This is a genomic window from Streptomyces sp. 549, from assembly GCF_030124175.1.
In the GTDB taxonomy this organism is placed as follows: Bacteria; Actinomycetota; Actinomycetes; order Streptomycetales; family Streptomycetaceae; genus Streptomyces.
Genome location: NZ_JASKMT010000002.1, coordinates 166602 through 224272 on the forward strand (window position 1 = coordinate 166602; position 57671 = coordinate 224272).

Consider the following 57671-nt stretch of genomic DNA (forward strand, 5'->3'; position numbering starts at 1 on the left):
TGCTCCAGGAGGTGTGGGGCTACGACTACTTCGGCGGCACCCGCACGGTGGACGTGCACGTGCGACGGCTGCGCGCCAAGCTCGGCCCCGAGCACGAGTCGCTGATCGGCACCGTGCGCAACGTCGGCTACCGCTTCGTCAGCCCGGAGAAGCCCGAGAAGACCGCCGAGGAGAAGAGCGCCTCGGCCCAGGCGAAGGCCGTCACCGACGCCGCGGCGGACGTGGCGCGGGCCGCGGCCGAGGGCTCCCCGGACGCCGCTGCCGCCGCTGCTGCCGCCGCCTCCCGGCGCCTGCACGGCTGACCCCTCGCGCCGGACCGCACGTGCGACCGTCAGGGTGTGACTGTCGGATCAACGGGTGCGGTCCGGCGGGTCACCCCGCGTAGACTGCCTCCGTGGCCAAGGTGACGCGGGACGATGTGGCAAGGCTGGCGGGTACGTCGACCGCGGTGGTCAGCTATGTGATCAACAACGGACCGCGCCCCGTCGCCCCGGCGACCCGGGAACGGGTGCTCGCGGCGATCAAGGAGCTGGGCTACCGCCCGGACCGGGTCGCCCAGGCGATGGCCTCCCGGCGCACCGACCTCATAGGCATGATCATCCCCGACGCCCGGCAGCCCTTCTTCGGCGAGATGGCCCACGCCGTCGAGCAGGCCGCGGCCGAGCGCGGGAAGATGGTCCTGGTCGGCAACTCCGACTACCTCGACGAGCGCGAGGTCCACTACCTGCGGGCCTTCCTCGGCATGCGGGTCGCCGGTCTGATCCTGGTCAGCCAGGGCCCCAGCGAGCACGCCGCCGCCGAGATCGAGGCCTGGGACGCCCGGGTGGTGCTGCTGCACCGGCGGCCCGACGCGATCGACGACGTCGCGGTGGTCACCGACGACGTGGGCGGCGCCCAGCTCGCCACCCGCCACCTGCTGGAACACGGCCACCCCTATGTGGCCTGCCTGGGCGGGGTGGAGTCCACGCCGGTGATCGGCGACCCGGTCACCGACCACGTGCGGGGCTGGCGGCGGGCCATGAAGGAGGCCGGGCGGCCCACCGAGGGCCGGCTCTTCCAGGCCCCCTACAACCGCTACGACGCCTACCAGGTGGCGCTGGGGCTGCTGGCCGGCCCCGACCGCCCGCCCGCGATCATCTGCGCCACCGACGACCAGGCCATCGGCGTGCTGCGTGCCGCCCGCGAGCTGCGCGTCGACGTGCCCGGCGAACTCGCGGTGGCCGGGTTCGACGACGTCAAGGAGGCGGCGCTGACCGATCCGCCGCTGACCACGGTCTCCTCCGACCGCCCGGCGATGGCCCGCGCCGCCGTGGACCTGGTGCTCGACGACGGTCTGCGCCTCGCCGGGAGCCGCCGCGAGCGGCTCAAGCAGTTCCCGTCGGCGCTGGTCGTGCGCCGCTCCTGCGGCTGCGGCTGACGCCCCGCGCGGCGGCGCGCCCACCGCACGCCGCCCGCCACCTTCGCGGCCCGGTTTTTTGCGGTGTTGCTCTCAGCGGGCACTCAGGAAGTTCTCATCCGCGGTGGCGACAGTGCCGTCATGAACGAGAACACCTCCTCCCCGATCCCGCCCGTTCCCGGCCCCGGCCCCGTGCCGCCGAGTCCGCAGCACGCACCCGGCGCGCACCCGTACGACACGACCGCGCACACCGCACAGCTGCCGTACGGCTCCTACGCCGCCTTCCCGCAGGGCCCGCAGGCCGCCTTCCCGCAGGCCGCCTTCCCGCAGGACCCGCAGCCGCCGCAGGCCGGTGACGCGCACGCCGCGGCCGGTCACCCGGGCGGTGCGCACCGGCGGCGGGCCCGGCGGCCGGTGGCGGTGCTGGCCGCGGTGGCGCTGGCGGCCGGTGCGATCGGCGGCGGCACCGGGGCACTGCTGGGCACCGCCTGGGGCGGCGGCAGCGCGCCCACCGCGCTGTCGGCGGGCACCAACGGCACCAACGTCAGCACCGGTGGCACGGTCGCCTCGGTCGCCAAGAACGTCAGCCCCAGCGTCGTCGAGATCAGCACCGGCAGCTCGACCGGTTCCGGGGTGGTCATCTCCGCCGACGGCGAGATCCTGACCAACAACCACGTCGTCTCCGGGGCGGACCGCGTCCAGGTGCGCTTCAGTGACGGCAGCACCGCCGACGCCACCGTGGTCGGCACCGACGCCGACCTCGACATGGCGCTCATCAAGGCCGAAGGCGTCAGCGGTCTGACGCCCGCGAAGCTCGGCGACTCCGACAAGGTGCAGGTCGGCGACCAGGTCGTGGCGATCGGCTCGCCCGAGGGACTGACCGGGTCGGTCACCAGCGGCATCATCTCCGCGAAGGACCGCGACGTCACCGTCCGCAAGGAGAGCACGCCGCAGCAGGGGCAGGAGCAGCACTGGCCGTTCCGGTTCGGCGACGGCGAGTACAACGGCGAGGTGGGCTCGCAGACGACCACCTACAAGGCCCTGCAGACCGACGCCTCGCTCAACCCGGGCAACTCCGGCGGCGCGCTGCTCAACATGAACGGCGAGGTCGTCGGCATCAACTCGGCCATGCACAGCGCCGCGTCGAACCAGTCGGAGGCGGGCAGCATCGGGCTGGGCTTCGCGGTCCCGATCAACGACGTGAAGCAGATCCTGGATGACCTGCGCGCCGGAGACTGACCCGGGTGGCACACTCGCCCCCATGAGTGTGCTGATCGTCGACGACGAACCGGCGGTGCGCGCGGCGCTGCGGCGCAGTCTCGCCTTCGAGGGCTACGAGACCGAGGAGGCCGTGGACGGCCTCGACGCGCTGGCCCGGGTCGAGGCCCGGCCGCCGGAACTGATCGTGCTCGACGTGCAGATGCCCCGGATGGACGGCCTCACCGCCGCCCGGCGGCTGCGGGCGCGGGGCGTGACGCTGCCCATCCTGATGCTGACCGCGCGCGACACCGTCGGGGACCGCGTCACCGGTCTGGACGCGGGCGCCGACGACTACCTGGTGAAGCCGTTCGAGCTGGACGAGCTGCTGGCCCGGGTCCGCGCCCTGCTGCGCCGCAGCTCCTACGCCCGGCCCGCCGAGGAGGACGAGGGGCAGGTGCTGGCCTTCGCGGACCTGCGGATGGACCCGGTCACCCGCGAGGTGACCCGCGGCAGCCGCCGGGTGGAACTCACCCGCACCGAGTACACGCTGCTGGAGCTGCTGCTCCAGCACCCCCGGCAGGTGCTGACCCGCGAGCAGATCCTCCAGGCGGTGTGGGGCTTCGACTTCGAGCCGTCGTCGAACTCACTGGACGTGTACGTGATGTACCTGCGGCGCAAGACGGAGACGGGCGGCGAGCCGCGTCTGGTGCAGACGGTGCGCGGCGTGGGGTACGTGCTGCGGGAGCACGGGTGAACCCCGGCGGTCCGCAGCCCCGCACGTCCGCTCAGCCGGGAGAGGCCGCCCGGCCGCGTCCGGCCGGCCCGGCGCGGCTGCCGCTGCGGGCGCGGTTGGCGCTGCTGACGGCGGTGGCGGTGGCCGTGGCGGTGGCGGCCTGCGCGTCGGCGGCCTGGTTCCTGGTGCGCGGCCAGTTGCTGGACTCGCTCGACGAGGCGCTGCGCACCAACCGGGTGCCGGCCTCCCTCGTCGTGCAGCAGATCAACGCCGGCCAGTGCACGGCGGTGCCCTCGGAGCAGCGTGAGGCGACGCCGAACCCGTTCGACTCCACCGTGCAGATCGTCGACCGCAACGGCACCAGCTGCATCGTGTTCGGGCAGCAGCCGCTGGCGGTCGGCACGCAGGACGTGGCGGTGGCCCGCGGCCTGGAGCAGGAGTCGATCCGCCGGGTGCGGGCGGCCGACGGCACGGAGTACCGGGCGCTGACCCGGCCGTTGGAGGGCACCGACGCCGCGGTCACGGTGGCGCGTCCGCTGGACGAGGTCAACGACGCGCTGGACACGCTGGCGCTCGTGCTGGGCCTGGTCGCGGCGGCGGGGGTGCTGGGCGCGGCGGGCGCCGGGGTGGCGCTGGCCCGCGCCGGTCTGCGGCCGGTGGACCGGCTCGCGCAGGCCGTGGAGCACGTGGCGCGGACCGAGGACCTGGCGGTGCGCATCCCGGTCTCCGGGGACGACGAGATCGCGCGGCTGTCCCGGTCGTTCAACATGATGACCGAGGCGCTGGCGGCCTCCCGCGAGGTGCAGCAGCAGCTGATCGCGGACGCGGGCCACGAGTTGCGGACGCCGTTGACGTCGATGCGCATGAACATCGACCTGCTGGTGCGCAGCGAGGAGAGCGGCCGGGCGCTGCCGCCCGGCGAGCGGGCCGAGCTGCTGGCCTCGGTGCGCTCGCAGATGGCCGAACTCGGCGCGCTCATCGGGGATCTGCAGGAGCTGTCCCGTCCCGACCAGGTGCCGGGGCAGGGGCAGTGGGACATCGTGCCGCTGCACGAGGTGACCGAGCGGGCCGTCGCCCGTGCGCGGCTGCGCGGCACCGGCATCACCGTCGAGGCGGACCTGTCGTCCTGGTACGTGCGCGCGGAACCGGCCGCGCTCGAACGCGCGGTGGTCAACCTGCTGGACAACGCGGTGAAGTTCAGCCCGTCGGGCGGCACGGTCGAGGTGGCGCTGGACGGCGGTGAGCTGCGGGTGCGGGATCGCGGGCCTGGCATCGCGGAGGAGGAACTGCCCCGCGTCTTCGATCGGTTCTGGCGGTCGCCGGCCGCCCGCAGCCTGCCCGGGTCCGGGCTGGGGCTGGCGATCGTGGCCCGGACGGTGGCACGGGCGGGCGGGGAGGTGGAGCTGCGTCCGGCGGACGGCGGCGGCACGCTGGCCGTGGTCCGGCTGCCCGGAGCCGCGGTGCCGCCCCCGGCCCAGCCGGCTCCGGAAGGGCCGGTGCTTGAAGGGCCGGTGCTGGAAGGGCCGGTGCTGGAAGGGCCGGCGCCCGGTCAGCCGGCGGCGGACTCCAGGCGGGGCGGCCCGGCAGGGGCGGACTCCGCAGGAACGGGGCCGACGGGTTCTGCGGGTGCGACGGACGGCGAGCCGCCTGCGCGCACGTAAGGAGAGCACCGCCGGGTTGGCGATGGCCGGCAGCAGGTGCTGCCACAGCTCGGTGACCCGCTCGGGCAGGTCGGGGCGCCGGGCCACCCGGACGGCCTTTCGCGGCGCGATCCGCACCCACTTCTGCCCGCACGCGGCCGGCTCCGTGCGGCAGGCGGGATCACTGGCGGATATGTTGGCGAGAACCTGACGCCACTTGGCAGAAACGTGTGAATTCCGCTCCTTTTGCTGGGTGCATTTCCGTGCCAAAGGTGCGCACTCATGCGAATGTGCGCCGGGTGGAATCGTCATGGACCTCGTGTGTGTCCACTCGTATCTCGGTTTCACCTGCTGGAGTCATTCCGCCCGGCGGTTCCGGTTCCGGGATGGCCGCGGCACGGTCGGGGCGTGCGCAGGGGGTGGAGATCAGGCCCGGTGACACCGTGTTCGTGACCGGTGACGCCGGCGGCACCGGCTCTCTGGCCGGGCAGTTCGCCGGTTGGGCGGCGCCCGGTCCGCTCACACGGCGTTGACTTCAACTCTGGTTGAAGTTCTAGCGTGACGCGCATCAGCCTCCGGTCCGCCCCGAGCCGGGCCCTGCGCATCAGGAGATGAGCGGATGACGAAGCACCACCCCACCCCGAAGGCCCGTTCGACGGGCGGCAGCCCTGCGGTCCTCGCCGTCTTGCTGCTCGCCTCCACCCTGACCGTCATGGCCGGCGCGATCATCGCGCCGGTGCTGGAGGTGATCCGGGGCGACCTGGGTCTCAGCGGCACCGCGGCCGGATTCATCATCACCACCCACGGCCTCACCATCGCGCTCGCCAGCCCGCTGGTGGGACGGCTCATCGACCGGGTCGGGGTCCGCACCCCGCTCGTGGCCGGCCTGGTGCTCTACGGGGTGGCGGGCGCCTCCGGCGCCTTCATCGACTCCTACGCCGGACTGCTGCTCAGCCGGATGGCCTTCGGGCTCGCCGCCGCCGCCGTGTTCGCCGGCACCACCGTGGCCATGCTGGCGCTCTACCGGGGCGCGCAGCGCGACCGGTTGATGGGCTGGCGCTCCACTGCGATGAGCATGGGCGGCATCGTCTGGCCGCTGCTCGGCGGCGTGGTCGGCGGCCTGTCCTGGCACGCGCCGTTCCTCATCTACGCGGTCGGCATCCCGTTGGGCCTCGCCGCCTGGTTGATCCTGCCCCGCACCGACGCCGCCGCCGCGTCTGAAGCACCGGCTGAGGCACCCGCCGAAGCCACTGCCGGCGACGCGGCGGACTCCGGCCGTGCCGAGCCTGCCGACCGCGCCGGCAGCGGCAGCATCCTCGGGCTGCTGCGCCGCAGCCCCGCGCTGCTCGGCCACTACGCCCTGCTGGTCATCTCCTCCGTGCTGCTGTACGCGCTCGCCATCTTCATGCCCATCCGGCTCGGCGAGGTCGGCGTCAATGAGCCCTTCCTGGTGGCGCTGGTCAGCATGGCCAGCACGATCGCCATGAGCCTCATCGGCCTCCTCTACGGCCGGGTGCGCTCCCACCTCGGTTACGCGGCCCTGCTGCGCACCTCGGCGGCGCTGTGGCTGGGCGCCTTCCTCATCCTGGGCTTCACCGACAGCGCGGTGGTGATGGCGGCGGCCATGGGGCTGTTCGGACTCGGCCTGGGCATCCTGATGCCCGCCGTCACCGTGCTCATCTCCGACAGCGCGCCCGCCGACCAGCAGGGCCGGGCGGTCGCCCTCTCCGGCACGGCCAGCTTCGCCGGCCAGTTCGCCTCACCACTGCTGCTGGGCCCGGTCGTCGACGCGACCTCCACCAAGACCGGGTATCTGGGAGCTGCGGGACTGGCCGCCGCCGTCCTGCTCGTGCTGCTGCTCGTCCGCGTCACCACGCCGGTCGAGGAGCACGAGGAGAACGGGCGCGGGGAGCACGAGGAGAACGGGCGCGGGGAGCATGAGGAGAACGGGCCGGGCGAGCAGGGCGGGCAGGACCCGGACGGCGCCCGGTCCCGTTCCGCAGCCGAGCGGTCCTGACGTCCCGTCCGGCACCGCCCCACCGGCCGCGACCGCGCCGTCCGCCGCTGTTCCTCCGGGTCTCAGTGGCCGGTCAGGTGGCGGGGGCCGGGGCCCTCCTCGGCGACGACGTCCTTGGGGTTGGCCAGGGCGCAGCGGTCCAGCGACAGGCAGCCGCAGCCTATGCAGCCGGTGAGGTTGTCCCGCAGCTCCTGGAGCTGGGTGATGCGGGTGTTGAGGTCGTTCTGCCAGCACTCCGAGACCCGCGCCCAGTCCTCACGGTTGGGGGTGCGGCTCTCCGGTAGGAGTTCCAGGACGGCGCGGATCTTCTCCAGCGAGATGCCGACCCGCTGCGACGCCCGGATGAACGCCACCCGGCGCAGCGTGTCGCGGCTGTAGCGGCGCTGGTTGCCGGTGGTGCGGCGGCTCTGGATCAGGCCGTTGCGTTCGTAGAAGCGGAGCGCCGAGGTGCTGACGCCGCTGCGTTCGGCGGTCTCGCCGACGGTGAGTTCACGAGTCTTCCAGGACACGGGAGTCATGTTCCCAGACCAACCGGACCTGAAGTTTTGTTTAAGTGACTCCGCGGCGCCCGGTGGGAAGTCCGTCCGTGGGGATTCACGGTGGGAAGTCCGCATTCGTGAACACGAAGGGTTCAGGCCATCCAGGGGCTGTGCCCGGCAGGGCTTCTCCCTCCAGGCACCCCCCGTGTACGGAAGGCTCGCCATCTCCGCTGTTCTCTGCGAGGACCTGGAGGCGCGGCGCCCACCGCTCCCTCGTCGACCTGGGCCCCGGCGAGATCGTGCCGCAGGACGACGGGCACGGCTTCCACGTCCTCGACCCCGAGGGCAACTCGGTCCACCTCGTGGACCACTGAACCGGCACTCCGAACCGGCCTCCCCGACCGGCGCCTTGCCGGCGTCCGAGCCCACGGCCGTACCTCCGGCGTGACCGCTTGACTTCAACCCAGGTTCAACTAGCAGCCTGGTCCCACCAGCCCGGGGAACCCCTCCCCACCCGTTGCGACAAGGAGTTCCGCCATGACTGACAGCCCGCTGCGTCTCGCCGTGATCATCGGAAGTGTCCGGGACGGCCGTTTCGGGCCGACCGTGGCCCACTGGTTCGCCCAGCAGGCCCGTGAGTACGGCCGGTTCGAGGTGGACGTGATCGACCTCGTGGACCTGCCGCTGCCGCTGGTGATGCCGAGCTGGGGAGGCGACACCGACCCGGCCGCGGCCCGCGTGGAGAAGGAACTGTCCCAACGCCTGGGCGCCGCCGACGCGTTCGCGGTCGTGACGCCGGAGTACAACCACAGTTTCCCCGCCGCGCTGAAGAACACCATCGACTGGTTCCGGGAGGAGTGGCAGGCCAAGCCGGTGGGTCTGGTCTCCTACGGCGGCCAGGGCGGCGGTATCCGCGCCGCCGAGCAACTGCGGCAGGTCTTCCCCGAGATGCACGCGGTGACGGTCCGGGACGCGCTCAGCTTCCACAGTGCGTGGGACGTCTTCGGCGAGGACGGGCAGCCGGTGGACGCCGAGGGTGCGGCGGGCGCCGCCAAGGGCATGCTCGGCCAGATCGACTGGTGGGGCACCGTGCTGCGGCAGGGCCGCGCGCTGCGCCCCTACGGCAGCTGATCCGCTCGTCGGCGGCACCACTCCACAGGCCCGTACCGGGTGGCTGACGCCTCCGCCGCCCGGTACGCGGAACGGCCCGGTAGCCCCGTTCACGGGGCTACCGGGCCGTTCTTCTGCGTTGCGGCCGTGCCGCCGCACGGCCGTGCCGCTGTCGCTGCGTGCGCCCGGGGTCAGCGCACGACGGTGATGCGGTCCGCCGCCGGGGCCTTGAAGGGCTCCTGCGCCGAGGAGTTGGCCTTCAGGTAGGACTCAAGGGTCTCCCGGTCGACCGCGCCCACGTAGGGGTTGGTGCCCTGGGCGAAGGTCGGGAAGCCGTCCCCGCCGCTCGCCAGGAACGAGTTCATGGCGACCCGGTAGGTGCGGTCGGCGACCAGCGGCTCACCGTTCAGGCGGACGGAGTCGGCGACGATCCGGTCCGCACCCGAACGGGTGAGGTCGAGGGTGTAGGTGAAGCCGTCGGAGACCTGGAGGATCTTCGGGGTGGCCTCGTTCGGCCCGCTGACCTGCTCGCGCAGGATCTGCAGCAGCTGCGCGCCGGTCAGGTCGGCGAAGTTGACCGTGTTGGAGAACGGCTGCACCGCGAAGCCCTCGGCGTAGGTGACCACGCCGTCGCCCTCGTTGCCGGAGGCCTTGTACACCAGGTCGGTGCGGATGCCGCCGGGGTTCATCAGCGCCAGCTCCACAGAGCCGTCCGTCGCCTTGCCGTAGGCCAGTTGGGCGTCGGCGATCAGGTCGCCGAGCGGCGACTCCGGCACGGTGCGGTCGGCTTTGATGTCCTCCGCGATCCAGCCGATCGGGCGGGACGCGACGGGTGCCGCCAGGTCCTGCCAGAAGCCCAGCAGCCGGGTGAGGTCCTTGGCCTTGGGGCGGTCGCGGTGCACGACGCGGTTGGCGCCCTCGACCGAGGTGCGCACGATGTCCTTGGTCTTGCGGTCGTACGCCATGGTCAGCTCGGTGAACAGCCGGCCGTTGGACGCCGCCGACGTCACCAGCCGGTCGTTGCCCTTCGGGTCGGGCACCGTGCACACGTACGCCTGGTGGGTGTGGCCGGTGACCAGCGCGTCCACGCCCGCGTCGGTACGCCGGGCGATGTCCACGATCGGGCCCGACAGGCCGCCGCCGGTGCTGCAGTCGTGGTTGTAGGCCTGCGAGGGCGGGTAGCCGCCCTCGTGGACCAGCGCCACGACGGCGTTCACGCCCTTCTTCTTCAGTTCCTTGGTGTACTTGTTCAGCGTCTCCGCCTCGTCGAGGAACGTCAGGCCCTCGATGCCGCCGGGGGAGACGATGTCCTTGGTGCCCTCCAGGGTCACGCCGACGAAGCCGACCTTGACGCCCTTGAGCTTCTTCACCGTGTACGGCGCGAGCAGCGGCTTCTTCGTCTTGGAGTCCACCACGTTGGCGGCCAGGATCGGGAAGTCGGCGCCCTTGAACTTGCGCTTGTCGGCGTAGCAGCCGTCCACCGGGTGGCAGCCGCCGCGCTGCTTGCGCAGCAGCTCCTTCGCGCCCTCGTCGAACTCGTGGTTGCCCACGCCGACCACGTCCATGCCGAGGGTGTTCAGCGCCTCGATGGTGGGCTCGTCGTGGAACAGGCCGGACAGCAGCGGGCTCGCGCCGACCATGTCGCCGGCCGCGACCGTCACCGAGCGCGACTCGCCCTTGCGGGCCTCGCGCAGTGCCGTCGCCAGGTACTCGACGCCGCCGGCGGTGATCTGCTCGGTGGTGCCGTCGTGGTGCTCGTGCGTCACCTGGCCACCGGAACCGGTGGGCGGTTCCAGGGCGCCGTGGAAGTCGTTGAGGGCCAGTACCTGGAGGTCCACGGTCCGGCTGCTCTTGCTCTGGCCGGGGGACTTCTCCGGGGCGGCCTGCGCGGTCGGTACGGCCGCGGCGGCGAGTGCGGCGAACGTCGCGAGGCCGGCCGCGGCGGCGGTCAGCGCGCGTCCGGAACGGCGGCGCGCGGCCGGCTTCGGGGAGTCGTGCATGTATGTCCCCTTTTATGAGGGTGAGTTGACAGGGGTCGGTCAGACGGCAGCCTAAGGTCAACGCGCGTAGCGTGTCAGGAGGGCTGCGGTAACCAACAGGTTTCGACTCGGGGCGGCACCGCTCTCCCGTCGCCTCCCGGGCCGTCCCACGCGGCGCGCGCCGCCCGCGCGGGACTGGCGTGCCCGCCCCACGCGTGGTGCGCACCGGCCGTCGTAGGCTCTGCGCATGACTGACGTGGCAGTGGTGGACCAGGTGTCGGACGAGGCCGCGGGCGAGGTGCTGGCGCTCGTGGCGCGGGCGGCCCGCGCGGACGGGCAGTCCCCGGTGTCCGAGCAGGGACGGCTGCACCTGCGCGGCGGGAAGCGGGTGGGTGTCACCCACTTCCTGGTCAGGTCCGGCGGCACCCTCGTCGGCTACGGCCAACTGGAGGACACCGACCCGGTCGAGGCGCCCGCCGCCGAACTGGTCGTCGACCCCGCGCAGCGCGGCCAGGGCCACGGCCGGGCGCTCGGCCAGGCGATGCTGGAGTCGTCCGGGCAGCGCCTGCGCGCCTGGGCACACGGCGGCCACGCCGCCGCCCGGCACCTGGCGCAGATGCTCGGCCTGACGCTGTTCCGCGAACTGCGCCAGATGCGCATGCCGCTGTCCGCCGACGCCCTGCCGGAGCCGGTGCTGCCGCCGGACGTCGCAGTGCGCACCTTCCGCCCCGGTGCGGACGACGAGGACTGGCTGGCCGCCAACGCGGCGGCCTTCGCCCACCACCCCGAGCAGGGCTCGCTGACCCTGGAGGACCTGCGGGCCCGCGTCGCCGAGCCGTGGTTCGACCCGGCCGGCTTCTTCCTCGCGTTCCGCGACGGCCGCCTGGTCGGCTTCCACTGGACGAAGGTGCACGCCGAGGAAGGCCTGGGCGAGGTCTACGTGGTCGGCGTGGTGCCCGGCGCGCAGGGCGGCGGGCTGGGCCGGGCGCTCACCCTCACCGGCCTGCGCCACCTGGCCGCCGACCGGCGCACGCCGACCGCCATGCTCTACGTGGACGCCGACAACGCCCCGGCCGTCTCCGTGTACGAGCGCCTCGGCTTCCGCACCCACGAGGTCGACCTGATGTACCGCACCGAGGGCTGATCCGAAGGCTGATCCGAGCCCGGCGTGCCGCGCCGGGCCCGCGCCGGGCGGCGGTCGCCCGGGTGGCGGGCGGCCATCCGGGGGAAGGGTGCGGCTCGCCTCCCGGACATGTCTGCGTAACCGCTCATTCAGACACGCTTGCGAGCATCGCGGAATGCAGCCCGCCGTGCCCGACCGCCCGTTCCACCTCGCCCCGGGGGCCGTGCCACCCGCCGACGGGCCCGGTGCGTCCGGTGCGCGGAACAATGGGTCCATGAGCCAGTCAGCCCGCCAGTCAGCCAAGCCGCAGCCGGCCCGCCGAGGGACCGCAGCCTCCGCCGTTTCCGCCGATCAGGCGCCCGCCGCACTCGGCTCGATCGACGCCTCCCGCCCGCAGGCCGCCACCGTCCCCGCCGTCGACCTCGACGCCGAGCTGGACGCGGACCCGGACGCCTACGGCGGCGGGGACGACGACCTGCCGCAGGGCCGCTTCCTGGACCGCGAACGCAGCTGGCTGGCGTTCAACGAGCGGGTCCTGGAACTCGCCGAGGACCCGTCCACCCCGCTGCTGGAACGCGCCAACTTCCTGGCCATCTTCGCCAGCAACCTCGACGAGTTCTTCATGGTCCGCGTCGCCGGCCTCAAGCGCCGGATAGCCACCGGCGTCGCCACCCGTTCGGCCTCCGGCCTCCAGCCGCGCGAGGTGCTCGACCTCATCAGGACCCGCTCCCGAGAGCTGATGGCCCGGCACGCCGCCTGCTACCAGCACGACGTCGCAACGGCGCTCGGCGAGGAGGGCATCCACCTCATCCGCTGGGCCGACCTCACCGAGAAGGAGCAGGCCCGCCTCTTCACCCTGTTCCGCCACCAGATCTACCCCGTGCTCACCCCGCTGGCCGTCGACCCGGCGCACCCCTTCCCGTACATCTCCGGACTGTCCCTCAACCTGGCCGTCGTGGTCCGCAACCCCGTCAGCGGCCACCACCACTTCGCCCGGGTCAAGGTGCCGCCGCTGCTCTCCCGCTTCCTGGAGGCGTCCCCGCAGCGCTACGTGCCGCTGGAGGACGTGATCGCCGCCCACCTGGAGGAGCTGTTCCCCGGCATGGAGGTGCTCGCCCACCACATGTTCCGGGTGACCCGCAACGAGGACCTCGAAGTCGAGGAGGACGACGCGGAGAACCTGCTCCAGGCACTGGAGAAGGAGCTGATGCGGCGACGCTTCGGCCCGCCGGTCCGCCTGGAGGTCGAGGAGACCATCGACCCCTACGTGCTGGACCTCCTGGTCCGCGAGCTGAAGGTGGTCGACGCCGAGGTCTACCCGCTGCCCGGACCGCTGGACCTCAGCGGCCTGGCCGGCATCGTCGGCGCCATGGACCGGCCCGAGCTGAAGTACCCCAAGTTCGTCGCCGGCACCCACCGCGACCTGGCCGAGGTGGAGTCCGCTTCCGCCCCCGACGTGTTCGCCGCGCTGCGCGAACGCGACGTGCTGCTGCACCACCCCTACGACTCGTTCTCCACCTCCGTGCAGGCGTTCCTGGAACAGGCCGCCGCCGACCCGGACGTGCTCGCCATCAAGCAGACGCTCTACCGCACCTCCGGCGACTCCCCGATAGTGGACGCCCTGATCGACGCGGCCGAGTCCGGCAAGCAGGTCCTCGTGCTCGTCGAGATCAAGGCCCGCTTCGACGAGCAGGCCAACATCAAGTGGGCCCGCAAGCTGGAGGAGTCCGGCTGCCACGTCGTCTACGGCCTCGTCGGCCTCAAGACGCACTGCAAGCTGTCCCTGGTCGTGCGCCAGGAAGGCGAGCACCTGCGGCGCTACGCCCACGTCGGCACCGGCAACTACCACCCCAAGACGGCCCGCCTCTACGAGGACTTCGGCCTGCTCACCGCCGACCCGCAGGTCGGCGCCGACCTGTCGGACCTGTTCAACCGGCTCTCCGGCTACTCCCGCCGGGAGACCTACCGCCGCCTGCTCGTCGCCCCCCGCTCGCTGCGCGACGGCCTGGTCTCCCGCATCACCAAGGAGATCACCCACCACCGCGCCGGCCGGCCCGCGTTCGTCCGCTTCAAGGTCAACTCCATCGTCGACGAGACCGTCATCGACGCCCTCTACCGTGCCTCGCAGGCCGGTGTGCCGGTCGACGTGTGGGTGCGCGGCATCTGCGCCCTGCGGCCAGGAGTGGCCGGGCTCAGCGAGAACATCCGGGTCCGCAGCGTGCTCGGGCGGTTCCTTGAGCACTCCCGGGTGTTCACCTTCGGCGGCGGCGGCGAACCGGAGGTGTGGTTCGGCAGCGCCGACCTCATGCACCGCAACCTCGACCGCCGCATCGAGGCACTCGTGCGGGTCGCCGACCCCGGCCACCGCGCGTCACTCGACAAGCTGCTGCAGACCGGCATGTCCGAGTCCACCGCGTCCTGGCACCTCGGCCCGGACGGCGAGTGGACCCGGCACGCCGTCGACGCCGAGGGCCAGCCGCTGCGCAACGTCCAGGAAATGCTCATCGACGCCCGGAGGCGCCGGCGTGGCCCCACGACATGATGCGACGGTCGACTCCACCGGGTCCCCGCCGGGCGCGCAGCGCCCCCGGGTCCCACCGGCCGCCGCCCCCGGCTCGCAGCGCCTGACCGCCGGGGCCGCCGGTGACGCCGGGGCGGCCGAATGGGCCGTTGCCGGGGCCGTCTCGGGGGCCTCCGCCGGGGAGGTGCTCGCCGGCTACCTGCACACGCAGGCCGCGGAGCTGCTACGGGCCCTGCGGCAGCACCACGAGACCGCGGGCAGCGCCGACACCGCCGCCGAGGCCGCCGAAGCCGTGCGGCAGCTGCGCCGCTCGGCCCGCAGGATCAGCGGCTCCCTGTACACCTTCCAGCCGCTGCTGGACGCCGAGTGGGCCGACCGGCTCGGCGCCGAACTGGACTGGCTCTCCGGCGTCCTGGCTCTGGAGCACGCCTGCGCCGCCCGGCTGGAACGCCTGCTCGGCGCGTTGCGCCGCCTCTCCGCACCCGCCCCGCAGCCCGGCGCCCGCACCGAGGAGCGACCCGGCATCGGGGCCGCCCGGGCTGGCGCGCTGCTGGAACGCCGCCTCAACCTCTCCCGCACCCGCGCCCACTCGGCCGCCCTGCAGGCGCTCGGCTCGGCCCGCTTCCACGCGGTCGCCGACGCGGTGGCCGTACTCGCCTCGGAAGCCCCGCTCGACCCGGCCGTCACCGACCGGCCCGCAGTGCCGGTGCTGGGTCCCGCCGCCGAGCAGGCCCGCCACCGCCTGGCCGAGGCCGTCGAGGCACTGCCCTGCGACCCCGGCGCGCTCGACCACACACTGACCTCGGGCGAGAGCCGCGACGACGCCGCCTGGCACCGGGTGCGCCGCCTCGCCCGCCTCGCCCGGTACGCGCAGGAGGTCCTGGGCGAGGACCCCTCGCGGCTGGCCGCCGCGGGCCACCATCTCGACCGGTACCGGGACGCCGCGGAGGCGGCAGCGGCGGCAGCCGCCGCCGGTCACACCCCGCGCATCGCGCCCGCCACCGCCTACGCTCTGGGCGTGCTGCACGCCGACCAGCGGCATGCCGTCGACCTGGCCCGCCGCGCCTTCTGCCGCAGCTGGCACCCCCGCAGAGAGGCCCGCCATGACTGACCCCGCTCCTGCACCCGCCGCCGACCCGTCCCCGACGCCCGCCGCCGGCCCGTCCCCGGCACTGGCCGCCGACCCGTCAGTCGCCCCCGCCTCCGACCGTGCCGCCCGGCGCGGGCACGGCGGCGTGGTGCGCGCGGCCGGGTGCGTGCTGTGGCGGCGTGCGCCGCAGGCGGAGGTCCGTGCCACGGAGGGCGGCACGGAGGGCGGCACGGTGGGGGTCGATGCGGTGGGGGTGGAGGTCGACGGGGGCGAGGCGGTGGAGATCGGCGCGGTGGAGATCGCGCTGGTGCACCGTCCGCGCTACGACGACTGGTCCCACCCCAAGGGCAAGCTGGAACGCGGTGAGTCCCCGGCGGACGCGGCGGTCCGCGAGGTGCTGGAGGAGACCGGCCTGCACTGCCGGCTCGGCGCCCCGCTGCCGGGCACGCGCTACCGGGTGGGCGGACGGCCCAAGGAGGTCAGTTACTGGGCGGCCGAAGCCGTCGGCGGGCGGTTCGAGCCCAACGACGAGGTGGACCGCCTGCTGTGGCTGCCGCCCGGGGCAGCCCGCGAACGCCTCTCCCACTCTCACGACCGCTCGCTCGTCGACGCCGCCCTGGACACGCTGCGTACCGTCTGAACTGGCCTTTTCGTTGCCTTGAGCGGCTGCTTGTCAACTTTCCTCCCCGGGGTGTATATAAGAAGCAGAGGGCGTCACCGACACCGTCATACGAAAGGAGATGACCGTGATGCTCATGCGCACCGACCCCTTCCGCGAGCTCGACCGGCTCACCCAGGAGTTCACCGGGACCCGGTCCCGTCCGCTCGGCCTGCCGATGGACGCCTACCGCTCCGGCGACGAGTTCGTCATCCACCTGGACCTCCCGGGCGTAGACCCGGACACCGTCGAGCTCGACGTCGAGCGCAACGTGCTGACCGTGCACGCCGAACGCGTCTGGCCCGGCCCGCAGGACGCCGAGCGCATCGTCGCCGAGCGCCCCACCGGCCGCTTCAGCCGGCAGCTCTTCCTCGGCGACACCCTGGACACCGACCGGATCAGCGCCTCCTGCGAAGCCGGCGTGCTGACCCTGCGCGTCCCGGTCGCCGAACAGGCCAAGCCGCGCCGCATCTCCATCGACAGCGACGGCTCCGGCGGCGCCAGGCAGATCGCCGGCTGACTGCCCGTTCGCCGGTCCGTTCGCCCGCCTGGCCGCGTCCGCCCCGCCTCTCGACCGGGCAGGGCGGACGCGGGCTGCCGTCCGGAAGCGGCCGGGCGCCGGTGCCGGAAGAGTCCGTGATTCGACCCGCCCGTTGCGGGCACACGGCAGGAGGCACCGCGCCGGCCGACCTCCGGGCGGACGGCCCCGGGCCATCACCACTTCAGGGCGTTCCGCGCCCGCCACCACGCAGTACCACCGCACCAGCCGGCGTCACGGGACGTCGGCCAGGCCACCCGCGGCCGACCGCCGGGGTGAGGAGAAGGGGACACCACGTCATGGTCTGGAGTGAACTCGTCGACGGAGTACGCCGGCACGGCCGCTACGGCAGCGCCGCCGAGGCCGAGCAGGTCACCCGCACCGTGCTCGGCGCCCTGGGCGCCGCGCTCACCGCGGAGCAGCGGACCGGGCTGGCCGCGGGCCTGCCGCCGGAGGCAGCCGTGATGCTGACCGCAGGCCCCGCCGCGGGCCGCCCGCTCAAGGCCGCCGAGTTCGTCGCCGAGATCGCCTCCCGCGTCGCGGGCGCCACGCCCGCCACCGCCCGCTGGGACGCCGGTTCGGTCCTCGGCGTGCTCCCCGCGGCGCTCGCCGACGACGCCGCCGACGACGAGCTGACCGACCTGCTCGCCGCGCTCCCCACCGGCTACGCACTGCTGTTCGGCCGCGCCGAACTCGTCCGCGCGGCCTGACCCTGCCTCGCGCGGGCTGACCCCGGCCGCTCGTTCTGAGCCCGCACGCCCGCACGCCCGCCCGCACGCACTCACCTGCACGGCAGCCGGTCCGGACACCCCTCGGTGTCCGGACCGACTGCCGTCCGGGGCGCCGCCCTTCGGGCCGTCAGCCGTTGGGGGCGAGGGCGTGCCAGCGCACGGTGACCTCACCCTGGCGCCACCGCCGGGGCCCGTCCGCCAGCGGCCACTCGCCGCCCAGGGACCGCACCGCGCGGATCCAGCGCTGCCGGGCGCTCAGCGCGGACCACGGGGCCGCCGCCGCCCACGCCCGGTCGAAGTCCCGCAGGAACCGGTGCACCGGCTCGCCCGGCACGTTGCGGTGGATCAGGGCCTTCGGCAGCCGCTCGGCCAGGTCGGAGGGCTGGTTGAGGGAGGCCAGCCGGGTGGCGAAGGTGACCGTGCGCGGGCCCTCCGGGCCCAGCGCCACCCACACGTGGCGGCGCCCGATCTCGTCGCAGGTGCCCTCCACCAGCAGCCCGTCCGGTGCCAGCCGCCCGCACAACCGCTGCCACACCGGGCCGACCTCACGTTCGCCGTACTGGCGCAGCACGTTCGCCGCGCGCACCAGCTGCGGAGCGCCCTCGACCGGCACCTCGAAGCCGCCGCGCCGGAACGTCAGCCCCGGCCGCTGCCACGCCAGGGCGGCGGCGACCCGCTCCGGGTCGATCTCGACGCCCACCACCCGCACGTCGGACCGCACCTGCCGCAGTCGCCCCAGCAGCTCCACGGCGGTCCAGGGCGCGGCGCCGTACCCCAGGTCCACCGCGACCGGAGCCTCGGGGCTGCGGCGCAGGGCGGCGCCGTGCGTGGCGACGATCCAGCGGTCCATCCGCCGCAGCCGGTTCGGATTGGTCGTGCCCCTGGTGACGGTGCCCTCGGGCACTCCGGGGCGGGCGCGCGCGGACATGCACCGCAGCGTACGCGCCACCGCGCCGGGTCAAGAATGGGTAAAGTGGGAAGAGCGAGCAACCATTCCGGCGTTGACGCGGACGGAGACAGCCGTCGGTCAGAGGGAGAAGCCGCGTGAGCTCGTACGTGACGCGGATCGGTCGCAGGCTCGGACTCCCTCCGAGGGCTCCGCGCAGAGTCGCGCTGCTCAGCGTGCACACCTCCCCGCTGCACCAGCCGGGGACGGGTGACGCGGGCGGCATGAACGTCTACATCGTCGAGCTGTCCAAGCAGCTCGCCGCGCTCGGCACCGAGGTGGAGATCTTCACCCGGGCCACCACCGGCGCCCTGGCCCCGCGCGTGGAGCTGGCGCCCGGCGTGCTCGTCCGGCACGTCGACGCCGGGCCCTACGAGGGCCTGAACAAGGAGGACCTGCCGGCGCAGCTCTGCGCCTTCACGCACGGCGTGATGCAGGCCTGGGCGGGCCACCGGCCCGGCTACTACGACCTGGTCCACTCCCACTACTGGCTCTCCGGGCACGTCGGCTGGCTCGCCGCGCAGCGCTGGGGCGTGCCGCTGGTGCACGCCATGCACACCATGGCCAAGGTGAAGAACGCCGCGCTCGCCGCCGGTGACACTCCCGACCCGCCGGCCCGGGTCATCGGCGAGACGCAGATCGTGCGGGCCGCCGACCGGCTGATAGCCAACACCGCCGAGGAGGCGGGCGAGCTGGTGCGGCACTACGACGCTGAGCCGCAGCGCACGGCCGTGGTGCACCCGGGCGTCAACCTCGACGTGTTCCGCCCCGCCGACGGCCGGGCCGCCGCCCGCGCCCGCCTCGGCCTGCCGCCGGACGCGTTCATCCCGCTGTTCGCGGGCCGCATACAGCCGCTCAAGGCCCCCGACCTGGTGCTGCACGCCGTGCGCCGGCTGCTGGACGACGACCCGTCGCTGCGCGAGCGCCTGCTGGTGCCGGTGGTGGGCGGGCCCAGCGGATCGGGGCTGGCCAAGCCCGAGGGGCTGCAGAAGCTCGCCGCCCGGCTCGGCATAGCCGACCTGGTCTGCTTCCGCCCGCCGATCGGCCAGGAGGCGCTCGCCGACTGGTACCGGGCCGCCAGCGTGCTGGTGATGCCCTCCTACAGCGAGTCCTTCGGGCTGGTCGCCATCGAGGCCCAGGCGTGCGGCACCCCGGTCGTCGCCGCCGCCGTCGGCGGACTGCCGGTGGCGGTACGCGACGGCGTCAGCGGCTTCCTCGTCGACGGCCACGAACCCGCCCGCTACGCCGCCGCCCTGCGGCGCTTCGCCGACCACGACGGGCTCATCGCCCGCATGGGTGAGGCCGCCGCCCGGCACGCCCGCGGCTTCGGCTGGGCCGCCGCCGCCCACCGCACCGTCGACGTGTACGGCGAAGCGCTCGCCTCCCGGCCCGGTCGCCTACGATCACTGCATGGCTGATGTGAGCGACGCGACCGCGGTGATCGAGCGCACTCTCACCGAAGCGGAACTGGAGTGGGAGTCCCCTGAGAAGGGCACCTACGTGGTGACTCTGCCCGGGACGAAGAAGCTGTCCACCACCTGCTCGCTGGTGGTCGGCAAGCACTCCCTGTCGGTCAACGCCTTCGTCGTGCGCTGCCCCGACGAGAACCACGAGACCGTGCACCGCTGGCTCCTGGAGCGCAACACCCGCCTCTACGGCGTCAGCTACGCCATCGACCGGCTGGGTGACGTCTACCTCGTCGGCCGCTTCCCGCTGGCCGCCGTCACCCCGGACGAGCTGGACCGCATCCTGGGCACCGTGCTGGAGAACGCCGACGGCTCGTTCAACACCCTGCTGGAGATGGGCTTCGCCGAGGCCATCCGCAAGGAGTACGCCTGGCGCACCTCCCGCGGCGAGTCCACCCGCAACCTCGACGCCTTCAGCCACCTCACCCGCGACTGACCCGCCCCGCCCGGGGCCCTCTCCCCGCGACCGACCTCCGCGCGACCGACCTCCGCGCGACCGCCCTCCGCGCCGCTGACCGACCCGCGGCCTTCTCGCCGCGGGAGGTCAGCCGCTCCGGGGGCGCGTCAGCGCCGCCCCCTCACCGCTGGGCGGCCGACTTGCGGACGACGGCGACCGGGCAGTGGGCGTGGTGCAGCACGGCCTGGCTGACCGAGCCGAGCAGCAGCCCGGCGAAGCCGCCCCGCCCGCGTGCGCCGACCACCAGCAGCTGCGCGTCCTCGCTCGCCTCGATCAGCGTCTGCCGGGGGCGGCCCTCCACCAGGCGGCGCCGCACCGCCACGTCCGGGTACTCGTGCTTCAGCCCCGACAGCGCCTCGGCGAGGACCCGCTCCTCCTCGTCCTTGAGCATCGCCTCGTCGTAGACCAGCGGCACCGGGTCGCCGGGACCGCTGGACACCGGGCCAGTCCAGTTGTTCCAGGTGTGCACCGCGACCAGGTCCGCGCCGCGCAGCGACGCCTCCGCGAAGGCGAAGCGGACCGCCGCCGCCCCCGCCGCCGAACCGTCCACGGCCAGCACCACGTCACCCGACGGCTGCGCCTTGCCGCGCACCACCAGCACCGGGCAGTGTGCGTGCGCTGACAGGTGCACGGCTGCCGACCCCAGCAGCAGTCCGCTGAACGAGCCCAGTCCGCGGCTGCCCACGACGACCAGCGCCGCGTTCCGCGACTCCGCCTCCAGCACCGTCAGCGGCTCGCCGGGCACCACCACGCCGCTGACCTCGACCTGCGGCACCACCTCGCGGGCGTGCCGGGCGGCCTCGGCGACGATCTTCTCGGCCTCGTGGCGAAGGCCGCCGTCCGCCGGCCCCAGTTCCGAGGGGCCCAGGGGAACCCGCATCAGCGGCCAGATGAAGGCGTGCACGATCCGCAGCGCGCAACCGCGCAGCTCCGCCTCCCGGGCCGCGGTGCCGACCGCCTCCAGGGCCGAGGGCGAGCCGTCGACGCCGACCAGGATGTGCGCGTTCATGGGGGGTCTCCGATTTCGGGACGAGCGGTGGACCGTCCGTGCGACGACGTCCGGCAGGGCCGGCGGGATGCCGGCAGGACCCCATTGTGTTCGGCCGGACGTCCCCACGAGTAGGGCCGGGTGGACTCCCGACGGGGACCACCCGGCCCTCCTGCCGGGCGGCCGGTCCGGCCGACACTCGAAGTGGCACATCGCCGCAGCGGACCCGGTCCGCCGTCCCCCTGGAGGAATCATGAGCAGGCCGATGAACGGGCCGATCGTCGTCGGGCTGGACGGCTCCCCGGAAAGCCGCGCCGCCGCTGACTGGGCGGCCGGAGAGGCGAGCCGCAGAGAGGTCCCGCTGCTCCTGCTGCACTCCTGGACGGCCCAGTCCCTGGACCTGCCGATCGCCCAGGACGGCCCGAACAAGCAGCGCTGGGCCCAGCAGCTGCTGCACGAGACCGAAGCCGACCTGCGCAGCCGCCACCCGAAACTGGACGTCAGCGGCGAACTTGTCGCCGAGCAGCCCGTGCAGGCCCTGACCGACCAGGGCGACAGCGCGTCGCTGCTCGTCCTCGGCTCGCGCGGCTACGGGGCCGTGGCCGGCTTCCTCATGGGGTCGGTCAGCCTTCCCGTCCTGGCCCGCGCCACCTGCCCCACCGTGACGGTCCGTCTCGACAAGCACCTCGACAAGCACCGCGACAAGGCCGTCGAAGCCACCCCACCGGCCGCCGGGGCAGGCCCGCGGGACAGCGGCACGGAGATCGTCGTCGGCGTCCACGGCACCGGCCGCCGCGACGACGCGTCGCTCGCCTACGCCTTCTCCACCGCCGACGCCCAAGGCCTGACGGTCCGCGCGGTACACGCCTGGAACCCGCCGCCGCTGCTGGCCTACAGCCAGGCCATGGTCCCGCTCGCGAACGACACCGAGACCTTCGAGAGCGAGCACCGGGCCCTGCTGGCCGAGTCCCTGGCTCCCTGGCGCCAGCAGTACCCGGACGTCCCCGTCGTCGAGCACCTCGACGCCGGCCCGGCCGCCCCCGTGCTGCTGGCCGCCACCGCCCAGGCCCGCCTGCTCGTGGTCGGCCGCCGCCTGCACCGCCACCCCCTGGCCCCCAAACTCGGCCCCGTCACCCACGCCGCCCTCCACCACGCCCCCTGCCCCGTCGCCGTCATCCCGCACGACTGACGGGGGGAGCGGGACCACCGCCGCTACCCGAGCCCGCCCCTGCGAACCGCCCTGCCGGTGTTCGCAGGGGCACTTCGCTGTCCGCACGCAACCGTGGACAGCAGGACGCGTGTCCTGTGAGCTGAAGGGAATGCGGCCCTCCGGGCATATGCCCATAGGGCGTCGCAAAGAATTGTACACGCAAACGCCCCCATATCCTGAAAGTCATTACTTTGCGTATGGCGTTCATCACGTCCAGTCCACGTTGAGTGCGTCTTTTGCGGTAATTAGGAGGTGTAGACCTTCCGTAAAACGGCGACTACTTTCTGATCCCACGACCTTTATCTGATCTTCACAACGTGGGCGGGGTGCGGGGGATGGGAAGTCGCATGCGCGGCTTTGGCAGACCGATGGTGTTTGCGCTGAGTGCTGTTCTGGGGCTGAGCGTGCTCACGCCCGACGCTGCGTCGGCAGCGGCATCCCCGCCCCTTCAGGAGGCGGGCGACGGCAGCGGTACCGCGCCCCCGCGATCGCCGGAGCAGGACGCGCTCGACCGGGCGAAGAAGTCCGGCGAACCCGTCGAGGTGGAAGCGCTGCGCAGCGAGAGCAGCGAGGTCTTCGCCACCCCCGAGGGAGCGCTCGAAGCTCGTGAACACCTCCGACCGGTGTGGGCGCGCGTCAAGGGAGAGTGGAAGCCGGTCGACACGGACCTGGTGAAGCTGCCGGGCGGCGGCGTCGGACCCAAGGTGGCCACGCTCGACATCAGATTCTCAGGAGGCGGGGCCGACCCGCTGGTCCGAATGGACCGGGCCGGCCGCGAACTGGCCCTCTCCTGGCCCCACCGGCTCCCCGCTCCCGTACTACAGGGCGAGATAGCCACCTACCCGGAGGTCCTGCCCGGCGTCGACCTGCGGATGGGAGCCCACGCGGACGGGTTCACCCAACTCCTGGTCGTCAAGTCGGCCGAGGCGGCCAAGAGCGAAGAGCTCACGGAGCTCCGGCTGAAGCTCGGCGCTCAGGGCATGGACGTCCGGACCACCGAGACCGGCGGTCTGGAAGCGATCGACAAGGGCGCCAAGACACCCGTTTTCGAAGCCGCAACGCCGCTCATGTGGGACTCCAGCGGTGGGACAGGCGACACCGGCCAGCCGCAGGCGAAGTCCTCCAAGGTGCTCGCGCCGGCCGCATCGGGTCCGGAACAGGGCACTCCTGCCGGGGAGTCGGGCAAGCAGGCCCCGGTGGCCGTCGACCTGCCCGCGGGCAGGAACGAACTCGTCCTCACCCCCGACGCCGGTCTGCTGCGCGGCGCGGACACCCAGTACCCCGTCTACATCGACCCCCAGTGGTACTCGCCGCGCGCGGCGGCCTGGACCATGGCGTCCAAGTACTGGGCCAACTCACCGCAGTGGAAGTTCAACGGCGACCCCGACGGCGGTCTTGGGTACTGCGGATGGGCCTACTGCCAACCGCAGGACACCAAGCGGCTCTTCTACCGCATCCCCACCTCCAGGTTCTCCGGCAAGTCGGTGCTGTCCGCGGAGTTCGTCGTGCGGAACGTCCACTCGGCTTCCTGTGACGCCCGATCGGTCCAGCTCTGGCGCACCGGGGCCATCTCCGACAAGACCACGTGGAACTCGCAGAACGCCTCCGGTTTCTGGATCAAGCAACTGGCGTCGCGTTCCTTCGCCCACGGTCACAACGGCTGCGCCGCGAAGGACGCCGAGTTCAACGTGAAGGCGGCGGTCCAGGAAGCGGCCAACAAGAAGTGGTCCACGATGACGTTCGGGCTCAGGGCCTCGAGCGAGACGGACCGCTACGGGTGGAAGCGCTTCTCCGACAGGGCGTTCCTGCGGGTGCAGTACAACCGCCCGCCGCCCCAGGTGAAGATGTCGCAGCTTGCCATGGAGTACGGCGGCACCTGCAGGAAGCCGGCCAGCGCGGCGCGCGTGCGCACGCTCGGCAAGATCTACGCGAACAACGTGACCGACCCGGACGGCGACAGCGTCTCCGTCCAGTTCCAGGCCAAGTGGGCCTCGACGAGCGGCGGAACCCCCACCGTGCAATGGCAGCCGGCTCGCACCGCAGCCAAGAAGTCCGGCTCCAGTTTCGCGATCAAGCTCCCGACCAACATCCCCGCCAACCGGACCGTGCACTGGTACGTCCGCTCCTACGACGGTGCCCAGTACTCGCCGTGGTCCCATGCAGGTGATCCCACCGGCTGCTACTTCGTCTACGACACCAGCGTGCCCAAGGCACCCTCGATCGTCTCCGCGGAATACCCCGAGTCCGATCCCGAGAACCCCGACGACCCGTGGCTGGACGGGGTCGGCCAGTACGGCGACTTCACCTTCAAGGCGTCCGCCGGCGACGTGAATCGTTACTGGTACGGCGTCAACAGCGACCCGGTGCAGTCGAACCAGATCAGCACCTCCGCCGGGGCGGCGCGAACCGTCAAGGTACTACCGAGCAAACCCGGAGTCAGCTTCGTCACGGCCATGGCGCTCGACACCGCGGGGAACCGGTCAGAGGCCCGCACCTACCAGTTCCGGGTCAAGGCCGGGCAGCCGGAACGGGCGACCTGGCAACTGAACGAGGACAGCGGCGCCACCCAGGCGAGCGGCAGCGCCCCCTCGCGCGAGACGACGCTGAAAGGCGGAGCCGAGATCACGGGCGGCGGCGCCAAGGGCAACGGGCTGAGCCTGGATGGCGTGGACGGACACGCTGCAAGTGACGTGCCGATCGTGGACACCAACCGTGGTTTCTCGGTGGCCGCATGGGTCAAACTCGACCGCAAGCCCACCGGCGCGGCCGCCACGGTCGCCTCGCAGCCGGGCAACCACAACGTCGGCTTCGAGTTGTACTACTCGTCCGCCTTCGACAGGTGGATCTTCAACCAGTACGAGACCGACCAACCCGGCTCCAAGATCGTCAGAGCCATGGCGGACCAGCCAGGCGGCGTGAGCACAGGCACCTGGACGCACCTCGCGGGCACCTTCGACGGCGTGGGCAAGCAACTCAAGCTGTACGTCAATGGCAGCCTGGCGGGCCAGACCGCCCTGCCCAACGCCTGGAACGCCCGCCGAGGACTCCACATCGGCGCGGGAGCGTCGAACGGCGTGCCGAACAACTTCTTCCCCGGCATGATCGACGAGCTTCAGATGTTCGACAAGCCGATCAGCACCGGGGAGATCGCGACCCTGCGTGGCCATGGTCGGGTAGGTGACCCGGGGCGTCCCGCCGTCGCCCTCTTCGACATGGAGGCCCAGACCGACTCGGGCAGTATCAGCGGCCCCGGAGACGTTCTGCCCGCCGTCTACCAGGGCGGTGTCACCACCGGCGTCCCCGGCATCCAGGGCAACGCCGCTGAGTTCAACGGGACCACGGGGCACGCCAAGATCGGCCAGTCCAGTGGCCCGCACGTCAACACCTCGCGCAGCTTCACGATCGCTGCCTGGGCGAAACTGTCCAGGAAGCCGACCGGCGCCGCGATCATCACCGCCCAGACAGGCAGGCACCGGCCAGGCTTCGAGCTGTACTACTCCAGCGCGTACGACCGGTGGGCGTTCAACCAGTACAGCGCCGACTCGCCGGACGCGAGCGTCATTAGGGCCATGCAACCTGCCGGCACCACCGCTCAGGTGGGCGACTGGGTGCACCTCGTGGGCGTCCACGACACCGTCGCGGAAACGCTGACCCTCTACGTCAACGGCCGTGCCGTCGGAAGCACCCAGTTGGGGTCGGCCTTCTACGCGGACCAGTCGATGTTCATCGGCGCCGGCGCCTACGGCGGCTCCCCGACCAACCACTTCCCGGGCACCATCGACGACGTCCGCCTCTTCGACCGCCCGGTGTCGGCGGCCGAGGCCCAGCAGGTATTCAAGCAGCGGGCCATGGTGAAGGGCCGCTGGATGTTCGACAAGACCGAAGATGCGGACCCTCTCAAGACCCCGGACGACTCCGAAGTGCGCAACCCGATGACCCTCCACGGTCAGGCCGAGATAGGTTTTGACAGCATGCTCGGCAGTGGGGCTCTTCAGCTCAACGGAGTCAACGCACATGCCGCGACCACCAAGGTCCCCGTTGACACGTCGGGTAGCTTCACCGCGACAGCATGGGTGAAGGCAGCTGCGCAGCCGTCGGACCCTGTTGCGCTCTTCAGCACAGAAGGGGTGCAGCGGGACGGTTTCGGTGTCCGGTACGTGCCACATCCCACCGACCCCGTCGGATACCCGGGGCACTGGCAGCTGTCTCTCACTGATGCGGACGAGCCGGGAGCCTCCGTCGTCCAGACGGACAACGGCAACGTCGACTATGTCACTCAATGGACGCACATCGCTTTTGTCTATGACGGCTTCCAGAAGGAGGCCAGACTCTATGTGGACGGCGATCTGGCAGAGATCGGCTGCCCGGATGAGGACAGCGACGGTAATGCTGACGGCGGGTGTACCGAGCTTGTGCCGTGGGCTGAGAACGCCCTGTCGTTCAAAGCGACGAGGTCCTTCCAGGTTGGGCGTTTCGTCAAGTCGTCGGCGCAGGCCAAGCCTTTCCCCGGTGTGATCGACGACGTGTGGCTGTTCCAGGGCGCGCTCACGGACACGCAGGTCGAGAACCTCGCCGACATGTGGTTCGACGTGCCGACCAAGGTCCCAGGAGATTGACCATCGCTCAGGGAGGTTCCGGAAACCGGCGCCTCCCTGGGAGCCTCCTCGCCCTGTCTTTCCCTTTTCTGCGACGCAGCAGCCGTGCTGGGCGTTGCCGACCTCGAAGGATCGGTTTTCTGATGAACGGCTCGGCCAGACCAGTCAGGTTCTTGGCTTTCCGACGACAACTTGCCTTGGCCACCTCTGCGGTGATGCTGGGAACACTGCTGCAGGCGGTGAACGCGCCGACGGCGACGGCGGTGGACACGCCTCCGGACGTGGCGGCCCTTATGGAGAAGCCCGTCCGAGGAGGCGCCACCGGGAAGCCCAGGCCGAGGCAGCAGACGCCTGGCCCGCGCACACCGGCAGCGGAGCCGCAGGCGGCCTGGCCCAAGCCAGGCTCATCCGTCGTCACGTTGCCGGCCTTGTCAGCAGGGCGCACCCCCGACCTCCACGAAGCCGCCGGGCTTCCTGTGAAGCTGAGTGCGCCGTCGGATGCAGCTGGAGGCCATCCCGGCGCCCGGGCGAAGGCGACGAAGGAAGCGGTGCAAGGGCCGGTTCGGGCGCGCGTCCTGGATCGGGAGGCGACTGAGCGGGCTGATGTCGAAGGGGTGCTGCTGAGCCTGGAGGCAGCACGCTCCGAGGCGAAGAGCGCGGCAGGACCCATCTCGGGCGTCACAAGCGTGCACCTGGACTATTCCAGCTTCGGCCAGGCATACGGTGGCGGATGGGCTTCCCGACTCACCCTCGTGGAACTGCCCGCCTGTGCGCTCACCACCCCGACTCGTGACGAGTGCCGCACTAGCAAGCCAGTACCGACGGAGAACGACACGGAGCAGCAGACGCTCTCTGCGGATGCGGTGACGTTGCGTGCCTCCGGCCCCACCGTGCTGGCCGCGGTCGCTGACGATGAAGGAGAGAGCGGCGACTACAAGGCCACGCCCCTTTCCCCTTCCGCTACTTGGGGCACCGACCTCAGCACCGGCGACCTCAACTGGGCCTACGAGATGCCGGTGCCGGAGGTACCCGGCGGGTTTGCGCCGAACGTCGGCCTCTCGTACTCGTCCGGTCAGGTCGACGGCCGCACCGGCGGCACCAACAACCAGTCCTCCTGGATCGGCGACGGCTTCGACCTCTGGCCCGGCTACATCGAGCGCCGCTACCAGCCCTGCGCCGAAGACGGGGTCAAGAACGGGGACGGCAACAAGCCCGGCGACCTTTGCTGGGACCATGACAACGCCTTCATCACCTTCAACGGCAAGGGGGGTGAGCTGGTACCCGTCGCAGACGACGAATGGAAGCTGAAGAAGGACGACGGAACGCGGATCAAGCGCCTCGCCTCGACCGCCCGTGCCAACGGCGACAACGACGGCGAGTACTGGCGCCTGACCGATCCCGAGGGAACCCGCTACTACTTCGGCTACAACCGTCTTCCCGGTTGGTCCTCCGGCAGCGAGACCACGGATTCCACTTGGACGACTCCCGTGTTCGGGAACAACGCTGGGGAACCCTGCCACGCAGCCGCCTTCAAGGACTCCTGGTGCCAGCAGGCCTGGCGGTGGAACCTGGACTACGCAGTCGATCTCCACGGAAACGCCGTCGCCTACTACTACAACCAGGAGAAGAACTCCTACGGCCGCAACCTCACGGCGAAGGACAACACGTCCTACGTCCGCGGCGGCCACCTGGACCGGATCGAGTACGGCCTGAAGTCGAACGCCGTGTACAGCGGCAAGGCGCTGGCCAAGGTCGAGTTCACCAACGCCGAACGCTGCCTGCCGAACAGCAAGACCACCTGCGCGTCCATCGAATCCGACGCCTTCTACTGGTACGACACACCATGGGACCTGAACTGCAAGGCGAGTGAGGACTGCGACCGAGGGCGCCTGTCTCCCACCTTCTGGACGCGCAAGCGCCTTACCGGTGTGACCACCCACCTTCTCAACGGCACCGACTACTCCAAGGTCGACTCCTGGAAGCTGGGGCACCGCTGGGGGCAGGCCGACGTGGACTACCAGCTGCTCCTGGACTCCGTGCAGCAGACCGGTCACACCGCGACGCCCGAAATCACCCTGCCCAGGACGACCTTCGCCTACAAGCAGATGGCGAACAGGTTGGACCGCACGGGCGACGGCTACGCCCCCTTCATCAAGGCACGGCTCTCCGGGGTGGACGACGAGTCGGGCGGACAGGTCACCGTCGACTACTCCGCCCCGGCTTGCAACTGGAATTCCCTTCCCACACCGCAGACCAACACCACTCGCTGCTTTCCGCAGTACATAGGTGGTTCCAGCTCGGACGACCCGGAACGCCACTGGTTCAACAAGTACGTCGCCACCTCCGTCACCACCACGGACCGCACCGGTGGTGCCGCAGACTCCGTCGTGGCGTACGACTACAAGGGCGGGGCCGCCTGGCATTTTGATGACGACGGCCTGACGAAGGAGAAGTTCAAGACCTGGTCGCAATGGCGCGGGTACGGCCACGTCACGGTTCGGACCGGAGGCGCCGGAGGCGGAAGTGCGCTCAAGTCGCAGAGCGACAGCTACTTCCTGCGCGGCATGCACGGCGACAAGAAGGCACCGAGTGGGGGCACAAAGGAGGTGAGTGTTGCCCTCGGCGAGGGCGAGGGTGAGCCGATCACCGATCACGATGCCGCAAGCGGGTTCGAGTACAAGACGGTCACCTTCGACAAGCCGGCGGGCAAGGTGCTGGCGAAGACCGTGAACCGGCCCTGGCGTCACGAGACAGCGAAGAAGGTGCGCAGTTGGGGAACCATCGCTGCCCACTTCACCGGCACCTCTCACACGAAGAGCTGGACGTCGCTCGATGACGGGGCCGGCGCGAACTGGCGTGTCACCTCGGCGTCCAACACGCACGACACCGTCGCCGGTCGCCTGACGCAGGTGGACGACTTCGGAGACAACTCCGTCGCCTCCGACAACACCTGCATGCGGACGACCTACGCGACCAACACGTCCGCCAATCTCCTCGGTTTGGAGTCACGGGTCGAGACGGTCGCTGTCGGGTGCGGCACCAACCCGGACCGCAGCAAGGACGTCATCGAGGACATCCGTACGGCCTACGACGGTGGCGCATACGGGGCAGCCCCGACCAAGGGCGATGAGACGGCTGTCGCAGTGCTGAAGGAGCACGACGGTGGGAAGGCCACCTACCTCGAGTCCGGAACCACCTACGACACGTACGGGCGACCGCTGACGACGACGGACATCACCGCACAGGTGACCGTCACCGGCACCGGAGCCCCCGTACGTACGGTACGAAACGACGGCCGCACGGCGACAACGGTCTACAGCCCGGCGAGCGGTCTGCCGACTCGCATCACCGAGACCACCCCGCCGGCGAAGGCGGGGGTGGCCTCGAGCGCCCAGACGACGACCACTGACCTGAACCTGCTGCGGTCGCAGCCGAAGACGATCACCGACCCGAACAACAAGGTCACCACCTTCCAGCACGATGCTCTCGGCCGTTCGAGCAAGATCTGGCGTCCCGACCGGAGGACGACCACGACCCCGAGCCTTCAGTTCACGTACTTCGTGACTGAGGGCAAGCCCGTCGCCGTCAGAACCCAGACCCCGACCAACGGCGGCAACGGGCAGATCGCTTCTTACAGCATCTATGACGGCTTGCTTCGCGAGCGCCAGACCCAGACCCCGGGCCCTGATGGCGGTCGACTCCTCACGGACGTCTTCTACGACGAGCGCGGACTCACTGAGCGCACGAACGCTGCCTACTTCACCGGAGGAGCACCCAGCTCGGACCTGTTCAGACCCGACAATGCTCTGTCCGTCGACACTCAGACCCGCCACTACTACGACGGTCTGGGCCGCGAGACGGAGAACCGCCTGGTGGCCGGCAACGGCGACGGCGGTGAGCCGCAGGTGAAGGCCGTCACTCGCACCCTCTACGGAGGTGACCGCACCACGGTCCTTCCGCCTGAGGGCGGCACGGCCACCACAACGCTCGTAGACGCGCGCGGCCTGAGCACTGAGCTGCGTCAGCACCACCACCGGGCAGCCAATGCGCCCTTCGACAGCACCAAGTACCAGCACACTCCCAAGGGGCAGTTGGCCAAGGTCACCGATCCGGCTGGCAACGTCTGGACCTACACCTACGACCAGCTGGGGCGGCAGGTGCGGACGAGTGACCCCGACAAGGGAGTCAGCCGCACCACCTACGACGACCGGGGGCAGGCCGTCTCGGCCACGGACTCCCGCGACGTCACCCTCTTCAGCGTCTACGACGATCTCGGGCGAAAGACGGAGCTGCGGGAAGGCAGTGCGACGGGCACCCTGCGTGCCAAATGGACCTTCGACACGATCGGCGGGGCGAAGGGCCACCTCACCGAGTCCGCCCGCTACGTCGGAGGCCAGGCCTACATCAACAGGGTCACGGCCTACGACAGCCTGTACCGGCCCTATCGGCAGGCCGTGGTGATTCCCGCATCCGAAGGCGCACTTGCCGGCACCTACCAGACCGGTACGGCCTTCTGGGATTCCGGAGTGACCCGGTCGGTGTCCTACTCCGCCGCAGGGTCCCTCCCGGGTAGTGCGTACACGTACACGTACGAGGACGAGACTCTGCGGCCGACGGCGGTCACGGGTGAAGGGTTTGGTTCGTCCACGGTCTACTCGAGGATCGGCCAGCCTCTCCAGCACGCCCTCGGCCGGGCGAACAGCCCCAAGAACGTGTTCGCCACGTATACGTATGAGGCAGGCACAAAGCGCCTCGCCACCTCACGCGTCGATCGCCTGAACATTGCGGGCGTCGACCGGCACAGCACCTACCGGTACGACGCGGCAGGAAACGTCACCGCTATCGCTGACGTGTCCCGATCTGGTACGGACACCCAGTGCTATGCCTACGACCACCTCCGCAGACTGACCGAAGCGTGGGCACAGGGCACGTCGACCTGCGCGCCGACACCCACTTCCGACAAGGTCGGCGGAGTGGCGCCCTACTGGCACAGCTACACCTACGACAAGGCGGGCAACCGCCTCACGGAGACGCAGCACGACCCGGGCGGTAGCGCTAGCAAGGACATCAAGCGCGCCTACGCGTACCCCGCCCCGGGGCAGCCGCAGGCGCACACGTTGACGTCGGTCACCCAGACCGCCCCTTCGAGTACCTCACAGGACAGCTTCACCTACGACGCCGCGGGCAACACCGCGACTCGACTCGTCGGCGGCGACACCCAGAGGTTCACCTGGGACGCCGAAGGTCGTCTGGTGCGGGTGGCCGAGGCCGTGGAAGGAAGCGCGGACAAGGTCAGCGAGTACCTGTACGACGCGGACGGGAACCGCCTGATCGCGCGCACGTCCACTGAGACCACTCTCTACCTCGGCCACACCGATGTTGTCCTGCCCAAGGGCGCGAGCAAGGCGAAGGCCACCCGCTACATACCGCTGGGCGGCGGACACCAAGCGGTCCAGGCGGACGACAACTCCGTCACCTTCACCATGGCGGACCACCACGGCACCGGCCAGTTGGCGATCGAAGCCGGGAACCTGAGCATGACGCAGCGCCGAAGCCTTCCCTTCGGGGGCCCCCGCGGCGAACAACCGACGAGTTGGCCTGGGACCAAGGGCTTCGTCGGTGGAGTGGACGACACGGCGGACACGGGATTCGTCCACCTGGGTGCCCGTCAGTATGACTCCGGCATCGGTCGTTTCCTGTCCGTAGACCCGGTCATGGATCTGTCCGACCCGCAGCAGATCCATGGGTACACGTATTCCAACAACAATCCCGTCACCTGGTCCGACCCGACTGGGCTGGCTTTCGAGGAATGCGTAAACGGCATGTACGTCTGCAAGGGCGGCACTAAGCCGATCAAAAAGGGGAAGAACTACGACAAGATCGCGCACAAGGAGTCGACGCCTTCCAAGGGGGCAGTAAAGGGTACTGCTCAGGCATCCGCTGTTGTGGGCGTGAGGGGCTACGGTGTTCTCTCCCGGCCGGCCCCTGCTAGGCCTCGTTGCACCTATACCGGCAACGCCTGCAACTCGATGATTGACAGCGTGCAGCCGAAGACCGTCAAAGAGACGCTCTACATTGTCCGCGACTTGGCTGTGGAATGGGCTACCCCGGATTACGAATCATGGGAAACGTGTTTCGGTAAGGGGGACGTTGAAAGCTGCGTCTACGTAGGCTTGGATGTCGCAAAGCCTGTCAAGGGTGCGGGAATGTTTGGGAAGAAGCTGGCAAAACAGTACCGCAAGCAATGCAACAGTTTCCTCCCTGGTACTCAAGTCTTGATGGCGGACGGTTCTTCCAAGGCAATAGAGGACGTTAAGGTCGGCGACGAGGTATTGGCCGCTGATCCTGAGACCGGCGAGCTGCAGGCTCAGCTTGTTACCGCGGAACTCTTCCATGCAGGCGACAAGCAGCTCGTAAGCCTGACGATCGACATCGACGGACAGCACGGCGACCTCACTGCCGAGGTCGTTGCGACCGACGGCCACCCGTTCTGGGTCCCTGGCCTCGACGAGTGGATCGATGCCGCAGACCTGCGAGCTGGCCAGAACCTACTGGCCAGGGACGGTTCGGTGCTGCAGGTAGTAGGCGTGCGCCACTGGATGCAAGACGCGGCAGTGTTCAACCTGACCGTTGCCAACATGCACACGTACTATGTGCTGGCGGGGCAGACTCCGGTCCTCGTTCACAATAGTAATTGCGACCTTCCCGAGGGGTATACCTCATCTCCGGCGCTTAAGGGAGACCCGTACCATCCGGATTCGGTTGCTGGTCGGAGTGCGCAGAATAGGGAACTCTACGCTGGAAGCGTCGGCGACAGGGCTGGTGGGCTTGGGTACAGGACCAGAATTCCCGCACAGAAGGCCCCTTTCGACTCGCACGGGCAGGTGGTTTTCTCCAATGGGAAGAACTACATAACGCCCGATGTTGACGGCCACAACGTGACGGGTGGTTGGAAGATGTTCAACCGCAGAGGACAACGGATTGGTACCTATGACCCAGACCTCAACTACCTCAAGGAGTAACGGCTTCGCGATTGAGGTGGTCGATAGTGCCGCCTCGGAGGATGTGCAGGGTGCATCCTCCGAGGCGGTGGGCAGGATCACGGTCGGGGAGTTTGCGGAAACGTTCCGCATGGATCTGAGCTTCTGGAGCGTGAGCGACTATCGCCGGAGTTGGAAGCGTGCATTGCAGGTGCTCGTAGACGATGAGGCAGCGATCTCGTGTCTGATCTCCTCAATCACCGACCCGGGAAACAGCAACTTCGCATTCTGCTGGCCGCTCTATCGCAGCGGAGAAGATGTCTACGTGCAAAACTCGGTCGTATTTCTGGACGAGCTGGACAGTAGATTTGATCCCGAAGAGCCCTGGCATTTCATGCGTCCGCGCTGCGCGATCGACGATGATGGGAATCGCATCTCTGAATGGTCAACCGGAATGACCGAGCTGAGGCTATTCCTTGAATCGGGCAGGGAAGAATAAGGCCCACGTCGTTGCGTCAAAGAAGCCCCACCGGAGATTCCCGGTGGGGCTTCTTGGGTGATTTGACGGCAACGGCAACGGCGACGGCAACGTCAGCGGACGACGGCTGCGGTGGGCGGGTCGTCCGGGGCGTCGGTCTGGCTGAGGATGCCCCCGAGGGTGTCGATGGCCTGGCGCTGGAGGCGGAGGCGTACGTGGGCGTAGACGCCGGCGGTGACGCCGATGTGGGCGTGGCCGAGGAGTTCCTTGATGACGACGAGATCGACGCCTTGCTCCAGCAGCAGGGTCGCGGTCGCAGGGCGATTGCAAAGTCCCGGTGAGTTCGTGAATGCGCAGGTCACGGCGGTATGACGATGTCCGCTCGCCCCGCTCCGAACACAACGAAGCTCCGGTTGATGCCGGTGACCGATCAAGTCGCCTGCACCGCCCGGAGCTTCGATGTGCCGTCAGTCTTCCACCGTCTGCCTGGTCAAAACGCCCACCCGTCAGCACCGGTTGACCGGACCGCTGGTCCTGCGGCTGGGGACCTTGGCCGATCCCCGGCACCGGCGCGGGAAGCGTCACCCGTTCGTGAGTGTGCTGCTCGTGGCGTGCTCGGCGGTACTGACTGGTGCGCGCTCGTTCGCCGCGATCGGCCAGTGGGCGAAAAGCGCCCCGCAGGACACCCTGGCCCGGCTCGGAACTCGCACCACGACCGTGTTCAACGTGCGCATCGCACCGAGCACGGCGACCATCCGCCGCGTCCTGGGCGCCGCCTGCCCCGGCGGACTCGCCGACCTGCTCGGTCACGACCCGGCCGGGGCCGACACCCTGGCGGTGGACGGCAAGAGCGCCCGCGGCTCACGCCACGGCGACACCCCGGCCGCCCACCTGCTGGCCGCGGTCACCGGCACCGGCCTCACCGTCACCCAGCTGCGGGTACCAGGCAAGACGAACGAAATCACCTGCTTCGACGCCCTGTTGAAGCCGTACGACCTGAGCGGCGTCACGGTCACCGCGGACGCCCTGCACTGCCAGCGCGAGCACGCCCGGTTCCTCGTCGAACAGAAGAAGGCGCACTACGCCTTCACCGTGAAGCGCAACCAGAAGAACCTGCACCGCCAGCTGGCCGCCCTGCCCTGGGACAAGGCGAGCGCGAAGTTCTACGACCGAACCGACGCCCACGGACGCCTGGAGACCCGCGTCGTACAGGCGCTGACCATCACCGGCCTCGGCGTCGACTTCCCCCACGCCACCCAGGTCGCGAAGATCGTCCGGCACCGCACCCAGCGCAGGACCGGCAAACGCAGTCGCGAGACCGTCTACGTCATCACCGATCTGACCAGCCGCCAGGCATCCCCCGAACGCATCGCGAAGATCGTCCGCTCGCAGTGGACCATCGAGAACCGGCTCCACTTCGTCCGCGACACCACCTTCGCCGAGGACGCCTCCAAGATCCGCACCGGACACGGCCCGGACAACATGGCCACCCTCCGCAGCTTCGCCATCAACCAGCTGCGAGCCGCCGGCCACGCGTACATCGCGGCCGGACTCCGCGAAATGTCCTACGACAGCTTCCGCCGACCACTGAACCTCCTCGACCTACCCTGACCTGCACCGATCTAAGATCAAAAGACTTTGCAACCGCCCTGCTCCTCGGCCACCGTCCCGCTGCCTGCGCTACGGCTGCCCCGCCGCCACGCGCAGGGCTTCGCGGATCTGGGTGGTGATGGCGGTGCGGGCCTGGAGGAAGTCGGGGTCGGTGAGGGTACCGGTGTCGGGGTCGGTGTTGCCGGGGGCCCAGGGCAGGACCGGGGTATGGAGGTGGCCGCCGGGGGCGCGCAGGCCGGTGGTGTCGCGGAGCAGGGTGGCGCGGTAGGCGATCTCGTTGGAGAGGTAGCTGCCGCCGCCCCCGGAGCGGGCGGCTGAGCCCGGGGTGGGGCCGTCGGGGCGGGTGACCGGTTCGGTGGCACCGGCCGGGACTTCGGTCACCTCGGTGTTGTCGCGGACCGGGTAGGGGCCGGTGTCGGCCTCGGTCAGGGCCCGGTACGGCAGGGTGGTGGACGTCCACTGCGGGCCGTGGGTGCCGCCGGTTCTGCCGGTTCCGTCCGGGACGGGGATCTGGCCGGTGACGGAGGCGTTGGCGTTGTCGGGGAAGCCGCCGCGCCAGGCGCCGTTCCAGCGTTCGACGTCGAAGCGGCCGGGGCGGCCCTGGCTGAGGGTGGTGAAGAGGTCCGCCTGCCGGGGTCCGGCGGTGAAGTGCGGGCGCAGGGTCTTCTCGACGGTGCCGTCGGTGAAGTCGGCCCAGCGGACGGGGAAGACGGCCACCTCGATCCGGGCCGGGCCGTCGGCGGTGCGGATGGTGGTGCCGTCCAGGGCGAGGGCGGCGGCGCCGGACGGGTTGCTGCGGCGGATGTCCTGGTCGAGCTGGAACGGGTCGAAGCCGGTGACGACGATCCGCTTCACGCCCTTGCCCGCGGGCAGCCGCATGGTGTCCTGGCCGCGTGAACCCACCTCCAGGCGGTCCAGCAGCGCGGCGCGCCCGGCCTCCGGCAGCGGGAAGCGCGGCTGCCACTCGCGCAGCGTGCGGCTCATGTCCAACCTGGCCCAGTAGAGCGGGCGGTCGTCGTCCCTGGCGAGGTCGCCGCGGGCCGGTCCGCGGCCCTGCACCCGGTCCACGGCCCGCTGCCACAGCGCACGGCCGTGCTGCTGCACCACCTGCTCGGCCTGGCGGGCGTCCTTCGCGGCGCACAGCGCCCGGGTGAGCGCGGGTGCGGCCCGGTCGAAGCCGCTGCGGCTCAGCACCTCCTGCGGTACGGGCCCGGCGAGCCGCTGCTCCTCGACGGTGAGCCGCGCGTCCGTGTTCGGGGCGCAGGCGCCGGGTGCGGTGGTGGGTGTGCTGCCGGTGGACCCGTCGGCGGCGAGTGCGGGGGTGGTGAGTGCGGGGGTGGCGGACAGCAACAGGGCTCCGCAGGCGGCGATTACGGTCAGACGGGAGCGCAACAGCACCAGGAGCACCTTCCGTTCGGTGGATCTCGCCCGGAACTCTAGGTGGCGCTCGAACGGATGGACAGGGGGCGCCGGGTCACAGCGGCGTGGTGGGGACGGCGCTGCCGGTGGCGTGGTCGAGCCAGGTGATGCAGGCCCAGCCGAGCAGGGTCAGGGCGGTGAGTCCGGCGACGGCGGACGTGGAGGCCCGGGCGGCCGGCGTCAGACGGTCGCCCAGCAGGGCACGGGTGAGGGCCCAGACCGCGAGTGCCACGGCGGGCACGCCCAGCACCATGGCGGGCAGTTCCACGTAGAGCAGGCTCAGGTTCCGCCCCTCGCCCTCGAAGCCGCCTCGCAGGCCGGGCCGTGCGCCGTGCAGCCACGTGACCAGGCCCGTGCCGGCGCCCGCCAGCGCCAGCAGGCAGCCGACGCCCGCGCCCCCGTCCCGTTCTCCCACTGATCCCATGAACGGTAAGGACGAAGATCGTGTACGCGGGGTTCCTGTAGGTTCCGAAGAGAGATGCCGTTGCCCAAGTGCTTTGTCATCAACTTGTCGTTCGGTCCAGCCGCTAATGGGCGGCGAGGATCTCCTCAAGAACGAACGAGGCATCCGCCGGGAGGCCGTCGCCATCGCGAACCGCTCCGGCGCAGACGACCAGGGCCTTCCAGAGCGCCCAGCCTTGTCCACGCTCCCAGGTCGCCTTGTCCACCCCTAGCCGATCGCGGAACGCTGCCCGGCTCTTGCCGGTCAGCATCGTCCAGGCGATCGACAGATCGCAGGCCGGGTCTCCGACTCCGCAGGTGCCGAAGTCGATGACGGCCGCGAGTGCACCGTCCTTCACCAGAAGGTTCCCCGAGGCCATGTCCCCGTGGAACCAGACTGGCTTACCGTCCCACGAGGCTCGCAACGCCCGTTCCCAGATCTCCTCGGCGGCCTCGGTCCGGATCAGGCCGTCCAACGTCTTCAGGGCTGCCCGGGCCCACCCGTCGTAGGTCGTCAGTGGTCCGCCTCGGAACCAACTGTGCAGTCCCGGGCCCGGTCCGCCTGTCGGGTCGATCCGCTGCAGAGACACGAGGAACTTCGCAAGGCGGATGGCGAACGCCGTCTTGTCCTCGACGACGGCACGGGCCGCGGGCTCGCCACCGATCCACCGATAGACCGACCAGTTGTGCGGAAAGCCCCCACCGGGCACGCCTCTGGCCAGCGGAACCGGGACCTCCAGCAGCAACGCGGGTGCGAGCACCGGCAACCACCGGTGCTCCTTCTCCACCGCCAGCGCGTACTCCTCGGCAGTCGGTAGCCGCACCAGCATCTCGTCACCGAGGCGAAAGGTGCTGTTGTCCCAACCCTGCGTATCGACCGGCCGGACCTCAAGGTCGGACCACTGCGGGAACTGCGCGGCGATCAACCTGCCCGCCACCGCTGCGTCGACTGGTCTCCGGTCCGGCAACGGCAGAACCTCGGGCGTCTCGTTCATCGGAGCGACCGTACGACGCCCCATCGGATCACCACAAAGCGATTTCAGATCGTCCCGAACTCAGTCCGAACGCCGCACCTGCTACACCTTCGCAGCCGAGGGCTACCGAGCCGCCTGGCGCGAACCCCCACACCGCATCACGGCCTGAGGAGAACGACAGATCTGTCGGACGAATCCTCGACAAGATGCCTGGACAGCCCGCCGAAACACCAGGTCACGTTCCCATCGACCGACAAGTCAAATCGAAACCCACAGTGCCGTCCGGCGGTGCCTTCGCATCACTCGGCCCGCGACGCGGGGACGCTCGGGCCGGTTCGGACGGCCCCCGGACATGGCTGTACCCCGCCTGCCGATGAGAGGCGGGGTACAGCGGGTGCGGTCGGCGGCGGGTGACCGCTGCGGCCTGCGTCGGGCCGCCCCGCGGCCGGGAGGAAGTCCGGCCGCGGAGGGTCGGTGCCGCCGACGGCGTTGCCGGTGCGGGACCCGGGGGAAGGCGGTCCGGGTCCCGCTGCGGGGTCAGCTGCCGTGGTGCTCGTGCTTGCCGCCACCGGAGGAGTCGTCGTCCTTCTTGGAGGAGTCCCCCTTGGGGTCCCCTTCCTTGGAGTCCTCCTGCTTGGAGTCCTCCTTGGAGTGGTCCCCGTCGGAGTGGCCCTCCCCGGAGTGGTCCCCGTCGGAGTGGCCCTCCCCGGAGTGGCCTCCGGTGTGCGACTCGCCTTCTTCCACCTCCCCTCCCAGTCGGCCGCGGACCGAGCCGAGAACCTTCGGCTCGCCCACGGCGACCCAGCGTTTGCCGACGAGGTACGTGCCGCCGTACGGCATCGCCTCGTCGAGCCACGACTGCTGGCCCTTGCTGGTGGTGAAGGTGGCCAGCACGAAACGTCCCTGCTTGGTGGTGCACATACCCCGGCGCAGATCGTCGACGTCGATCTCCACGTTGACCTTGCAGTCCGTCTTCGCGGCGAGCTGCTCCAGCGTGCCGGTCGCGGTGGACGGCGCGTCGGACGCGCCGTTCCGCTTCGAGGCGGAGCCGGTGGGCTCGGTGGGGTCCGCGCCGCCACCACAGCCGGCGAGCAGCAGCACGCCGGTCAGTGAAGCGGCGACGGCTGCGGAGCGGCCTGGGAGTCGCATCGGTGAACCTGCCTTTCAGGGCTGTTCAGTCGCCGGTCAGGCGGTGCAGTTCTGACCGTTGTTGATGCAGTCCACCGCCCGGTTCATCAGGTCGTCAGACATGACGTTGATGAAGTCGCCGTGGTCGGTGATGGGCTTGTGCAGCTGCTCCGGGAAGGAGTCGACCGCGAAGCCCGGGCCCGGGGGCACGTCGTAGGTGATGCGCTGCACCATCTGGGGGATGGCCTGGAAGCCGTTGGCACACCGACCGCCGCGGCCGGCGAAGGCCACGTGGGTGCGGTGGTTCGCACTGTCGATGTTCTCACCGTCCCAGCAGCTCTGGAACTTGAAGGTGCGGACGACCTGGCTGCCCTCGGGGCAGATCGGGTACTTGTCCTTCAGCTGGCGGTCTTCGAAGCCGGTGCAGCTCCACGACGCGTTGGCGTTGGCGTCTCCGTTGGTGAAGGCCTTGGCGTCACCGGTGATGATGCGCAGGAAGCGCGGCATGGCCGTCACCTTGTTGCGCGGGTTGCCCTCGAAGGAGAGAGTGACCGTTGCAGGCTGCTGGATCTGGCCGACGTTGCCGTCCTGGCCGCCGCCCGGCTCGTTGGCGTCGGCCTCGTCCTGTCCGTTCTGCAGGCGCAGCACCGGCCAGAAGTAGGACGACTGGTCCTCCTCGTTCGCGCACGAGGTGCGGGCGTTGCCGAGGTCTTCGTCGCTGGCGAAGCCGTTGTTGCCCTGGTTGCCCACGTAGTCGTGCATGTGGTGGGCGCCGTTGCTCACGCCGGGCGCGACGATGACGTTGTCGGAGTTGAACAGGCCGTTCTCGTTCTTGCCGCACTCCGTGGTGAAGGTGCCGGTGGAGGCGTTGCGGCGGTTGCGCTCCTGGGACACGTTGGGCTGGACGGTGGTGATGTCCACGAAGTCCTCGGGTGACGGGCCGGCCGGCTGGCCGCCGTTGTCACCCTGGCCGTCGCCGTCGCCCTGGCCGTCACCCTGACCCTGGTTCTCACCCTGGTCCTGGCCGTCGCCCTGGCCCTGGTTCTCGCCCTGGTCCTGGCCGTCGCCCTGGCCCTGGTTGCCGGCGTCGCCTTCGCCCTCACCCTCGTTGGGGGCGGGTGCGGCGACGTCGTCGCGGAGGTTGCACTCCGCCAACCCGTCGAGGTTGCGCGGGCGTTCGGCGGACCGTCCGATGGAGATGGCGATGCGCTCGATCGTCGCCGTCCGCTTGTCCTTCAGCGGGCCCAGGATGGCGTTGTTGACAAAACCAGCGTCGTTCTGGATGGCCTGCTGGGAGTTCTTCATCCGCTTGTAGGCGTCCGCCACCTGCGAGTCGAGCAGCGCGAGGTTGCGGTCCACCTCGGCGCGGGCCGAGTCCGGCACCTCCGTCAGCCGGTCACCCACTTCGGGGCAGGCGATGGTGGACACCGTCCCTGCCTGCTGGGCGGGCGCATCCCGTGTGCTGCCGCCTTGGTCCTTCGACGTGCCGGCGCTGGCGTAGACATTGGCTGCGATCAGTCCGCCGCCCCCCAGCAGCAGTGCTGCTGCGGCGGCTGTCGTTCTGTTCAGCAAGCCCGAGCGCCTGTGAGTCATCTTTTTCATGGATTCCCTCTGGATCGTTCCGAAGAAGGCTCTCTTTTGTTGGGGAGGAGAGCCTTCCGGGCAGGGGAGACGCGACTCCGTGTCCCCCCTCATACGCACCTGTGGAACGCCGTGTTCAGAGTGGTTCAAGATTTTTACGGGATCGATGTTTCAGCAGGATCCTTGTGAGCAGAGGCAGTTGGAAGAACCGGCACGTCACGGGGTCCGCCGGTGTTCTCAGACCCCTGGGGCCGGGGCGTCGCGGGCCGTCGGAGCAGCAGCCAGTAGCCGGCCGCGGCCACGGTGCCGACAGCTGCCGTCAGTGACCACAGCAGGTCCGGGCCGAACCGGTCGAGGACCACGCCGCCCGCCAGCGGTGCGGTGACCGCGGCCACCGACCAGGACAGGGTGTACATGCCCTGGTACCTGCCGCGCCCGTGCACGGGGGACAACCGCACCACAAGTCCCATCTGGGTGGGGGAGTTGATGATCTCGCCCAGGGTCCACACCAGGATCGTCAGCGCGTACAGGGCCGTCGAGCCGGCGAAGGCCGTCAGACCGAAGCCGTAACCGGCCAGCAGTGAGGACAGCACCAGCAGGCGGGCCGGGTCGCGGTGCTCGATGAGACGGGTCACCGGGATCTGCAGCAGGATGATCAGCACGCCGTTGCCCGCGATGGCCAGCCCGTAGTCCGAACTGCTCAGGCCGTCCCGGGACATGGCGACGGGCAGGGTGACGTATGCCTGGAGGAAGATCGTCGCCACCAGGAAGTTGAGCCCGACGACCGCCATGAACCGCCCGTCCCGCAGGACCGTCCACAGGGAGACGGACGGTGCCGCCTCCGGGGCAGGTGCCGCCTCCGGGGCAGCGGACGCCGTGGAACCGGACGTGGTGGTGTCGGACGCGGTGGTGTCGGTTCCGGCGGTGCGTACTGCTGCGCCCGGCTCGGGGCGGGACTCCGGCAGGCGGGCGAACACCAGCAGTGCGCACACCGCTGTCAGCGTCGCCTCGCCCAGGAACAGCAGCAGGTAGCCGTGCTCGGCGATGAGCCCGGCGGCCGTCGCCGACAGGGCGAACCCCAGGTTTATCGCCCAGTAGTTGAGGGCGAAGGCGCGGATGCGGTCCTCCGGGGCGACGATGTCCGCCATCATCGCCTGCACGGCGGGCCGGGACGCGTTGCTCGCCATGCCGACGAGGCCGGCGACCACCGCGATGGCGACCGGGTGCTCCACGAAGCCGAGCACGGCCACCGACGCGGACGTGCCGAGCTGCGACGCGAGCAGTGTGGGGCGGCGGCCGAGGCGGTCCGTCATGACGCCCGCGCCGATCGACGACACCACGCCGCCCAGCCCGTACACGGCGGCGACCAGGCCCGCGTAGGCGGGCGAGTAGCCGCGGTCGACGGTGAGGTACAGCGCGAGGAAGGTGGCGACGAAGCCGCCCAGCCGGTTCACGAGCGTGGACGTGAACAGCCACCAGAACGCGGACGGCAGCCCGCCGAAGCTCTCCCGGGCGGCGCGTCTCAGAGCGGTGACGGACATGGGACGACCCCCGGCGGTAAGTAGTGGACCTGTGCGCCGGACGTTACGGATGGTGGGCCGCCGAGTGCCATCGGATTGATGATCCCCGTCAACCGTCCGGCGGGCCGGAGCCGCCACCGGGAGCCGACTCCGGAGGCGGTACCTCGTCGGCTCCGGGGCGGTCGTCATGCCGAACCCGGTGCCGATGGCGGCCGGGCCACCTACGCTGAGGGCGCGGGGTCGCATGGACCCGTCGAAGCGCTTCGACGACTGGTCTGGACAAGCTTTGGCGTCCGACCTAGAGTCGAGGTCGTTCGAATCGATGCGCTTCACCAGGTCCGGGAGGGCTGCGTGGTCACCCTCGCTGACGTCGCCAAGCACGCCGGAGTGTCCTCCAGCACGGTCAGCTACGTGCTCAGCGGCAAGCGGTCCATCTCCGCGTCCACCAGGGAACGGGTCGAGCACAGCATCGCCACGCTCGGCTACCACCCCAACGCGGGCGCGCGGGCTTTGGCCAGCAACCGGTCCAACATCATCGCCCTGATGGTCCCGTTGCGTACCGACATGTACGTGCCGGTGATGATGGAGATCGCCATCGCGGTCGCCACCACCGCCCGCACCCACGGCTACGACGTGCTGCTGGTCACCGGCGAGGAGGGCCCGGCGGCGGTGCGGCGGATCGAGGGCAGCGCGCTCGCCGACGCGATGATCCTGATGGACGTCGAGTTGCAGGACGACCGCCTGCCGGCCCTGCGGCAGACCGGCTGGCCCGCCGTGCTGATCGGCCTGCCCGCCGACACCACCGGGCTGAGCTGCGTGGACCTGGACTTCGCCGCCGCCGGCGCGCTGTGCGTCGACCACCTGGCGGGGCTCGGGCACCGGGAGATCGCCGTCATCGGCGAGGCGCCGGCCGTCTACGAGCGCCGCACCGGCTTCGCCGAACGCACCCTCACCGGCCTGCGCGACCGCAGCCGCGAGTTGGGGCTGCGCATGCTGCACCGGCCGTGCGAGGGCAGCTACGCGGGGGTGGCGGCGACGCTCGCGCGCATATACGAGGAGCGCCCCGGTGTCACCGCGTTCATCGTGCAGAACGAGGCCGCGACCGACCCGCTGCTGGCCCTGCTGCGGCAGCAGCGCAGAGCCGTGCCCGAGGACGTGTCGGTGATGGCCATCTGCCCGGACCAGGTGGCGGCGCACGCGTCCGTGCCGCTCACCTCGGTCGCCGTACCCGCGCAGGAGATGGGCCGGTACGCGGTCGAGCAGGTCGTCGCCAAGCTCAAGGGCCGCCGTTCTGACGAAGTGGTGCTGCTGCCGCCGGAGTTGACCGTGCGTGAGAGCACCGCCGCGCTCGGCACGGCAGCCCAGCGTTCGGCCTCCCCGCCGCCCGTTCCGGGCAACGACGCGGCGCTGCCCGCCTGAACCTGTTCTCGGGCACGAGGAGTACAGCGGACCGGGACCGCTGGTGCTGTGACCGGGAAGGTTCGCCGGGTTGGGGCGGTCTGAGCCCGTTGTCAGAGCCTCCCGGTAGCGTGCCGGCAAGCAGATCCGACTCCTCCGGGGAGAACAACCGTGGACATCCTGCTCATCGCCGGCCTGTGGCTCGACGGGTCCGCCTGGGACGAGGTCGTGCCCGAACTCACCGCGCTCGGCCACCGTCCCGTGCCGCTCACCCTCCCCGGCCAGGGCGACGGCACCACCTCAGTGACGCTCGACGACCAGCTGGCAGCAGTGGTGGCCGCCGTCGACGCGGCGCCCGGGAAGCCCTTGGTGGTGGGGCACTCCGCCGCATCGAGCCTGGCCTGGCTGGCCGCCGACGCCCGGCCGGAGAAGGTGGCCAAGGTCGCACTGGTCGGCGGCTTCCCCGTCGCCGACGGGCGGGCCTACGCCGATTACTTCGCGATCGAGGGCGGCGCCATGCCGTTCCCGGGCTGGGGCCCTTTCGAGGGGGCGGACTCCGCCGACTTGAACCAGGAGACCCGGCACCGCTTTGCGTCCGCCGCCATCCCCGTCCCCGAGGGGGTCGCCAGGGGAGTCGTGCACCTGACCGACGAGCGTCGCTTCGGCGTCCCCGTCGTGGTCGTATGCCCCGAGTTCACCCCGGCCCAGGCGCAGGAGTGGATTGCCGCAGGCGAGAGCCCCGAGCTCGCCCGCGCCACCCACCTTGAGTATGTGGACCTCGACTCGGGCCACTGGCCGATGGCCACCCGCCCCCGCGATCTCGCCCGCGTCCTGGCGGAGGCCGCGAGCTCGTAGCGCTGTGCCCGGGTCGGGTGGTCATCCCGCTGCCGGCCGCCCCAGCGGATGCTGGTCGGACTCACCTCCGCGTCTGCGCTGCGACGTGCAGTTCCGCCCAGACCCGTTTGCCCCACGGCAGCGGATCGCAGCCCCAGGAACCGGCCAGCGCTGCCACCAGCGCCAGGCCGCGCCCGCCTTCGTCCTCCGTGCCGGGGCTCATGAGTCCCGGACGAGCTTTCGACCTGTCCACGACACCGATGCGCACCCGTGCCGCTGCCGGTCGGCTGACCGTGACCCGGATGAGGTGGCCCCGGGCGTGCCGCACCGCGTTGCCCACCAACTCGGTGACGACCAGGGTGCCGTCGTCTGCTGCTTCGTCCAGGCCCCAGACGGCGACGGCGACGCGCACCAGACGGCGGGCGGTGGCCGCGCTTCCGGGCTCACGCGGAAGCGTCTCGCTGTAGCGCGGACAGCCGGTTGAGCACGTCAGCGTCACAGGTGGCTGCATTTGTCGGTCTGCTTTCTCGGCTCGGCCGAACCCCGAGACCACAGAGGAGGCCGCGGAGTGCTGTCCGTCCATGCAACCGAGTCGCCCGAGTTGCCTCCAGGGACGCTACGTCCCACTTTCGCGACGCTATGTGACGATCTCCAGGAACTCCGCCAACGGACGCAGCCCTGACGGGTGGTTGGGGAGTGCCCACAGGTCGCGCACTATTGCCACGGCGAGCGTGTGGTGCCGCATCCATGTCGGTGCCACCCGTCGAAGGGACTCCAGGGCCTTCACCGCCCCTGCCGCATCCCCGATGTCGGTGTGGGCCCGGGCGACGTCGAGCAGGAGCCACGTCCGCCAGGACGGCGGGGTGTCCTTGCTCAGCCGCATGCCCTTGGCCAGCGTCAACGCGTCCTGAGGGTGTCCGTACTGCACCGCCAGGCGGACACGTTCGATGCGGACCGAGGACGGGCTGAAGACGCTGACCATGCGGTTGTCGCCGCTGTCGGGCATCTTCGAGACGCGGGCTGCCTCCTTCTCCGCCGCCTCCATCATCGTCTCGTCGCGCGTGCGTAGTCGCCGCTGCGGGCGGCGGAGGTGGCGGCGCTCATGGTGAGTGCGCCCCACACCTTCAGGCCGTCGGCCGTGCCGGTACGGTCGGCTTGCGCCAAGTCGGCGGCAGCCCGGAGAGCGATGTGCAGCGCGTCCTCCAGGCGCCCTTGCCGCTGGTAGGTCCACGCCACGGAGTTGGCGATCATCGGCTGGAGCAGTGGGTCGCAGGACCGTCCTGCGGCGTCCATGGCGCGTTCCAGGCCCGTCAGGGCGAGGTCGGTCTTGCCCATCCGCACGGCGATGTGCCCGGCGAGCTGAAGCGCCTTGCCCAGGGCCGCGAAACCGGCCCCGCGGGCCTCGTCGCTGCCGTGGGCAGTGGCGGCGCGCGCGTCCGAGATCAAGTTCGGCAGCGCCTGCAAGACCGTGTCGAACTCGGCGGCGTGGTACTGCGTCCAGCCGTCTGCGATCTGCTCGCGCAGGCCGTCCAACGAGAAGCCGGGCTCGGGCGCGACCGGCTCCGGGCCCCAGAGCGCCGGCATGACGGCGCGGCGCACGGCTACGAAGCGCGGCCCGTCGTTCTCGCCCGATGACGCGACCGCGGGCGGGTCACCCAGAAGGGTGGTCAGCTCCACGCCGAGACCGTTGGCCAGCGCGTGGAGCGTGGGAAGGCGAGCCGAGTGCTTCCGTCCCTGTTCGAGTTGGCGGATGACGTCGACGGACAGGCCGGATCGGTCGGCCAGTTCTTCCTGCGTCAGGGAAGCCAGGCGGCGCAAGCGGCGCAGAGTCCGTCCCAGGTCTTCGTTTGCCACGCTGCCACCGTACGTCGCCGGGGCCGCCGGAGCCGCCGGACCTGGGGTCCCGGTCCCCGTCCGCCGGGCGGGACCATGTCAGGCCCCGGCGGAGGTGACGACCAGTTCCTGCCCGGCGACCAGCGTCAGGGGCCGGGTGGACGTGCCGGGGGCGCGTAGTTCGACGCGCCCGGCGCGGTCCGGGGTGATCACGGCCCGCCAGGGCACGCCCGCGCTCTCCTCGGCCTGCTGCCCGGCTCGCGGACCCGGCGCCTCCGGGTCGGTCCGCAGGCGGTTGCCCCAGGTCAGGTCGACGCGGGCGCCGAAGCGGGTGCGGACGCCGAGCAGGGCGCCGCCGGGCCAGGAGGCCGGGGCGGCGGGCAGCAGCACCAGGCGGTGCGGGGTGGACTGGAGCAGCATCTCGGTCAGCAGTGCGGGTAGGGCGTGGGCGGCGTCGGCGTTGTAGACGTCGCGTCCGGGGTAGTGCGCGCTCATCAGCGAGTCGTGGAAGTAGTCGCCGACCAGCAGCGCCCGCAGGCAGGCCTCGGCGCGGGGGGCGTCGGCCAGACGGGCGGCGATGAGACCGTGGTGCAGGTGGCCGTGGGCGGAGTCGTTCTCAGCGCCGCGCAGTTCCAGTGCCCGGTGCGCGGCGGCGGCCAGGTCCGGGGTGTCGTAGGGGGTGATCTCGTCCAGCGGCCAGACGCCGTAGAGGTGGCTCAGATGACGGTGGTCGTAGTTGTCGGCCAGGTCCGGGTCGGCCCATTCGGCCAGCGCGCCGTCCGTGTTGACGCGGTACGGGGGCAGGCGGTCGGCCAGCGCCGTCCACCGGTCGGCGTCCGGCCCCGGGTGGTGGGCTGCGGCGGTCAGCAGTGCGTGGCGGGCGGCGGTGACGTCCATGGTGGCGTTGCGGGTGACCCAGGAGGCGTTGGCCGGGCGGTTCTCGGGGGAGTAGGACGGCACCAGTACCAGCTGTCCGTCGGGACCGGCTCGGGTGAGGAAGTCCTCGTAGAAGGTGGCGACTTCGGCCAGGGCGGCAGCCAGGCGCGGGTGCGGGACGCCGGTGGCCTCCGCCTCGTCGAGCAGCGGCTTCAGCAGCCAGTCGGCGCCCGCCGTCCACAGGTGCAGCGGGTAGGCGCGCTGGAAGTGGCGGGTGTGGCCGGACTCGCCGTCGGTGTGGGAGGGCGCCACGACCCCGCGGGTGCCGAACACGGCCCGCGCGTTGTCCCGCCAGTGGTCCCACTGGCCGAAGACCAGGGCGGCGTGCGCCGCGCCGACCTCCGGCAGGTCCGCCGCCGGTGCGGCGGCGATCTGGAGGTTGAGGTTGGCGTTGGTGGTGAACGCGCCGGACCAGGCGGTGTCCCAGTCCCCGGTCCACAGCCCGGTGAGGCGTGGCGGCAGCATGCCGGACGCCGACAGCAGGTGATAGCGCCCGGCCGCGTGGAGGCGTTCCAGCAAGGCGTGTTCGTCACTGCCCGCCAGCAACTCGCTGCCGGGGGCAGCCCGGCCGTCGGCCTTCGCGTCCAGGGAGAGCGACGCACGTCCGAACGCCGTTGCGTGCAAAACCACATGGCGGGTGAGGAAGTGGTCGAAGGCGGTGCCGGGGGTGGCGTCGGGCGGCAGCAGCGCGCGCAGGGCGTCGGATGCGGCGGGTGTGTCCCCGTCACCGCGGTGCCGTCGCACGCGGGTGAGCAGCAGCACCTCCTCGGCGTGCTCGATCGCGGCGCCGGTGCAGGAGATGGAGGTCCGGCCGCCGCGGACCAGGGCGAGCGTGACGCCTGTGAAGCCGAGGCCGTCGGCGTCCGGGTAGCGGACGCGCAGGCTGAGCAGCGCGCCCTCGGGGACGAGGGCCGTGCCGTGGCCGACGGCCAGGCGGTCGGGGGCTCCGGGCAGCCGGTGGTCGAGCGAGAGCAGCCCGCTGATCCCGCCACCCGCGTCGGGCGCGCGCCGGAGGCCGTGGGGGCCCCGGAGGCCGCCCGGGCTTGGGCGGTTGGGCGGGGCCGCGCGGCCGTCCGCGTGCATGTCGCCCGTGGTGCGGAGGTGCTGCACGATCACGTCGTCGGCCCGGGAGACGAAGACGCGGCTGTCGCGGTCGGCGGTGCGGGCGGTGACGACGCCGGACGTGTAGTCCACCTCCCGCCGGTAGCCGAGGGCGCGGGCGTCGGCGCCCTCCGGCGCCGCGCCCGCCCCGCCCACCGGAGACGTCCCACCCGGCTCGCCCCCGCCCCCGGAAGCGTGGCGGAAGCGGGTCATGAAGGCCGGGTGGAAGGGCTGCACCCACAGCAGCGGGCGCCCGTCGGTGAAGGTGTCGGCGGCGTCGGTGTCCCCGGCGAGCAGCCGGTCCCGGAGTGACGGGAGCCGGTCGGCGAGCTGCGGCGGTCCGGCGTGCTCGCTGCCGTTGGGCCGGACCAGGCTGTGGTGGTTGACGATCACCCGGTCGTCGTCCGGGTCGCCGAGCACCATGGCGCCGTGCCGCCCGTTCCCGCTGAGGTAGGCGTCCTCCCAGCGGGCTGCGGGCGCCGGCTCCCAGGAGCCCGCGCTCACGTCGTGGCCTCCCGCAGCACCGCCACGCCGTACCGGGCGAGGGTGACCGGGCCGGTGTGGGTGGCGCCGCCGAGCAGGTCGCGGTGGGTGCCCGGCACGTCGAACTCCACTGCCTGCCGGGTGTGGTTGAGCAGGAACAGCAGCGGTCCGCGGCGTACCGCCTCGACGCCCTCCGGCAGTCCGGCGACCACCGGGTGCACTCCGGCGTCGGCGGCGGCGCGGGACAGCAGCCCGCGCAGCCCGTCCGGTTCGGGCAGCGTGCCGAGGTACCATGCCCGGCCGCGGCGCAACACTGCCGGTAGGCCGTCCAGTTCACCGGTCCGGTACGCGACGGCGACTTCGGCGGTGCCGGCGGGTTCCAGCTCCTCCGACCACAGCGTGCCGCGGAACGTGCCGCAGTCCACGGTCTCCCCGGCGTCCAGCGGCCACCACTCGTGCACGGTGCGGATGCCGAACAGTTCACGCAGCCGGTGGTCCATGCCGCCCTCGCGGACCCGGTCGTCGGCGTCGGCGACGCCGGTGTGGAATCCGCAGACGAGGGTGCCGCCGCCCTCGACGTAGCGCACCAGGCGATCGATCGCCTCGTCGCGCAGCAGGTAGAGCTGCGGGATCACCACCATGCGGTAGGCGGCCAGGTCGCCGCTGACGGGATGGGCGAAGTCGGTGGCCAGCCCGGCGTCCCAGAGCGCCCGGTGCCAGGCGGCGACCACCTGCGGGTAGTCGACCTCGGTGGACGGACGGCCGTCCTGCTGGCCGGCCCACCAGGACTCCCAGTCGTGCAGCACCGCGACCTCGGCCGGCACCGGCTGCCCGGTGACCTCGGGTGCGAGCCGGGCGAGTTCGGCGCCCAGCTCCCTGACCTCCTGGTACACGCGGCCGTGCTCCCCGGCGTGGCTGACCATGCCGGAGTGGAACTTCTCCGCGCCCTGCCGGGACTGCCGCCACTGGAAGTAGCAGACGGCGTCCGCGCCGCGGGCCACCGCCTGGAGCGACCAGAGCCGGTTCAGGCCGCGCGGTTTGGGGTGGTTCACGCCGCGCCAGTTCACCGGGCCCGCGGCCTGCTCCATGAGCATCCAGGGGCCGCCCGCCTGGGAGCGGGTCATGTCGGCGATCAGGGCGTGGTGCCGGGCGCCTGCGGCGTGCGAGCCCTCCACCGGTTTGGGGTCGGGGTAGCTGTCGACGGACACCACGTCTTCGTGGCGGGCCCACTCCCAGCCGTCCTGGCCCTGCCAGAACGGCATGAAGTTGGTGGTGACCGGCAGGTGCGGGGTGTGCCGGGCGACGATGTCGCGTTCGGCGAGGTAGCAGCGCAGCAGCGCGTCGGAGGTGAACCGCTTGAAGTCCAGCACCTGCGTCGGGTTGGGCAGGTACTGGGCGCGGCGCGGCGGGATGATCTCCTCCCAGTCGCTGTAGTGCTGGCTCCAGAACGCCGTTCCCCAGGCTTCGTTGAGGGCGGCGAGTGTGGTGTAGCGGTCGCGCAGCCAGCTGCGGAACGCGCGGGCCGACTCGTCGCCCCAGTCGTAGGTGCAGTACTCGTTGTTGATGTGCCACATGACCAGTGCCGGGTGGTCGGCGTAGCGGGCGGCCAGGTCCTCGGTGAGTGCGGTCGCGTAGCGGCGGTAGACGGCGCTGGAGTGGGAGAAGTGCTGGCGCGAGCCCCACCACACGGTCCGGCCGTCCGCGTCCCGGGGCAGCGTCTCCGGGTGGAGGCGGCCCATCCACGGCGGTGGTGACGCGGTGGGGGTGGCGAGCACCACCGAGACGCCGTTGCCGTGCAGCAAGTCCATCAGGCGGTCCAGCCAGTCGAACTCCCGGGCTCCGGGGGTGGGTTCGATGCGGGACCAGGCGAAGACGCCGACGGTGGCGGAGTTCACGCCGGCGCCCTTCATCAGGCGCACGTCCTCCTGCCAGGTCTGCTCGGGCCACTGCTCGGGGCTGTAGTCGCCGCCGAACAGGATGCGTCCGCGGGTCGCGGTCCGCAGCGAAGGCGGGTCAGGGGCGAGTGCGGGCCGCGGGGTGGGCACGGGCGTCACCGCCCGTCAGCGGCGGTGCCGCCCTGCCGGGCGCCGGCTGACCGGCGGGTGGCGGGGGCCGGGTCGCCGTACTGGATGCCGCGGCCGTTGGTGCCGAGGTAGACGCGGCCGTGTACGCGCGGGTCGCCGGCGATCGCCGCGCCGGTCCAGCCCCACTGGTGGGCGTCGTCGTTGACGCGTATCCAGCTGCGGCCGGTGTCGTCGGAGCGGTAGACGCCGGTGGTGTCGCCGACCGTGCCGGTCTGGAACAGCGCCGGGTAGGTGCAGCCGGGGGCGGCCTTGCCGAAGCCCAGCACGTAGGAGGCCCGGCACCCGGGGACCTGGCGGAAGGTGCGTCCGCCGTCGGTGGAGCGGTGCAGGCCGCCCTCCTTCGCCGACAGCCACAGGTCGCCGGTGCGACCCGGGGCGGCAGCGACGCGGAACTGCGTGTCGCCGGACGGCAGGCCGGTGGCGGCACGGGAGAACGTGGCGCCGCGGTCGGTCGAGACGTGCAGCTCACCGCTGGTGGTGTCGTAGGCGTAGAACCGGGCGGGGTTCACCGGGTCGGCGACCGGGGCGGCCCCTCTGGGGCAGGTGGCGCTCTCGGTCCAGGTGGCGCCGCCGTCGACGGACCGGTACGCGGGGTGGCGGGTGCCGTCCCAGTGCACGAAGGACCACAGCAGGGTCCGGCCGTCCGCACTCACCGCGATCGGCCCCGGCGCCTGGGGGGCGAGGTCGGGCTGCGAGGCGAACGGCTGCCATGTGCGGCCACCGTCGCCGGACCAGGCGCCGTTGCCGTTGTCGCCCCAACCGGTGCGGACCACGTAGGACGGCCGGGCGGCGGCCTGCGCGAGGCCGGTGGCGGTGCCGAACACGGGCTGGGTCGCCATGCCGCGCGACGGCGAGGCGGTGAGCGAGTCGTGGTACATGACGCCGATGTCGGCCAGCCCGCTCAGCAGGTGCGCCTTTCCGGTGGGCGGCGACAGCAACTGCCTTACGGACGACTCCTCCAGGCCGCGGATCTGCGGCTGCCAGCGGCGCAGGTCGCGGGTGGCGTAGAGCGTGGCGCCGGTGCCGAACACCACGTGCTCGGAGTGGAACGGGTTGATCGCGACGGTCTGGATCCACCACCCGAACTTGGGCTGGTCGTTGCCCCACCGCAGGTAGGGCGTCTCGGACACGTCGAGCACCGCGTCGTCCTTCAGAGAGGTCCAGCGCCCGCCCGCGTCGGTGGACCGGAACAGCGTGTCGATCGACGACCAGCGGTTGTTGGTGGAGACGACGACGGTACCGGGACGGGAGGCGTCGACGTCGAGGCCGCCGTAGCCGAAGTTGTCCTCGCCGCCGGGCCGGACCGGGGTGATGTCCGTCCACCGGCCGGTGGCGGTGTCCAGCCGGTGCACCGAGCCGTCGGTCTGCCCGTTGGGGCCGGGCGCGTCGGCGTAACTGACGTACAGCGCACGGGTGGTGCTGTCGTACGCGGCACGGATGGGGATACGGGCACGGGCGCCGGTCGGGCGTCCGGGCACGGGCACCCACCGGCCGCTCTCCAGGCGGTACAGGTTGGCGTCGCCCTCGCCGCCGTCGCCCCAGCCCGCGTAGACGGTGCGCCCGGCGGCGACGAGCAGCGTGACGCCCTGGCCGCTGGACGAGGGGGTGGCGGGGAAGGGCGCGGGAGCGAAGGAGGCGCCGCGGTCGCGGGAGACCAGCAGGCCGTCGTGGCGGGTGCCCAGCCACAGGGTGGCACTGTCGGTTGGGTCGACGAGCAGCCGCTCGCCGGTGCCCCGGCCGTCCTCGTTGGCGCCGAGCTTGACGGCCAGGTCGGTGCGGTCCCAGGTGGCGCCCCGGTCGGTGGAGCGCAGCACGGCGCCGTCCCCGGCCCACGGCTGGGTGTAGGTGCCGACGGCCAGGTAGAGCCGGTCGGGATGGGCGGGGTCGACGGCCATGGCCTCCACGCCGGTGAGGTTCCAGTCGTCCCAGCCGAGGTCGTCGTTGAGCGGCGTCCAGCGTGCGGTTGCGTCGTCCCACCGGTAGGCGCCGCCGATGTCGGTGCGGGCGTAGGCGAGGCCGCGGACCCGCGGATGGAACAGCATGCCGGTGACGAAGCCGGTGCCGCCGATGAACACGTTGCGCCAGCGGTAGGGCTGCGCGCCGGAGGCGGAGGCGGACGGGGGCCGGTGGGGGGCGGACGCGGCGGCGGGCGCGGCGGCGGCCAGGGCGACGGCCGCGCCGGTGGCGGCGGCGGTCGCCAGCACCGTGCGCCGGGTCGGGGCGGAACGGCCGACGGCGGTTGGCTCCGGAGTGGCCTCCGGAGTGGGCTCCGGGGCGTGGTGGGGCTGGGATTCGGGCATGGCGGACACCTTCCTGGGGGTGGGGGAGGGCGGTGCGGGCGGCGACCAGGGCTTGACGGGGAGGGGTCAGCCCTTGACGGCGCCGGTGAGCATGCCCTTCTTGAAGTGCTTCTGGACGAAGGGCGACAGCACCGCCACGGGCAGCAGTGCGAGCACCATGACGGCCATCTGGATGGCCAGCGGCGACAGGTTGCCGGTGTTGATGGCCTGGGCCAGACCGGTGGGCCGCTCCTGCTTGAGGACGAGCTGGTTCATCACGTTCTGCAGCGGCATCATGTCCGGATCGCTCAGGTAGATCGAGGCGTTGAACCAGGCGCTCCAGTAACCCACCGCGTAGAACAGGGAGATGACGGCGACGACGGCCCGTGAGAGCGGCAGCACGATCTGCCACAGGATGCGGAAGTCCCCGGCGCCGTCGATCCGTGCGCTCTCGATGAGTTCCTGCGCGGTGTTCATGAAGAACGCGCGCAGCACCAGCACGTTGAACACGCTGATCGCGCTGGGCAGGATCAGCGACAGATAGGTCCCGGTCAGGCCGACGGCCTGCACCACCAGGTAGGTGGGGATGAGGCCGGCGCTGAAGAACATGGTGGCCAGCAGCAACAGCAGCAGCGGCCGGTGGAACATCGAGCCGCTGCGGGACAGCCCGTAGGCGCACAGCACCGACACCGTCATGCTGAACAGGGTGCCGACGACCGTCACGCCCAGGCTCACCATCGTGGCCCGGGTGACCTGGCCGCCGCTGAGCAGTTCCTGGTAGGCGACGAAGGTGACGCCGCGCGGGATGACGACCAGCCCGCCGGCCTCGGTGATCGTCTTCACCGACGACAGGCTGGTGACGACCACCACCCACAGCGGGAAGAGGACGGCCGCGCACGCCAGGGTCAGCAGCACGCCCTTGCCGGCCAGCCCGGGCGGCGTCGGCTGCTCCTCCCAGACCGGCCGCAGGTGCGTGCCGGCCGGAGAGCGGCCCGGTGCGCGGGCCGGCCCGCGCACGGGACGGCGGCTCGTGGTGGTGCTCACCGCTTGTACACCCCCTGCTCGCCCATCAGATGGGCGACCTTGTTGGCGGCCAGCACCAGCAGCAGGCCGAAGACTCCCTTGACGATGCCGACGGCGGCGGCGTAGCTGAAGTCGCCGTACTGGATGCCGACGTTCCACACGTAGGTGTCCAGTACCTCCGCGGCGGTCGGGCCGACGGCGGTCCGCTGGAGCAGGATCTGCTCGAAGCCGACGGTCAGCGCGTTGCCGACCTGGAGCACCAGCAGCAGCGCGGCGACCGGGCGCAGCGCGGGCAGCGTGATGTGCCACATGCGGCGCCACCGTCCGGCGCCGTCCATCGCGGCGGCCTCGTACATCTCCGGGTTGACGGCGGCCAGCGCGGCGAGGAAGACGATCACGCCCCAGCCCGCGTCCTTCCAGATCATCTCGAAGGTGATCAGGAACTTGAACAGCGCGGGCTCGGTCATCAGGTCGAAGCCCTCGTAGCCGTGCTGCCGCAGGGTCTGCGCGACGAGCCCGGCGCCGCCGAACATCTGCTGGAAGATGGTCACGACCAGCACCCAGGAGAAGAAGTGCGGCAGGTACAGGATGGCCTGGGCCACCGCGCGCACCCGCGGCCGGACGAAGCTGTTGATGAACAGGGCCAGCGCTATCGGCACCGGGAAGAACAGCGTCAGCTGGATGAGGAAGATCGCCAGCGTGTTCTGCAGCGCCTGCCAGAACAGCCGGTCGCCCACCATGCGGGAGAACTGCTCCAGGCCCACCCAGGGGCTCTGCGCCATCGCCTGCCACGCGTTGTCCGCGACGTACGGGTCGTAGTCCTGGAAGGCGACGACGTTCCCGAGCAGCGGCAGGTAGGCGAAGACCAGCAGCAGGAGCAGCGCGGGCAGCGTCATCAGCAGCAGCGTGCGGTCGCGCCGCAACCGGTGCCGCCAGTTCGCTCCGCCCGGCGCCCGGCCCTTGGGCGTCTTGCCGGGCACGGCCGGCAGCGGCGGCGGATCGGCCGCCGCGCCGGGCGCGACCCGGGGAACGGTGCTGTGGGACATGGGCGGGTGACTCCCTCGGTCAGTACGCCGTCGGTACGCCGTCAGACGGTGGTCGGTGCGCCGTCAGGCGGTGGTCGGGAGGGTGGTCATGAGGTGGGGCCGCCGGTCTTCTCCAGCAGGTCCCGGTACCAGTCGCGCAGCTTGTCGCCGCCGCGGGAACGCCAGTCGGCCACCGCCTGCTGCATGTCGGACACCTTCTTGCGGCCGCGCACGATGTCCTTCTCCAGGTCCTCGAACTGGCTGTTCAGGTCTGCGAACCGGTTGGGTTCCTGCACCTGCATGCCGTGGAAGAGCGGCTTGCGCACGTGCGCGCCCTGGCGCTGCTGCCAGCCGATCATGCCCTTCACCACGTCGGGGTGGTCGGGGTGGGCGAAGAACTGCTGCGGGCTGGCGATGTACTCGTAGGTCGCGAACACCTCGTTGTTGCCGCGCTCGGTCTTGCTGAGCGTGCCGCCCTTGAGCGTGTGGTGGGTGCCCTCGATGCCGTAGGCCTTGAGCCGCTGCTCCTTGGTGCCGTAGGGCGCGGCGGTGTAGTTGGCGAGCGCCAGCGTGTCGAGGATCTTCTCCTTCGAGGCGTCCTTGCTGACGAACGCCCAGATGATGGAGGGCTGCCCCGCGTAGAGCACGGGCTTGCCGCCGTCGTGCGCGAAGTAGTCCATCGCCGCCATGGCGAAGTCGGGGTGGTCGGACCGCTGGACGACGGTCCTGCCGTACCAGTCGGAGATGTCCGCGTTGTACATCCACACCTGCCCGGACGCGAACAGGTTGCCGACGTCGCCCTGTTCGGCCTTGACGTCGGGGTGCACCACCCCGGCCGAGTACAGCGAGCGGGACCACTCCAGCGCCTCCAGGAAGGCGTCCGTCTCGTAGCGGTTGACGAGCTTGCCGTCGACGAGGCTCCAGTAGTACGGCTTTTCCGGTAGCACACCGAAGAAGCCGTAGGCGGCCCACGTCATGTCCCCGCAGCCCCACACCTTGTTCCTGGCGGAGGTGATGTCCTTGGCGAGGTCGAAGAACTCCTTGGCGGTGGTCGGCGCCTCGTAGCCCTTCTCCTTGAACAGGTCCGCACGGTAGAAGGGCGTGATGTTGGGGATGACGGAGGCCGGCATCGGCAGGCCGCGGAGCTTGCCGCCGAACACCGCCCGCTGCCAGGCACCGGTGGGGATCGCCGCCAGGTTGGGGTAGTCCTTGACGCGGTCGCCCGACAGGTAGGGCCCGAGGTCGGCGAACTTGTTGTTGACCGCGCTGGGGATCTTGCCGCCCAGCTCCCAGCCGGGCACGACCACGACGTCCGGTACCGAACTGGAGGCGAGCACCGCGCCGAGCTTCTGCCCGTAGGTGTTGCCGTCCTGGTTCTGCCAGGTGACGTCGACGCCGACGGCCTCGTTCATCGCCTTCCAGTACGGGTTGCCGCGCCCCGGCGACGTCCCCCACAGCGGTGCCATGACGGTCAGCTTGCCGCCCTTGCCGAGCTTCTTCGGAACCGAGACGGCCAGCTCGGCGGCGGGCAGCGCGGTGGTGAAGCCGATCGCGGAGCCGTTGCTGCTGGGCAGGTCCGGCTGCACCACGTCGGAGGGCACGTAGGCCGGCAGCACGCTCTTGAGGTCCTTGCCGGTGGTGGTGCCCTCGTTGTTCGAGCCGCCCG

39 protein-coding genes and 2 pseudogenes (2 of these 41 cut by a window edge) are annotated in these 57671 nt (G+C 71.2%); 22 read left to right on the top strand and 19 right to left on the bottom strand.

Features of this window, described 5'->3' with window-relative positions:
• The 6 genes from QNO07_RS02890 to QNO07_RS02915 form a co-directional block, all read left to right on the top strand.
• Positions 1–302, top strand: partial view of a response regulator transcription factor gene (locus tag QNO07_RS02890; RefSeq protein WP_283989781.1) — the end only. Its footprint begins 520 nt before the window's first position; the window shows 302 of its 822 coding nt (coding positions 521–822); its start codon lies off the left edge, out of view; it ends in the stop codon at positions 300–302.
• A gap of 92 nt (positions 303–394) precedes the next feature.
• A complete protein-coding gene (locus QNO07_RS02895; protein WP_283989782.1) occupies positions 395–1417 on the top strand; it encodes a LacI family DNA-binding transcriptional regulator in 1023 nt (340 codons plus the stop codon).
• A gap of 120 nt (positions 1418–1537) precedes the next feature.
• Positions 1538–2635 (top strand): S1C family serine protease, encoded by a 1098-nt coding sequence (locus tag QNO07_RS02900; RefSeq protein ID WP_283989783.1) that lies wholly within the window; start codon positions 1538–1540, stop codon positions 2633–2635.
• Entirely contained in the window at positions 2613–3350 is a 738-nt protein-coding gene (locus QNO07_RS02905; protein ID WP_502961759.1) for a response regulator transcription factor, read from the top strand. The genes QNO07_RS02900 and QNO07_RS02905 overlap by 23 nt, the downstream gene beginning before the upstream one ends.
• A complete protein-coding gene (locus tag QNO07_RS02910; protein ID WP_502961760.1) occupies positions 3347–4990 on the top strand; it encodes a sensor histidine kinase in 1644 nt (547 codons plus the stop codon). Before QNO07_RS02905 ends, QNO07_RS02910 begins: the two co-directional genes overlap by 4 nt.
• Before the next feature lie 598 nt (positions 4991–5588).
• On the top strand, positions 5589–6986 hold the full coding sequence (locus tag QNO07_RS02915; RefSeq protein ID WP_283989785.1) for an MFS transporter: 1398 nt from the start codon (positions 5589–5591) through the stop codon (positions 6984–6986).
• A gap of 62 nt (positions 6987–7048) precedes the next feature.
• Here QNO07_RS02915 and soxR read toward each other — a convergent pair whose 3' ends face one another.
• Entirely contained in the window at positions 7049–7504 is a 456-nt protein-coding gene (gene soxR, locus QNO07_RS02920) for a redox-sensitive transcriptional activator SoxR (RefSeq protein WP_283989786.1), read from the bottom strand.
• 498 nt (positions 7505–8002) lie between these two features.
• On the opposite strand from soxR, the gene QNO07_RS02925 reads away from it, so the two are divergent.
• The gene (locus tag QNO07_RS02925) at positions 8003–8596 is read left to right on the top strand and encodes an NADPH-dependent FMN reductase (protein WP_283989787.1); all 594 of its coding nucleotides are present in this window, start codon (positions 8003–8005) and stop codon (positions 8594–8596) included.
• A gap of 170 nt (positions 8597–8766) precedes the next feature.
• On the opposite strand, the gene QNO07_RS02930 is transcribed toward QNO07_RS02925, so the two are convergent.
• Positions 8767–10575, bottom strand: coding sequence for a bifunctional metallophosphatase/5'-nucleotidase (locus QNO07_RS02930; protein WP_283989788.1), 1809 nt, complete (start codon positions 10573–10575; stop codon positions 8767–8769).
• Positions 10576–10801: 226 nt separating this feature from the next.
• Between QNO07_RS02930 and mshD the strand changes: the two genes are divergently transcribed.
• The 6 genes from mshD to QNO07_RS02960 all read left to right on the top strand — a co-directional run bounded on the left by mshD (position 10802) and on the right by QNO07_RS02960 (position 17194).
• The gene (mshD, locus tag QNO07_RS02935) at positions 10802–11698 is read left to right on the top strand and encodes a mycothiol synthase (protein WP_283989789.1); all 897 of its coding nucleotides are present in this window, start codon (positions 10802–10804) and stop codon (positions 11696–11698) included.
• A 253-nt stretch (positions 11699–11951) separates the two neighbouring features.
• Entirely contained in the window at positions 11952–14219 is a 2268-nt protein-coding gene (locus tag QNO07_RS02940; protein ID WP_283989790.1) for an RNA degradosome polyphosphate kinase, read from the top strand.
• Entirely contained in the window at positions 14203–15309 is a 1107-nt protein-coding gene (locus QNO07_RS02945) for a CHAD domain-containing protein (protein ID WP_502961761.1), read from the top strand. The genes QNO07_RS02940 and QNO07_RS02945 overlap by 17 nt, the downstream gene beginning before the upstream one ends.
• Before the next feature lie 61 nt (positions 15310–15370).
• Complete coding sequence (locus QNO07_RS02950) at positions 15371–15928, top strand: NUDIX hydrolase (RefSeq protein WP_502961770.1); 558 nt, start codon at positions 15371–15373, stop codon at positions 15926–15928.
• Positions 15929–16037: 109 nt separating this feature from the next.
• The gene (locus QNO07_RS02955) at positions 16038–16466 is read left to right on the top strand and encodes an Hsp20/alpha crystallin family protein (RefSeq protein WP_283990056.1); all 429 of its coding nucleotides are present in this window, start codon (positions 16038–16040) and stop codon (positions 16464–16466) included.
• Positions 16467–16783: 317 nt separating this feature from the next.
• A complete protein-coding gene (locus tag QNO07_RS02960; protein ID WP_283989791.1) occupies positions 16784–17194 on the top strand; it encodes a DUF2267 domain-containing protein in 411 nt (136 codons plus the stop codon).
• A gap of 148 nt (positions 17195–17342) precedes the next feature.
• Here QNO07_RS02960 and QNO07_RS02965 read toward each other — a convergent pair whose 3' ends face one another.
• Entirely contained in the window at positions 17343–18143 is an 801-nt protein-coding gene (locus tag QNO07_RS02965; protein ID WP_283989792.1) for a class I SAM-dependent methyltransferase, read from the bottom strand.
• A 116-nt stretch (positions 18144–18259) separates the two neighbouring features.
• Between QNO07_RS02965 and mshA the strand changes: the two genes are divergently transcribed.
• Both mshA and QNO07_RS02975 read left to right on the top strand, forming a co-directional pair.
• Positions 18260–19579: a D-inositol-3-phosphate glycosyltransferase gene (gene mshA / locus QNO07_RS02970; protein ID WP_283989793.1), complete on the top strand. Its 1320-nt coding sequence runs from the start codon at positions 18260–18262 to the stop codon at positions 19577–19579.
• Complete coding sequence (locus tag QNO07_RS02975) at positions 19572–20063, top strand: type III secretion system chaperone family protein (protein WP_283989794.1); 492 nt, start codon at positions 19572–19574, stop codon at positions 20061–20063. Before mshA ends, QNO07_RS02975 begins: the two co-directional genes overlap by 8 nt.
• Positions 20064–20205: 142 nt before the next feature.
• On the opposite strand, the gene QNO07_RS02980 is transcribed toward QNO07_RS02975, so the two are convergent.
• Complete coding sequence (locus QNO07_RS02980; RefSeq protein ID WP_283989795.1) at positions 20206–21093, bottom strand: universal stress protein; 888 nt, start codon at positions 21091–21093, stop codon at positions 20206–20208.
• A gap of 232 nt (positions 21094–21325) precedes the next feature.
• On the opposite strand from QNO07_RS02980, the gene QNO07_RS02985 reads away from it, so the two are divergent.
• From QNO07_RS02985 to QNO07_RS03000, 4 genes are all read left to right on the top strand, one after another.
• A complete protein-coding gene (locus QNO07_RS02985) occupies positions 21326–22261 on the top strand; it encodes a universal stress protein (RefSeq protein WP_283989796.1) in 936 nt (311 codons plus the stop codon).
• A 389-nt stretch (positions 22262–22650) separates the two neighbouring features.
• Positions 22651–26898: a LamG-like jellyroll fold domain-containing protein gene (locus QNO07_RS02990; RefSeq protein WP_283989797.1), complete on the top strand. Its 4248-nt coding sequence runs from the start codon at positions 22651–22653 to the stop codon at positions 26896–26898.
• A gap of 122 nt (positions 26899–27020) precedes the next feature.
• Positions 27021–33899, top strand: coding sequence for a polymorphic toxin-type HINT domain-containing protein (locus tag QNO07_RS02995; protein ID WP_283989798.1), 6879 nt, complete (start codon positions 27021–27023; stop codon positions 33897–33899).
• Positions 33868–34356 carry a hypothetical protein gene (locus tag QNO07_RS03000; protein WP_283989799.1) on the top strand — a complete coding sequence of 163 codons (489 nt, stop codon included), beginning with the start codon at positions 33868–33870 and terminating at the stop codon, positions 34354–34356. Before QNO07_RS02995 ends, QNO07_RS03000 begins: the two co-directional genes overlap by 32 nt.
• A 92-nt stretch (positions 34357–34448) precedes the next feature.
• Here QNO07_RS03000 and QNO07_RS03005 read toward each other — a convergent pair.
• Positions 34449–34658: pseudogene (locus tag QNO07_RS03005) on the bottom strand (site-specific integrase); the annotation flags it as partial.
• A gap of 136 nt (positions 34659–34794) precedes the next feature.
• Between QNO07_RS03005 and QNO07_RS03010 the strand changes: the two are divergent.
• Complete coding sequence (locus QNO07_RS03010; protein WP_502961762.1) at positions 34795–35946, top strand: ISAs1 family transposase; 1152 nt, start codon at positions 34795–34797, stop codon at positions 35944–35946.
• Positions 35947–36015: 69 nt separating this feature from the next.
• Here QNO07_RS03010 and QNO07_RS03015 read toward each other — a convergent pair whose 3' ends face one another.
• From QNO07_RS03015 to QNO07_RS03040, 6 genes are all read right to left on the bottom strand, one after another.
• Positions 36016–37347: a pyroglutamyl-peptidase I gene (locus QNO07_RS03015; protein ID WP_283990057.1), complete on the bottom strand. Its 1332-nt coding sequence runs from the start codon at positions 37345–37347 to the stop codon at positions 36016–36018.
• 73 nt (positions 37348–37420) lie between these two features.
• A complete protein-coding gene (locus tag QNO07_RS03020) occupies positions 37421–37789 on the bottom strand; it encodes a hypothetical protein (protein ID WP_283989801.1) in 369 nt (122 codons plus the stop codon).
• A 103-nt stretch (positions 37790–37892) separates the two neighbouring features.
• Positions 37893–38801, bottom strand: coding sequence for an aminoglycoside phosphotransferase family protein (locus QNO07_RS03025; RefSeq protein ID WP_283989803.1), 909 nt, complete (start codon positions 38799–38801; stop codon positions 37893–37895).
• A gap of 516 nt (positions 38802–39317) precedes the next feature.
• Positions 39318–39929, bottom strand: a complete 612-nt coding sequence (locus tag QNO07_RS03030; protein WP_283989805.1) for a hypothetical protein — start codon at positions 39927–39929, stop codon at positions 39318–39320.
• A gap of 36 nt (positions 39930–39965) precedes the next feature.
• Positions 39966–41510: a DUF1996 domain-containing protein gene (locus tag QNO07_RS03035; protein ID WP_283989806.1), complete on the bottom strand. Its 1545-nt coding sequence runs from the start codon at positions 41508–41510 to the stop codon at positions 39966–39968.
• A 134-nt stretch (positions 41511–41644) separates the two neighbouring features.
• Positions 41645–43030 (bottom strand): MDR family MFS transporter, encoded by a 1386-nt coding sequence (locus QNO07_RS03040; RefSeq protein ID WP_283989807.1) that lies wholly within the window; start codon positions 43028–43030, stop codon positions 41645–41647.
• A 330-nt stretch (positions 43031–43360) separates the two neighbouring features.
• On the opposite strand from QNO07_RS03040, the gene QNO07_RS03045 reads away from it, so the two are divergent.
• Positions 43361–44428 carry a LacI family DNA-binding transcriptional regulator gene (locus QNO07_RS03045; protein WP_283989808.1) on the top strand — a complete coding sequence of 356 codons (1068 nt, stop codon included), beginning with the start codon at positions 43361–43363 and terminating at the stop codon, positions 44426–44428.
• Positions 44429–44578: 150 nt separating this feature from the next.
• Positions 44579–45262: an alpha/beta fold hydrolase gene (locus QNO07_RS03050; RefSeq protein WP_283989810.1), complete on the top strand. Its 684-nt coding sequence runs from the start codon at positions 44579–44581 to the stop codon at positions 45260–45262.
• Positions 45263–45323: 61 nt separating this feature from the next.
• On the opposite strand, the gene QNO07_RS03055 is transcribed toward QNO07_RS03050, so the two are convergent.
• The 8 genes and pseudogenes from QNO07_RS03055 to QNO07_RS03090 all read right to left on the bottom strand — a co-directional run.
• A complete protein-coding gene (locus QNO07_RS03055) occupies positions 45324–45752 on the bottom strand; it encodes an ATP-binding protein (protein ID WP_283989811.1) in 429 nt (142 codons plus the stop codon).
• A gap of 126 nt (positions 45753–45878) precedes the next feature.
• Positions 45879–47095 (bottom strand): annotated as a pseudogene (locus QNO07_RS03060) (helix-turn-helix domain-containing protein).
• A 78-nt stretch (positions 47096–47173) separates the two neighbouring features.
• The gene (locus QNO07_RS03065; RefSeq protein WP_283989812.1) at positions 47174–49615 is read right to left on the bottom strand and encodes a glycosyl hydrolase family 95 catalytic domain-containing protein; all 2442 of its coding nucleotides are present in this window, start codon (positions 49613–49615) and stop codon (positions 47174–47176) included.
• A complete protein-coding gene (locus tag QNO07_RS03070) occupies positions 49612–51639 on the bottom strand; it encodes a beta-galactosidase (RefSeq protein WP_283989813.1) in 2028 nt (675 codons plus the stop codon). Before QNO07_RS03070 ends, QNO07_RS03065 begins: the two co-directional genes overlap by 4 nt.
• Before the next feature lie 5 nt (positions 51640–51644).
• Positions 51645–53978, bottom strand: a complete 2334-nt coding sequence (locus tag QNO07_RS03075; RefSeq protein WP_283989814.1) for a WD40/YVTN/BNR-like repeat-containing protein — start codon at positions 53976–53978, stop codon at positions 51645–51647.
• A gap of 66 nt (positions 53979–54044) precedes the next feature.
• Positions 54045–54974, bottom strand: coding sequence for a carbohydrate ABC transporter permease (locus tag QNO07_RS03080; protein WP_283990058.1), 930 nt, complete (start codon positions 54972–54974; stop codon positions 54045–54047).
• Positions 54975–54997: 23 nt separating this feature from the next.
• Positions 54998–56026, bottom strand: a complete 1029-nt coding sequence (locus tag QNO07_RS03085; protein ID WP_283989815.1) for an ABC transporter permease — start codon at positions 56024–56026, stop codon at positions 54998–55000.
• Positions 56027–56112: 86 nt separating this feature from the next.
• Positions 56113–57671, bottom strand: the 3' portion of a protein-coding gene (locus QNO07_RS03090; protein ID WP_283989817.1) for an extracellular solute-binding protein. Its footprint extends 121 nt past the window's final position; only the last 1559 of its 1680 coding nucleotides appear in the window; its start codon lies beyond the right edge, outside the window; its stop codon occupies positions 56113–56115.

Excerpts from the sequence above, each read along its gene's own strand:
- QNO07_RS02900 (WP_283989783.1), top strand. The coding sequence starts at position 1,538 with ATGAACGAGAACACCTCCTCCCCGATCCCGCCCGTTCCCGGCCCCGGC.
- QNO07_RS02905 (WP_502961759.1), top strand. The coding sequence starts at position 2,613 with ATGACCTGCGCGCCGGAGACTGACCCGGGTGGCACACTCGCCCCCATG.
- QNO07_RS02915 (WP_283989785.1), top strand. The coding sequence starts at position 5,589 with ATGACGAAGCACCACCCCACCCCGAAGGCCCGTTCGACGGGCGGCAGC.
- soxR (WP_283989786.1), bottom strand. The coding sequence starts at position 7,504 with ATGACTCCCGTGTCCTGGAAGACTCGTGAACTCACCGTCGGCGAGACC.
- QNO07_RS02925 (WP_283989787.1), top strand. The coding sequence starts at position 8,003 with ATGACTGACAGCCCGCTGCGTCTCGCCGTGATCATCGGAAGTGTCCGG.
- QNO07_RS02930 (WP_283989788.1), bottom strand. The coding sequence starts at position 10,575 with ATGCACGACTCCCCGAAGCCGGCCGCGCGCCGCCGTTCCGGACGCGCG.
- mshD (WP_283989789.1), top strand. The coding sequence starts at position 10,802 with ATGACTGACGTGGCAGTGGTGGACCAGGTGTCGGACGAGGCCGCGGGC.
- QNO07_RS02940 (WP_283989790.1), top strand. The coding sequence starts at position 11,952 with ATGAGCCAGTCAGCCCGCCAGTCAGCCAAGCCGCAGCCGGCCCGCCGA.
- QNO07_RS02955 (WP_283990056.1), top strand. The coding sequence starts at position 16,038 with ATGCTCATGCGCACCGACCCCTTCCGCGAGCTCGACCGGCTCACCCAG.
- QNO07_RS02960 (WP_283989791.1), top strand. The coding sequence starts at position 16,784 with ATGGTCTGGAGTGAACTCGTCGACGGAGTACGCCGGCACGGCCGCTAC.
- QNO07_RS02965 (WP_283989792.1), bottom strand. The coding sequence starts at position 18,143 with ATGTCCGCGCGCGCCCGCCCCGGAGTGCCCGAGGGCACCGTCACCAGG.
- QNO07_RS02975 (WP_283989794.1), top strand. The coding sequence starts at position 19,572 with ATGGCTGATGTGAGCGACGCGACCGCGGTGATCGAGCGCACTCTCACC.
- QNO07_RS02980 (WP_283989795.1), bottom strand. The coding sequence starts at position 21,093 with ATGAACGCGCACATCCTGGTCGGCGTCGACGGCTCGCCCTCGGCCCTG.
- QNO07_RS02985 (WP_283989796.1), top strand. The coding sequence starts at position 21,326 with ATGAGCAGGCCGATGAACGGGCCGATCGTCGTCGGGCTGGACGGCTCC.
- QNO07_RS02990 (WP_283989797.1), top strand. The coding sequence starts at position 22,651 with ATGGTGTTTGCGCTGAGTGCTGTTCTGGGGCTGAGCGTGCTCACGCCC.
- QNO07_RS02995 (WP_283989798.1), top strand. The coding sequence starts at position 27,021 with ATGAACGGCTCGGCCAGACCAGTCAGGTTCTTGGCTTTCCGACGACAA.
- QNO07_RS03000 (WP_283989799.1), top strand. The coding sequence starts at position 33,868 with ATGACCCAGACCTCAACTACCTCAAGGAGTAACGGCTTCGCGATTGAG.
- QNO07_RS03010 (WP_502961762.1), top strand. The coding sequence starts at position 34,795 with ATGTGCCGTCAGTCTTCCACCGTCTGCCTGGTCAAAACGCCCACCCGT.
- QNO07_RS03020 (WP_283989801.1), bottom strand. The coding sequence starts at position 37,789 with ATGGGATCAGTGGGAGAACGGGACGGGGGCGCGGGCGTCGGCTGCCTG.
- QNO07_RS03025 (WP_283989803.1), bottom strand. The coding sequence starts at position 38,801 with ATGAACGAGACGCCCGAGGTTCTGCCGTTGCCGGACCGGAGACCAGTC.
- QNO07_RS03030 (WP_283989805.1), bottom strand. The coding sequence starts at position 39,929 with ATGCGACTCCCAGGCCGCTCCGCAGCCGTCGCCGCTTCACTGACCGGC.
- QNO07_RS03035 (WP_283989806.1), bottom strand. The coding sequence starts at position 41,510 with ATGAAAAAGATGACTCACAGGCGCTCGGGCTTGCTGAACAGAACGACA.
- QNO07_RS03040 (WP_283989807.1), bottom strand. The coding sequence starts at position 43,030 with ATGTCCGTCACCGCTCTGAGACGCGCCGCCCGGGAGAGCTTCGGCGGG.
- QNO07_RS03055 (WP_283989811.1), bottom strand. The coding sequence starts at position 45,752 with ATGCAGCCACCTGTGACGCTGACGTGCTCAACCGGCTGTCCGCGCTAC.
- QNO07_RS03075 (WP_283989814.1), bottom strand. The coding sequence starts at position 53,978 with ATGCCCGAATCCCAGCCCCACCACGCCCCGGAGCCCACTCCGGAGGCC.
- QNO07_RS03085 (WP_283989815.1), bottom strand. The coding sequence starts at position 56,026 with ATGTCCCACAGCACCGTTCCCCGGGTCGCGCCCGGCGCGGCGGCCGAT.